This is a genomic window from Marinobacterium lacunae (assembly GCF_000705555.1).
In the GTDB taxonomy this organism is placed as follows: domain Bacteria; phylum Pseudomonadota; class Gammaproteobacteria; order Pseudomonadales; family Balneatricaceae; genus Marinobacterium_D; species Marinobacterium_D lacunae.
In genome coordinates this window covers 114,653-172,323 of sequence record NZ_JMQN01000021.1, presented here as the reverse complement: position 1 = coordinate 172,323, position 57,671 = coordinate 114,653, and the positions used below count along the sequence as shown (strand labels likewise).

51 protein-coding genes and 1 other RNA gene (2 of these 52 running past the window's edge) are annotated in these 57,671 nt (G+C 54.9%); 12 read left to right on the top strand and 40 right to left on the bottom strand.

Features of this window, described 5'->3' with window-relative positions; translation table 11 throughout:
• The 10 genes from ADIMK_RS09220 to ADIMK_RS09175 all read right to left on the bottom strand — a co-directional run.
• Positions 1 to 1,090: the 5' portion of a D-arabinono-1,4-lactone oxidase gene (locus tag ADIMK_RS09220; protein WP_036186617.1), read on the bottom strand. 320 nt of this gene lie to the left of the window's left edge; the window shows 1,090 of its 1,410 coding nt (coding positions 1-1,090); the start codon lies at positions 1,088 to 1,090; the stop codon falls past the left edge of the window.
• Positions 1,091 to 1,095: 5 nt separating this feature from the next.
• Positions 1,096 to 1,410 (bottom strand): c-type cytochrome, encoded by a 315-nt coding sequence (locus ADIMK_RS09215; RefSeq protein ID WP_036186615.1) that lies wholly within the window; start codon positions 1,408 to 1,410, stop codon positions 1,096 to 1,098.
• Between the two features lie 16 nt (positions 1,411 to 1,426).
• A complete protein-coding gene (locus tag ADIMK_RS09210) occupies positions 1,427 to 2,869 on the bottom strand; it encodes an aldehyde dehydrogenase family protein (protein WP_036186612.1) in 1,443 nt (480 codons plus the stop codon).
• The gene (locus ADIMK_RS09205; RefSeq protein WP_051692779.1) at positions 2,869 to 4,047 is read right to left on the bottom strand and encodes an MFS transporter; all 1,179 of its coding nucleotides are present in this window, start codon (positions 4,045 to 4,047) and stop codon (positions 2,869 to 2,871) included. The genes ADIMK_RS09210 and ADIMK_RS09205 overlap by 1 nt, the downstream gene beginning before the upstream one ends.
• Before the next feature lie 25 nt (positions 4,048 to 4,072).
• Positions 4,073 to 4,711, bottom strand: coding sequence for a class II aldolase/adducin head domain-containing protein (locus tag ADIMK_RS09200; protein ID WP_036186609.1), 639 nt, complete (start codon positions 4,709 to 4,711; stop codon positions 4,073 to 4,075).
• A 4-nt stretch (positions 4,712 to 4,715) separates the two neighbouring features.
• Positions 4,716 to 6,218, bottom strand: a complete 1,503-nt coding sequence (locus ADIMK_RS09195; protein WP_081849730.1) for an aspartate aminotransferase family protein — start codon at positions 6,216 to 6,218, stop codon at positions 4,716 to 4,718.
• Positions 6,218 to 6,862 carry a class II aldolase/adducin family protein gene (locus ADIMK_RS09190; protein WP_081849729.1) on the bottom strand — a complete coding sequence of 215 codons (645 nt, stop codon included), beginning with the start codon at positions 6,860 to 6,862 and terminating at the stop codon, positions 6,218 to 6,220. Before ADIMK_RS09190 ends, ADIMK_RS09195 begins: the two co-directional genes overlap by 1 nt.
• Positions 6,849 to 8,480: a xylulokinase gene (locus ADIMK_RS09185; RefSeq protein ID WP_051692775.1), complete on the bottom strand. Its 1,632-nt coding sequence runs from the start codon at positions 8,478 to 8,480 to the stop codon at positions 6,849 to 6,851. Before ADIMK_RS09185 ends, ADIMK_RS09190 begins: the two co-directional genes overlap by 14 nt.
• Complete coding sequence (locus ADIMK_RS09180) at positions 8,480 to 9,352, bottom strand: TorF family putative porin (protein WP_036186606.1); 873 nt, start codon at positions 9,350 to 9,352, stop codon at positions 8,480 to 8,482. The genes ADIMK_RS09185 and ADIMK_RS09180 overlap by 1 nt, the downstream gene beginning before the upstream one ends.
• 65 nt (positions 9,353 to 9,417) lie before the next feature.
• Positions 9,418 to 9,861 (bottom strand): DUF2147 domain-containing protein, encoded by a 444-nt coding sequence (locus tag ADIMK_RS09175; RefSeq protein WP_036186604.1) that lies wholly within the window; start codon positions 9,859 to 9,861, stop codon positions 9,418 to 9,420.
• A 121-nt stretch (positions 9,862 to 9,982) separates the two neighbouring features.
• Between ADIMK_RS09175 and ADIMK_RS09170 the strand changes: the two genes are divergently transcribed.
• Both ADIMK_RS09170 and ADIMK_RS09165 read left to right on the top strand, forming a co-directional pair.
• A complete protein-coding gene (locus ADIMK_RS09170) occupies positions 9,983 to 10,633 on the top strand; it encodes a TetR/AcrR family transcriptional regulator (RefSeq protein ID WP_036186601.1) in 651 nt (216 codons plus the stop codon).
• 26 nt (positions 10,634 to 10,659) lie between these two features.
• Entirely contained in the window at positions 10,660 to 11,436 is a 777-nt protein-coding gene (locus tag ADIMK_RS09165; RefSeq protein ID WP_036186598.1) for an SDR family NAD(P)-dependent oxidoreductase, read from the top strand.
• Between the two features lie 154 nt (positions 11,437 to 11,590).
• Here the strand turns inward: ADIMK_RS09165 and nirD are convergent, their stop codons facing one another.
• The 14 genes from nirD to ADIMK_RS09090 form a co-directional block, all read right to left on the bottom strand.
• Complete coding sequence (gene nirD, locus ADIMK_RS09160; RefSeq protein WP_036186595.1) at positions 11,591 to 11,962, bottom strand: nitrite reductase small subunit NirD; 372 nt, start codon at positions 11,960 to 11,962, stop codon at positions 11,591 to 11,593.
• A gap of 25 nt (positions 11,963 to 11,987) precedes the next feature.
• A complete protein-coding gene (gene nirB, locus ADIMK_RS09155; RefSeq protein WP_081849728.1) occupies positions 11,988 to 14,525 on the bottom strand; it encodes a nitrite reductase large subunit NirB in 2,538 nt (845 codons plus the stop codon).
• A 652-nt stretch (positions 14,526 to 15,177) separates the two neighbouring features.
• Positions 15,178 to 15,570, bottom strand: a complete 393-nt coding sequence (locus ADIMK_RS09145) for a hypothetical protein (protein ID WP_036186589.1) — start codon at positions 15,568 to 15,570, stop codon at positions 15,178 to 15,180.
• Between the two features lie 40 nt (positions 15,571 to 15,610).
• A complete protein-coding gene (locus tag ADIMK_RS21330) occupies positions 15,611 to 16,096 on the bottom strand; it encodes a hypothetical protein (RefSeq protein ID WP_051692771.1) in 486 nt (161 codons plus the stop codon).
• A gap of 80 nt (positions 16,097 to 16,176) precedes the next feature.
• Positions 16,177 to 17,046, bottom strand: a complete 870-nt coding sequence (locus ADIMK_RS09135) for an ImmA/IrrE family metallo-endopeptidase (protein ID WP_036186586.1) — start codon at positions 17,044 to 17,046, stop codon at positions 16,177 to 16,179.
• Between the two features lie 38 nt (positions 17,047 to 17,084).
• Positions 17,085 to 18,014, bottom strand: a complete 930-nt coding sequence (locus ADIMK_RS09130) for a hypothetical protein (RefSeq protein WP_036186583.1) — start codon at positions 18,012 to 18,014, stop codon at positions 17,085 to 17,087.
• A 99-nt stretch (positions 18,015 to 18,113) separates the two neighbouring features.
• Complete coding sequence (locus ADIMK_RS09125) at positions 18,114 to 19,976, bottom strand: hypothetical protein (RefSeq protein ID WP_036186580.1); 1,863 nt, start codon at positions 19,974 to 19,976, stop codon at positions 18,114 to 18,116.
• A 115-nt stretch (positions 19,977 to 20,091) separates the two neighbouring features.
• The gene (locus ADIMK_RS21325; RefSeq protein WP_051692769.1) at positions 20,092 to 20,811 is read right to left on the bottom strand and encodes a hypothetical protein; all 720 of its coding nucleotides are present in this window, start codon (positions 20,809 to 20,811) and stop codon (positions 20,092 to 20,094) included.
• Between the two features lie 866 nt (positions 20,812 to 21,677).
• Positions 21,678 to 22,103, bottom strand: a complete 426-nt coding sequence (locus tag ADIMK_RS09115) for a GNAT family N-acetyltransferase (protein ID WP_036186577.1) — start codon at positions 22,101 to 22,103, stop codon at positions 21,678 to 21,680.
• A gap of 78 nt (positions 22,104 to 22,181) precedes the next feature.
• On the bottom strand, positions 22,182 to 22,580 hold the full coding sequence (locus tag ADIMK_RS09110; protein WP_036186574.1) for a hypothetical protein: 399 nt from the start codon (positions 22,578 to 22,580) through the stop codon (positions 22,182 to 22,184).
• 109 nt (positions 22,581 to 22,689) lie between these two features.
• Complete coding sequence (locus ADIMK_RS21950) at positions 22,690 to 23,004, bottom strand: hypothetical protein (RefSeq protein WP_156042860.1); 315 nt, start codon at positions 23,002 to 23,004, stop codon at positions 22,690 to 22,692.
• Between the two features lie 93 nt (positions 23,005 to 23,097).
• Positions 23,098 to 23,445, bottom strand: a complete 348-nt coding sequence (locus ADIMK_RS21320) for a hypothetical protein (protein WP_051692768.1) — start codon at positions 23,443 to 23,445, stop codon at positions 23,098 to 23,100.
• A 1,254-nt stretch (positions 23,446 to 24,699) separates the two neighbouring features.
• Positions 24,700 to 26,418, bottom strand: a complete 1,719-nt coding sequence (locus ADIMK_RS09095; RefSeq protein ID WP_036186569.1) for a bifunctional protein-serine/threonine kinase/phosphatase — start codon at positions 26,416 to 26,418, stop codon at positions 24,700 to 24,702.
• Between the two features lie 84 nt (positions 26,419 to 26,502).
• Positions 26,503 to 27,972: a NarK family nitrate/nitrite MFS transporter gene (locus ADIMK_RS09090; RefSeq protein ID WP_036186566.1), complete on the bottom strand. Its 1,470-nt coding sequence runs from the start codon at positions 27,970 to 27,972 to the stop codon at positions 26,503 to 26,505.
• Positions 27,973 to 28,471: 499 nt separating this feature from the next.
• Between ADIMK_RS09090 and metE the strand changes: the two genes are divergently transcribed.
• A complete protein-coding gene (metE, locus tag ADIMK_RS09085) occupies positions 28,472 to 30,733 on the top strand; it encodes a 5-methyltetrahydropteroyltriglutamate--homocysteine S-methyltransferase (protein WP_036186562.1) in 2,262 nt (753 codons plus the stop codon).
• Between the two features lie 6 nt (positions 30,734 to 30,739).
• Here metE and cysQ read toward each other — a convergent pair whose 3' ends face one another.
• A complete protein-coding gene (cysQ, locus tag ADIMK_RS09080; protein ID WP_036186559.1) occupies positions 30,740 to 31,543 on the bottom strand; it encodes a 3'(2'),5'-bisphosphate nucleotidase CysQ in 804 nt (267 codons plus the stop codon).
• 175 nt (positions 31,544 to 31,718) lie between these two features.
• Between cysQ and ADIMK_RS09075 the strand changes: the two genes are divergently transcribed.
• The gene (locus ADIMK_RS09075) at positions 31,719 to 32,609 is read left to right on the top strand and encodes an MBL fold metallo-hydrolase (protein WP_036186556.1); all 891 of its coding nucleotides are present in this window, start codon (positions 31,719 to 31,721) and stop codon (positions 32,607 to 32,609) included.
• A gap of 3 nt (positions 32,610 to 32,612) precedes the next feature.
• On the opposite strand, the gene ADIMK_RS09070 is transcribed toward ADIMK_RS09075, so the two are convergent.
• Positions 32,613 to 33,536: a bestrophin family protein gene (locus tag ADIMK_RS09070; RefSeq protein WP_051692767.1), complete on the bottom strand. Its 924-nt coding sequence runs from the start codon at positions 33,534 to 33,536 to the stop codon at positions 32,613 to 32,615.
• Between the two features lie 188 nt (positions 33,537 to 33,724).
• On the opposite strand from ADIMK_RS09070, the gene ADIMK_RS09065 reads away from it, so the two are divergent.
• The 3 genes from ADIMK_RS09065 (at position 33,725) to ADIMK_RS09055 (ending at position 37,402) form a co-directional block, all read left to right on the top strand.
• Positions 33,725 to 35,824, top strand: coding sequence for a NosR/NirI family protein (locus ADIMK_RS09065; RefSeq protein WP_036186552.1), 2,100 nt, complete (start codon positions 33,725 to 33,727; stop codon positions 35,822 to 35,824).
• 156 nt (positions 35,825 to 35,980) lie between these two features.
• Positions 35,981 to 36,289, top strand: a complete 309-nt coding sequence (locus ADIMK_RS09060; RefSeq protein WP_036186549.1) for an ArsR/SmtB family transcription factor — start codon at positions 35,981 to 35,983, stop codon at positions 36,287 to 36,289.
• A 60-nt stretch (positions 36,290 to 36,349) separates the two neighbouring features.
• Positions 36,350 to 37,402: an alkene reductase gene (locus ADIMK_RS09055; RefSeq protein WP_036186546.1), complete on the top strand. Its 1,053-nt coding sequence runs from the start codon at positions 36,350 to 36,352 to the stop codon at positions 37,400 to 37,402.
• 8 nt (positions 37,403 to 37,410) lie between these two features.
• Here ADIMK_RS09055 and ADIMK_RS09050 read toward each other — a convergent pair whose 3' ends face one another.
• The 4 genes from ADIMK_RS09050 to ADIMK_RS09035 all read right to left on the bottom strand — a co-directional run bounded on the left by ADIMK_RS09050 (position 37,411) and on the right by ADIMK_RS09035 (position 41,896).
• Positions 37,411 to 38,454: a M14 family metallopeptidase gene (locus ADIMK_RS09050; protein ID WP_036186543.1), complete on the bottom strand. Its 1,044-nt coding sequence runs from the start codon at positions 38,452 to 38,454 to the stop codon at positions 37,411 to 37,413.
• 2 nt (positions 38,455 to 38,456) lie between these two features.
• Positions 38,457 to 39,944: a glutamate-cysteine ligase family protein gene (locus tag ADIMK_RS09045; RefSeq protein WP_036186540.1), complete on the bottom strand. Its 1,488-nt coding sequence runs from the start codon at positions 39,942 to 39,944 to the stop codon at positions 38,457 to 38,459.
• Positions 39,945 to 40,041: 97 nt separating this feature from the next.
• Complete coding sequence (locus ADIMK_RS09040; RefSeq protein ID WP_036186537.1) at positions 40,042 to 41,331, bottom strand: M18 family aminopeptidase; 1,290 nt, start codon at positions 41,329 to 41,331, stop codon at positions 40,042 to 40,044.
• A gap of 4 nt (positions 41,332 to 41,335) precedes the next feature.
• On the bottom strand, positions 41,336 to 41,896 hold the full coding sequence (locus tag ADIMK_RS09035) for an FKBP-type peptidyl-prolyl cis-trans isomerase (RefSeq protein ID WP_051692766.1): 561 nt from the start codon (positions 41,894 to 41,896) through the stop codon (positions 41,336 to 41,338).
• A 165-nt stretch (positions 41,897 to 42,061) separates the two neighbouring features.
• Between ADIMK_RS09035 and ADIMK_RS09030 the strand changes: the two genes are divergently transcribed.
• The 3 genes from ADIMK_RS09030 (at position 42,062) to rpsA (ending at position 46,821) form a co-directional block, all read left to right on the top strand.
• Positions 42,062 to 44,143 carry a carboxy terminal-processing peptidase gene (locus ADIMK_RS09030; RefSeq protein WP_051692765.1) on the top strand — a complete coding sequence of 694 codons (2,082 nt, stop codon included), beginning with the start codon at positions 42,062 to 42,064 and terminating at the stop codon, positions 44,141 to 44,143.
• A 10-nt stretch (positions 44,144 to 44,153) separates the two neighbouring features.
• Positions 44,154 to 44,942 (top strand): hypothetical protein, encoded by a 789-nt coding sequence (locus ADIMK_RS09025; protein WP_036186534.1) that lies wholly within the window; start codon positions 44,154 to 44,156, stop codon positions 44,940 to 44,942.
• Between the two features lie 196 nt (positions 44,943 to 45,138).
• Positions 45,139 to 46,821: a 30S ribosomal protein S1 gene (gene rpsA, locus ADIMK_RS09020; RefSeq protein ID WP_036186531.1), complete on the top strand. Its 1,683-nt coding sequence runs from the start codon at positions 45,139 to 45,141 to the stop codon at positions 46,819 to 46,821.
• A 111-nt stretch (positions 46,822 to 46,932) separates the two neighbouring features.
• On the opposite strand, the gene ADIMK_RS09015 is transcribed toward rpsA, so the two are convergent.
• Genes ADIMK_RS09015 through dnaX form a run of 6 tightly spaced genes read right to left on the bottom strand, consistent with a single transcriptional unit; the run spans position 46,933 to position 51,823 of the window.
• A complete protein-coding gene (locus ADIMK_RS09015) occupies positions 46,933 to 47,370 on the bottom strand; it encodes a YcgN family cysteine cluster protein (RefSeq protein WP_036186527.1) in 438 nt (145 codons plus the stop codon).
• 2 nt (positions 47,371 to 47,372) lie between these two features.
• Positions 47,373 to 47,660, bottom strand: a complete 288-nt coding sequence (locus tag ADIMK_RS09010; protein WP_036186524.1) for a YcgL domain-containing protein — start codon at positions 47,658 to 47,660, stop codon at positions 47,373 to 47,375.
• Position 47,661: 1 nt separating this feature from the next.
• On the bottom strand, positions 47,662 to 48,846 hold the full coding sequence (gene rnd / locus ADIMK_RS09005) for a ribonuclease D (RefSeq protein WP_051692763.1): 1,185 nt from the start codon (positions 48,844 to 48,846) through the stop codon (positions 47,662 to 47,664).
• Between the two features lie 9 nt (positions 48,847 to 48,855).
• Positions 48,856 to 49,455: a recombination mediator RecR gene (gene recR / locus ADIMK_RS09000; RefSeq protein WP_036186521.1), complete on the bottom strand. Its 600-nt coding sequence runs from the start codon at positions 49,453 to 49,455 to the stop codon at positions 48,856 to 48,858.
• A gap of 2 nt (positions 49,456 to 49,457) precedes the next feature.
• The gene (locus tag ADIMK_RS08995) at positions 49,458 to 49,784 is read right to left on the bottom strand and encodes a YbaB/EbfC family nucleoid-associated protein (RefSeq protein ID WP_036186518.1); all 327 of its coding nucleotides are present in this window, start codon (positions 49,782 to 49,784) and stop codon (positions 49,458 to 49,460) included.
• Between the two features lie 17 nt (positions 49,785 to 49,801).
• Positions 49,802 to 51,823: a DNA polymerase III subunit gamma/tau gene (gene dnaX / locus ADIMK_RS08990; RefSeq protein WP_036186515.1), complete on the bottom strand. Its 2,022-nt coding sequence runs from the start codon at positions 51,821 to 51,823 to the stop codon at positions 49,802 to 49,804.
• A 238-nt stretch (positions 51,824 to 52,061) separates the two neighbouring features.
• Here dnaX and ADIMK_RS08985 point away from each other — a divergent pair, with 238 nt between their 5' ends.
• Positions 52,062 to 53,090: a diguanylate cyclase gene (locus tag ADIMK_RS08985; RefSeq protein ID WP_051692761.1), complete on the top strand. Its 1,029-nt coding sequence runs from the start codon at positions 52,062 to 52,064 to the stop codon at positions 53,088 to 53,090.
• A 39-nt stretch (positions 53,091 to 53,129) separates the two neighbouring features.
• Here the strand turns inward: ADIMK_RS08985 and ADIMK_RS08980 are convergent, their stop codons facing one another.
• Positions 53,130 to 53,933 (bottom strand): DsbA family protein, encoded by an 804-nt coding sequence (locus ADIMK_RS08980; RefSeq protein ID WP_051692759.1) that lies wholly within the window; start codon positions 53,931 to 53,933, stop codon positions 53,130 to 53,132.
• A 101-nt stretch (positions 53,934 to 54,034) separates the two neighbouring features.
• Positions 54,035 to 55,687 (bottom strand): thiamine pyrophosphate-dependent enzyme, encoded by a 1,653-nt coding sequence (locus ADIMK_RS08975; protein WP_036186508.1) that lies wholly within the window; start codon positions 55,685 to 55,687, stop codon positions 54,035 to 54,037.
• Between the two features lie 120 nt (positions 55,688 to 55,807).
• On the opposite strand from ADIMK_RS08975, the gene ADIMK_RS08970 reads away from it, so the two are divergent.
• Positions 55,808 to 56,740, top strand: a complete 933-nt coding sequence (locus tag ADIMK_RS08970) for a LysR family transcriptional regulator (RefSeq protein ID WP_036186505.1) — start codon at positions 55,808 to 55,810, stop codon at positions 56,738 to 56,740.
• 76 nt (positions 56,741 to 56,816) lie between these two features.
• Here ADIMK_RS08970 and ffs read toward each other — a convergent pair.
• Positions 56,817 to 56,914, bottom strand: an RNA gene (ffs, locus tag ADIMK_RS21675) — signal recognition particle sRNA small type.
• 118 nt (positions 56,915 to 57,032) lie between these two features.
• On the bottom strand, positions 57,033 to 57,671 hold the 3' portion of the coding sequence (locus ADIMK_RS08965) for a TIGR01620 family protein (protein ID WP_036186502.1). It continues 393 nt past the right edge of the window; only the last 639 of its 1,032 coding nucleotides appear in the window; the start codon falls outside the window, past its right edge; its stop codon occupies positions 57,033 to 57,035.

Below are 57,671 nucleotides of genomic sequence, written 5' to 3'. Positions count from 1 at the left end.
GAATTCCTCGGTCCCGTATTGTCTGAAGAATCTCCCTCAAACATGCGGGGCCTACCTCCTGGGGCAGGATATATTCCATCTCTCGAAACCGCACCAAGCGGGGATGTGCAAGTACTGTATAGGAGCGTCCGGTGCGAACCGTAGACGCCCCTTCAGCCATATTCAGCTTCAACAGCCAGTCGTAGACCAGATTCGCCCCCGGTAACCAACTGATGCTCTCGTACAGTCTTCGCAGCTTGATTAATGCGTCGGGATCATCTGCCCCCTGTTCCCTGTCATCCGGCCTGGCCAGATCCGTGCTGACCGTCACAGAAAGATCGGAGTTGGGCAGCGGCAGAAATTCGAAATGCCTGTGGGCCTCGAGGCGCCGCGGCAGATCATCAAGAACATCCTCGGTATATTCAATTTGGTTGACCTCTGTCAGGCGGAAACTTTCCACATTCTGCAGCCGTACGCGCGTGACAATGCCAAGGGCGCCGAGCGAGGTCCGTGCGGCCTGAAAGATGTCCGGGTTTTCCGTGTCCGAACACTGAAGCAGCTCCCCACTCGGCGTAGCGAGCGTAAGACCGAGCAGCTGCGACGACATGGAGCCAAAGCGCACGCCGGTGGCATGGGCCGAGTTTGCCAGCGCGCCACCAAGCGCAAAACGATCGACGTCCGGCATATTGGGCAGCGCCTGACCGATAGCTTCGAGCAGTCGTCCGGTGTCGTGAAGTCGCGTCCCGGCCCATAGTTCTGCCTGTATACTCTGATCGTCATAGCCAACCAATCCGGCCATTAAGTCTGTCGCGATCAGCGTGTCATCAGTGGGCACCAGTGCGGTAAACGAGTGACTCGCGCCCACCGCCCGAACGCATCCCTTTGCGCGTTTCAATCGCTCAACCAACTCTGTCTCGCCGGTGGGCGCTATGCGATGTGCGGGATAGCAGTGCTGGTTGCCCGCCCAATTCATCCACGGAATCGGTTGGCCAGGCTCGTAATGAAAGGCCGGCTCGGCGGCTTCGAACGGCTGCTTTGTACAGCCCGGTAGCAGACCTGCCGTTGCGGCCCCGGCCAGCCCCTGAAGAAAACGTCGGCGATCAAACGACATCAGTCTTACTCCTCTGTTCCGGACACCAGACGCACGAGCACCCGGAGGTCGGTTTCGCTACAGGCGGAGCAGTATCCGGACGGTGGCATCCCGCCCAACCCCTGAACGACATTGGCCAATAACGCATCCTCACCGCGTTGGTTACGCGACACCCAGTCTTCGGGACGCCCCATAGCCGGTATTGAAGGCAGGCCGCTCACGTGGCATTGCGCGCAGTTCACTTGGAACAGCTTGATCTGACGCTGGTTCGGTTCCGCCTTCACAACTGCGGTACTGAGCTGAACGGCGGTGAGGAACAGGAACGCAAGCAGTATTCGCATCGCACTTTGCTCCCGATTAAAACCTGACTAACGACTTAATCAACAATTTGATCAAGCCCCGTTTAAAGGGGGTGTAGGGGGGGAAGAATGCCTTGACCACAAGAATCGGCCCGCCCTGAAGGGTTGCGCGCTCATGGGAGAAGGCCTTGAAGCCAAACTCGCCATGCGAGTTCCCGATGCCAGAATAGTTGACGCCACCGAAGGGCAAACGGCTATGCACGAACTGCAACATGCAGTGATTAATCACCGCACTGCCCGAACTGGTCTCTCTGCACACCCTGTCGATGCACGCTTTGCGACGACTCCATAGATACAACGCCAGCGGCTTGGGCCTGGCATTAATGGCGTGTATCACTTCGTCGAGCTCGCCGAACTCGATCACCGGCAGTACCGGCCCGAAGATCTCCTCCTCCATGATGTTGGCTGTATCGGGTATATCCGTGAGCAGCGTCGGCGCAACGAAGCACTCGTCGACATGGTGCTGTCCACCGCACACCAGCTGTGCGCCTTGTGTCAGCGCATCGTCTACAAGCGCTGCTATGCGTCTTGCATGCCGCACATTAACGATACGTGCCAGATCCGGACTGGCGAACACCTCCGCGTCACTACTGCCGAAACGTTGTGCAATCAACTCTTGGCAGTGTGCGAGGAAGGTGTCACGGACGTTTCGGTGCACAAAGAGCGTATCGGGGGCGATGCAGGTCTGACCAGCATTGACCAGTTTTCCCCAGAGGATAACCTCCGCGGCACGTCTGAGATCAGCGCTCTCGTCAACGATAACCGGCGACTTGCCACCGAGCTCCAGGGTTACCGAGGTCAGGTGTCTGGAAGCAGCCTCCATCACCCACTTCCCCACTTGGGGAGAACCGGTGAAAAAAATATGATCGAAGGGGTAATTGAGCAAACATTGTGCGGTATCGGCCCCGCCTTGCACGACAGCCACTTCAGAGAGGTCGAACACCTCGGCGATCAGCTCCACCAGCACCGCGTTTATCGAGGGAACGAACTCCGAAGGTTTCAAAATCACCGAGTTCCCGGCAGCAATAGCGGACACCAGCGGTCCGAGCAATGTCGACACCGGGTAGTTCCAGGGCCCGACGATGAGACAACGCCCCTTGCCTTGGTAGGTTATCCGTGCCGATGTTCCCAGCGTGACAAGCGTCGCGCGTGCACGTTGGGGTTTCATCCAGCGCTTCAGGCTACGCAGGGCCATCTGTATTTCGTCGATCACCGGTACCAATTCGGTCAGATCGACTTCGGCAGCCGGCTTGCGAAAATCCTTGTTGAACGCGTCGTACAGCGCTTCCCGGCGTGCAAGCAGGCCATCCCGCAGCTGTTCGAGCTTGCGGCGGCGTTCCCGCAATGAGCGGGTGCGCAGACGCAGGGCTGTTTCACGCTGTCCCTCAAAGAGCTGGGGGATCCGTTGCAGGTCGGTAGTGACCTTTTCGTGACGGGTCATTACACGCCCTCTCCACCGATTGTCCGCCGAGAGATCCAGCGGTATCCCAATACCGTCAAGGTCAAAACAGAGACAGAGAAGGCAGCGCTGAACGCCGGTACTATGCCGACGCCATCGCTATCAACAGCCAGAGAGACGGCCAGCGGTCCTGAGGCGCTGCCGGTTAGCTGCATAGCAGGAATCAATAGTGCCACACGACCACTTGGATCGACCTGAAGCGCTAAGCTGACATAAAAGGGCATGGTAAAGAGCCACGCAAAACCGAACAGCGCGAACAAGCCGGTGAAAAGTACGAAGTCGATCTGCGTCAGTTGCATTAAGGCAAAGCCGATGCCGCCCAAAGTGAGTGCCCCCAGGGCCACTACAAGTACCGTGTTGAAGCGATGAACGGTGAATACTGAAACGATCCCCCCCAACACTTGCATCAAGAGCACCTCCGACACCACCGTGCCGATCTCCGCTTGGCTTAAGTTGAAGCTGTTTCCCAACGGCTCCAAATACGCCCAGATAGCGCCGATCGCAGCCATCTGTAAAAACGCCAGCACAAGGGGTAACAATCCGGCGATCGACCAGCGTATACCCGGAATCGGCTGTTCGCGCATGGCCGGGAACTGCCGGGGTAATGCGCGTATCAGAACACACGGCAGCAATGACAGCGCGGCCAGTGCAACAAAGCCCCCCTGCCACCCTGAAAGGGGGAGCACGAGTGCTGCAAATAGTGTGGAAACCAGCGCCTGACTCATTGTCTGCACAACCATGAACACCGCCGCGAGGCGTTCCGGATTATGGCTGCAGACAATGACGTAGGTTGTCAGCCACACCAACACACCCTCGACCAGACCGCAGGCCGCTCGTACCAGCGTGATCGGGATATCGCCCCGAACGTTGCAGGTAATGAGATCCAGCGCCACCACGGCCAGGGACGCGAGTATCACAACGCGCCACAGACGACGGCGAGGCAGAAAAAGATCGGTCAGGACCACACCCAGGCCGAGGGCGACGATCTCCCCCATCGCAACCAGACCAATCCCCTCAAGGGTGACGATTCGCGCGGAAAACAGTTGACCCAAGAGTAACGGCTGCAAACCCAGTATCAGCAGCGCGATAGAACCAACCAGCAACACCACGGGCGTGATCCCGGTACTGAACGTTGCCGTCGGCGATGAGAGCGTTTGCATCGGACACCTCCAGATTCGGTTTCGCCTAGTAGCCGCTGCTTTCAACCGGTAGTTCCCCGCGGGAGAATGCGGCCAGAGCCCGCTTTTCATCCTTGGCCAACCGAGCGTTGGCGATCCGTCTAACCCACCAGGGTAGTAACGTGATCCGCCCGCCCGTCGCCGCTGCAAGCACAAAGGCCTTGGCGCACTTTTCAAACAGCTCCACATTCAACGCAAGACGGGTACTGGTGATCCCCATACACAGAGGTCGGTCTCGCCAGAGCAAGGCGTTACCGGCCCCACTCAAAGCGGGCTCAAGGTCGGCCTGACACCTGACCGGAGGCGGCATTTCACCAATATGACGGGCCTGTTCATCGAACAGCTGAGGCATGACGCCCCCAAAACCGGAGATCAGTGACCCATAAGGCCCACCTCCTACCGCTATCGCACCGACATCGCCCCTATGCTCATACACAGCGGCATGAAGGGCTGCTTGAGGGTCCGTGACCGGTTGTAAAAGATCGACGAGATCGGGCTGTTCGGCATCGACAGCCCCGACCCATATTCGCTTGCCGTCTGCACATCTCACAGACAGGCTCGCCTCCCGATCACCCAGTAGGCGCTTGGCCACCAGCCGGTCTCTGATCTCCAGCCAGGTATCCTTGAAGTAATTTGAGTCGTTCATAGCGCTACACCAGCTTGAAAACTTCGTCGAAACGGTTAAGTGCATCGTCGATCACCTCATCGGTATCGGCCAGGCTGGTGTAGATACGGCTACCGGCAAGCGTGATCAGTCCGTGAGCTGAATACGCCGCACCCATCTCCTCCATCATGTGTTTGCGCTCCTTGGCCTCTGCCTTAACCCGCCAAAGCTTGTACAGGTTGCTGGTATCGAGCAGAAGAACGCCTGAGGTCTGCAGATGCACAATCGACCCCATGTTATAAACGACGTACGGTAGCCCCCTACGCTCGACGATCTCGGCAAGCCCACGCTGTAAACGGTCACCGGCTCGCCCCGCCTTACCCGCCGCATCAAGGCGTTGAGCTTCTAGCAGGGCATAGTAGCCAGCAACGCAAGAGAGTGGATTGGCCGAAAGAGTACCGCCGACAAAGGCTCGTTTTGACGTGGTGCCTATTCCGCCAACCAACATCATCATGACCTCCTTGCGCCCCCCTATCGCTCCCGCCATGGGGTAACCACCGGCGAGGCATTTGCCCATCACCGTTATGTCTGGCTTAACGTCGAAATAGGCCTGTGCGCCTCCCGGCCCCAGGCGGAACCCGGTGACGACTTCGTCGAATATCAGCAGTGCGCCGAATTCATCACAGAGCGCGCGAACCTGACGGTTGTAATCCGGGTGTACCGGCCGTGTACCACTTTCCGGCCCCAACGGCTCAACCATGACCGCCGCCGTTCCACCGCGTAGCCGGTTGAGTTGAAGTTTGCGTCGAAGCGCACCGAGGTCATTAGGCAGGCACTCTTGGGTATAGGCCGTGGCGCCGCGCGGTATGCCCACGGCTTCCATGCGTCCGGTGCTGGGCAGTCGCATGCCGTAAACAAGCTGGTCGCTCCAGCCATGGTAGGCACCGCCGATCTTGATCACCCATTTTCGGTCGGTATAGGCGCGCGCGAGTCGTACCGCCCCCATCACCGCTTCGGTACCGGAACCCAGCAGGCGCACCATATCGACACCCGGCATCGACTGGCAGATAAGGTCGGCGAGCTTCACCTCGTACTCGTGCAACAGGCCGGTTACAGGGCCGCATTCATCCAATACCTCATTCACCTTCGCACGTACCGATGCGGGGTTGGAGCCTAACAATGTCGGCCCGCCGGCCTGCAGGAAATCGATATAGCGATTACCGTCCACATCGGTCAGGTGCGCGCCCTGCGCCTCTTTCATCGCCAGCGGGAAGGGGTAGTTAAACGCCAGGTTATGCTGAACGCCTCCGGGAATGACCCGTTTCGCATCCTCGGCGAGACGCTTTGAGCCCTGACAGCGACTCTCGAAATGCTCGAGCACCTTCGCCATCGCCCCGCGCTTGATGGAGCGCATCGGCTGATTAACCAACGCGTCAAAACGGCCATACAACTCTTTTACGTCTGGCCATTGAGAGATAGCCGGCGTTGTTTCAACAGAGGAGATAGACTGATCAACGTGCTGCTGCAAAATCTTGTCCGGTGCGTTCATTACTCTTCTCCTAAAAGTGCTTGTACACGATCAAGGGTGACTGCTCTGCCGGGACGGGCGTGCGCTTCTGTGGCGATGGCATCGAACAGCCACCGGCTCGCTTGTTTTTCAAGTATCTCTACGGCCTCTACTGCGTCGGACAGGCTCTTGCCGCAGCAGAGCACACCGTGATTGCGCATAAGGTAAGCGTTGATGTCGGGGCGAATTGCACGTCTGACCCTGTGTGCCAAAAGGCCTGTACCGGACGGCATGTAGCCAACCATCGGTATACGGCTGCCAATACGCTGCACTGATCTTGGATCGGTCACCGTCAAAGGCTTTCTTAAGAGCGTGCAAGCGCTGGCAATGGGCTGATGTGTATGGATGCTGCAACCCACATCCGGGCGTCGACGCATCAGTCCGGCATGCAACCCGGTTTCTACAGATGGATTGCGTTGACCGTCCACCTTCGACAGGTCGTCCAGTCTGACAACGCACACATCGGCTGGCGTCATCGTCAGATAGTCAACGGCGGAGGGAGTAACAGCGATGAGCTCATCATCGACTCTCAGGGCCACATTCCCCCCTGTCCCGGCTAGATAGCCGCGCTTGGACAGATTGATGCAGAGCTCGACGACACTCTGCCGCTCGTTAGCTGCAAGCATAAACAGCTCCATTGGTTTCAGACTGGTTGAGGCGGTTGTAGATGGGCGACAACTGGCGATAAAGCTCTTTGAATATCTCGAACTTCTCGTCGTACATTGCCCGCAACCGAGGGTCAGGCTCGTAGACATGGCGATGACGTTGCAAACCGGGCAGGTCGCTCAGTGTCAAGGCACCGGTGCCGATAGCCGCCAGGAAAGCAGCACCTTGAGTATTGGCCTGAATAGGATTTTCCATTTGACGCATAGGTTGCCCACACACATCGGCGATGATCTGGCACCAGAGGTCCGATTGTGCGCCCCCTCCCACCGCGGTAACGGCACCGAGGTCGCGTCCTAGCAAGCGTCCAAAAGGCTCCATCATCCAGCGGGAGTTCAATGCAACTCCCTCCATGAAGGCGCGGATAATATCCTCGCGCGAATGCCCTAAAGACAGGTTGATGAGCCCCGCACGGAGCTTCGAGTCTTCTACGGGTGTGCGCTCCCCGAACAACCAGGGCATATAGATAAGCCCATTGGCGCCGGGAGGAACTCGAGCCGCAATGATATTGAGAATCTCATACACATCCGGCTGTTCTTCATCGGAGAGAAATTCATCGGAGTGAAACAGTATCCGGTCCCGCAGGAACGACAGGTTGACACCGGCCGAGGACTGCAGCGCTATTGCCAAGTAGCGACCCGGCACGGCGCAAGGTACGGACGCGAGCTTATTGCGAACATCCGTGCGCTTGAAGGGGACATGAGCCCCCATCCAGGACGACGTCCCCAGATAGAGGTGAGACTCAAAGTCGGATACGGCCGCGCCAACGGCAACGGCAGAGGTATCGACTGCGCCGGCAACCACCACCGTATCGTGCGGCAGGCCCAGTGTTGCAACCACGTCGCTCAGCACAGGTCCAATGACCTCGGTGGAGGGTACGATCTCAGGCAGCTTGTCCGAATCGATCCCCAGCATCGCAAGTAGCGAATCGTCATAACGGATCCGGTGTGGGTCGCGGTTATCCGTCACCCAAGTGGTCAGCATCGAATCCGGCGTGGCGCAGTACCGCCCCGTCAAGCGCAGATTCATGTAATCAAGCGCATTGAGGAACTTATAGGTGCGTTCATAGCGTTGCGGTTCGTGATCGCGGATGTAGGCGATATGCCCGGCGTTGTCCTTGCCGGATTGCGCAGGGACACCGCCTGTCAGGCGTAGCCAACGAAAGAGCTTTGTCGGCGCATGCCCCATCACGTTGAACCAGCGACCACGCAACCGACGGGCGATCGCCTGAGCCCCCCGCATGTCCAGCCAGAGCATTGCCCGACCGATTGGATCGCCTTCACGATCGACACATACCGTACATTCAGCCTGAGTAGAGCAGCAGACGGCAACGATGCGGCTACGCATCGTTGCATCGCTGCATACCGCCGATGCCGCGTCGATAAATGCCTGCCACCAATCATGCGGATCCTGCTCGGCGCAGACACCGTCTATATGCAGTTCCACCGGCTCGAACGCCCAGGCCGCCACAGTGCCATCGAAGGACACGAGCGCACACTTGCAGCCAGACGTACCCAGATCGACCGCCAGAACCAGAGGGCCCGACGTCAGCTTTCCCGTATGGAGATGCGCGTAGGACATCAGAAACGCCTCGTGACCGAAAACACGACCTTGTTGCCGTCAGTCGCTCTCAACTTGTTGCCGTCCTGCACCTGGTAAAGCTCGCGTGCGTTGGTGTCTGTCGCATACCAGTCGACGTTCCAGTTCAGCCCCCACTGTTTACGGGTAAGCCCTATCTGATAGTCGGTAAAATCGGCCTCTTTGAAATTCTTCACCTTTTGATGACCGACATGGAGCCGCAGGCTTGTCGCCGGCATCAGATCCACCGTGTAGTCAAGATCGAACAACATCGATCCACGCGAGTCATGATCGCCGCGTCCATAGCACTCAAGCGCGTCTGTAGGATTGGAGGCTAACAACAGCATCTGACCGCAGACACCGCCGGTATCCGCGCCACGATAGGTTTTCGACACGACATAGAGCATCCGGCCTTCCAGCGCACCATAGTTCGCCTCAAACAAGAGGAAGTTGCTGTTGAAGTCGGTGGTTTTGAAATCACCCGGCGTGAATGTCGAAAGGTCGAAGGTATGGGGGGCGTCAAACTTGGCGCCGGGAAACAACTCGGCAGCCGCGCCGACACCGAAGTGCCAAGCTTCAGGATCTCCCCAGCGATATCCCAACCCAAGGGTGATTGCGGCTCCCGAGCCATCCGGAAACTGCTTTTTACTGACTCGAGCAACTTCCAGCAGGCCAATAAGCCCGCTTTCGTGCGCGATCTCGGTATGCAGCGTCAGCGAGGGCTCCATCAATGAGTCCGAAATGCCGCGCGTACGCTGGTCCGTCTTGATCGTAATATCGGTATCGATATTGTAGCTATCCGCTTCGCGCTCAACCGCTTGAGCGGTACCGCACAACGCCCATGCGAGCAGTATCGGTAGTGATAAAATGCGCATGCTTGGATCTCCTCAATTTATTGTTTTTTTCGAGGGGGGGAACAGTAATAGGGATTACGTATGTTTTATTTCCGGCAGGCCGGTTTTTTCGGAAGCCGTTCCGTACGCGTGAGATGTTCGGTCTCTCCAAGCACCGCCACACCGATGAAGGCCCGAACGTCCAGTTCGTTACCATCGGCGCTCAGTTTGCCCTTGTAGGTCTTGTCTTTTCGCGGGTCATATACCCAGCCGTTACGCCAGGCACCGTCGCTGTACTCATCCAGTTGGATAACGCGCGCACCGCAGGTATCGGTGGGCGTACCGGCGTCCACGTCCCAGACAATGGTTCCGCACAGTGAACCAAGCCGATCCGGGCACTCCTCTACCTCGATGACAGCATCGCCCTCTTCCGTCAGCCATAAGCCGTTGACATCACCCTGCGTGCTCGCCAACGCAGCCGACATACCGAGCGCTGCCGAGAGCAGAACAATCGGGGATAAAGCGGTTTGCCATGTAGTTATTTTTTTCATGACTCATCCTCATCTTCATTGCCACACTAAGATAGTTATAACTAGCGTATAGTCATGACTATCGTTTTGCAACAATGAATATGTAATAATTCACCCGTTCACTTTTCATCAGGATCGCAACATGACTTCAAAACGCACTGGTAATGACTCCAATCCGGAACTGAAAGGAAAAAAGCGGCCCGAACAGAAACGCGCCAGCAAAACCTATGAACTGATCCTCGATGTTGCCGCGAATATGCTGGGTGAAGTCGGAATAGAGCGTTTGTCCACCAACATGGTCTGCGAACGTGCCGGACTGACGCCTCCGGCGCTCTATCGATACTTCCCCAACAAGTACGCCCTGCTGTCCGAACTGGGGCAGAGATTGATGCAAAAGCAGAATGAGCTGATACCTCACTGGATTACCGAGGAGGTGCTGGAAGGGCCAATCGAAAAGCTTGAACAGGCGCTGGAGGGGTTACTGATCGACACCTATCGAGTAACCAGGGACACACCGGGGGGGCTTTGGATTATGCGCGCGCTCCGCGCGGTCCCCTCGTTGCAGGACGTGCGGCTGGAATCGCACATATTGGTGACAGAAGCACAGGCTGAGCTTCTAAAGTCGGCATACCCTGAGGTCGCCCCCGAGGAACTGATGCTGGTTAGCCGAATTGTCGTCGACATGATCTACGCAGCGGTAGAGCTGCTGCTGGATACCGATATTGATGAGCACCCCGTCGCCAGAATCGTTGCTGGCATGATCGCCAGTTACCCGGCACGCCTGCGTGCCTGATAATCAACATCACGAGAGTTGATTCGATGAAACCTGAAAACAAGATCATCTTGATTGTTGGCGCTTCATCCGGGATCGGACGCGCGGTTGCCCTGCGACTCGCCGCCGAAGGTGCGACCATTGTGGCGACAGCACGCAGGGCAGAACGCCTGTCTGAATTGAAATCGGAAATCGAACGACAGGGAGGACAGTGCTTGCCACTAGCCGCCGACGCTCTCGACGAGACCGCCGCTGCGAACGTTGTTCGCACAACGGTAGAGCGCTTCGGACGCTTGGATGCGGTACTCCTGAACGCGGGCGGTGCACCGGCAATCGACACGCGCTTAATGAGTGCGGCGGATGTTAAATACTACATGCGCAGCAACTACGACGTGATCGTCAACTACCTGTTTCCCGTTCTAGAGCAGATGAAAAAACAACGGCACGGCCTAGTGGTACAAACCAACTCCCTCGCCGGCCTGTTGGGCGTTCCGCTGCAGGGACCATACTGCGCAGCGAAAGGTGCATTAAAGCTGCTGATCGACACCTGTCGACTGGAATTCCACACATTCGGCATACGCTTTGTCAGTGTATACCCGGGATTCGTTAGTACCGAAGCCACGCAGAATGACGGGATGCCGGCTCCATTGGAGATATCGGAAGACAAAGCCGCGCAACACATTATTCGTGCCATGCGCCGTGAAAAACCGGACTATCTGTTCCCGGCAATCATGCGCTGGGCCATACGCCTGGCGAGAATAGCGCCCCCTTCCCTGACTCGCCGGATCCTGCTCCGCGATGTTCCAGACATAGGCAACAGCTGAAAAACGCGGGGCAACGAAAAAAGGGCCGCTAAAAATAGCGGCCCTGTAAAAACAGCTCCGAGGACGCTAACTCCCACCCGGTGCACAGGTTGGAGGGGGGACCCCGGGGCTGTTGCTCACCAGACTTGTTGTTCGTTTAATCCATCGTGCGTCATCAGCCCGCCTGTTTCAGCGCCACGCGGTTGAACGGTTGCGGATCGAGCAGCAGGCGTTCACCGTCGATACGGGTCTGCCAGGTATCCAGCACCAACTCGTCATTATCCAGGCACTCGCCGCTTTCCAGGCAGTAGCGCTCCTTATACAGCGGCGAGGCGACGAACAGCTTCTCTTCGGCAGAGCCGATCAGTCCGCGCGAGAGCACGTTGGCCTTGCCCACCGGATCGTAGTTGTCGATTGCGAATACCTGTTTCTGTTCCGGGATGTAGAACAGCGCAACCTGACGCTCACCAACCAGTGCACATATGCCCGAGTCAGCGACCAGATCATCGAGGTTGCAGATATGGATCCACTCTTGTGCTGCAGTCATGATGTTCTCCTAAATAAACGGGCTGTTAGCCGACCATTACAATGGGTTCTGCCTTCTCTTCCTCGCGTGCCGGACGGATCTGGCCGCGCTCCTGTACGAACACCACGTTGGAGTCGGGCTTGTCGCTGTTGACGAACTGGCGGAACCGCTTCAGCGCCTGCTCGTCGTTGACGGTTTTCTTCCACTCGCACTCGTAGGTTTCAACCACGTGCGCCATCTGGCTTTCCAGCTCATCGCCAAGGCCGAGACTGTCGTTGATCACCACGTCCTGCAGGTATTTCAGCCCACCCTCCAGGTTCTCCATCCACACCGAGGTACGCTGCAGACGGTCAGCGGTCTTGATGTAGAACATCAGCACCCGGTCGATGTATTTGATCAGAGTCTCTTTATCGAGATCGGTGGCGAACAGATCGGCGTGGCGTGGCTTCATGCCGCCGTTGCCGCAGACATACAGGTTCCAGCCGTTCTCGGTGGCGATCACACCGATATCCTTCGACTGCGCTTCGGCACACTCTCGGGTGCAGCCTGAGACGGCGAACTTGATCTTATGGGGTGAGCGTAATCCCTTGTAGCGGTCCTCCAGTTCAATGGCCAGGCCAACACTGTCATCGACGCCGTAGCGGCACCAGGTGCTGCCGACGCAGGATTTAACCGTACGCAGTGACTTGCCGTAGGCGTGACCGGTTTCAAAGCCGGCGTCGATCAGCTTGCTCCAGATATCCGGCAGCTGTTCAAGGCGTGCCCCGAAGAGATCCACGCGCTGACCGCCGGTGATCTTGGTGTAGAGGTTGTACTCCTTGGCCACCTGACCGATTGCGATCAGCTTGTCCGGGGTGATCTCGCCACCGGGCACGCGCGGTACAACAGAGTACGTGCCGTCTTTCTGCATATTGGCCAGGAAGGTGTCGTTGGTGTCCTGCAATTTCACATGCTTGCTGTCGAGCACGTAGTTGTTCCAGCAGGAGGCAAGCACCGACCCCACGGCCGGCTTGCAGATATGGCACCCCTTGCCACCCTTGCCGTGTTTCTCCATCAGCTCTTCGAAGCTGTGGATGTTGCCAACACGCACCAGGCTGTAGAGATCCTGACGGGTGTAGGCGAAGTGTTCGCAGATATCATGGCTGACTTCGACGCCCAGCTCTTCCAGTTCGTGGTTAACCAGACTGGTCAGCAGGGGCACACAACCGCCACACCCGGTCCCCGCCTTGGTCTCGCCCTTCACATCACCCAACGAGCAGCATCCACCGGCAACAGCCTGGCGGATATCACCCTTACTGACATCATGGCAGGAGCAGATCTGTGCGGTTTCCGGCAGTGCCGCCACGCCGAGACCGGTCTGGGCATCATCGTTACGACTGGGCAGAATCAGCGATTCAGGAAACTCCGGCAGCTGAATCTCGTTGAGCATGTATTGCAGCAGGGTGCCATAGGCTTCGGCATCGCCAACCAGAATCGCACCGAGCAGGATCTTGTTGTCCGGGCTGACCACCAGTTTTTTGTAGGTACCGTCAGCTTCGTTAAGCCAGGTGTAGTTCTTCGCCCCCGGTGTACGCCCCTGCGCATCGCCAATGGAGCAAACATCAACCCCCATCAGCTTGAGCTTGGTGCTCATATCGGCACCGGCAAACTCGCTGTCACCGCCGGTGAGCTGGGCGACAGTCACCTTTGCCATGGTGTAGCCCGGCGCAACCAGACCGAAGATGCGACCGTCCCAGAGCGCGCACTCGCCGATGGCGTAGATATCGGCATCGGAGGTCTGGCACTGGTTGTTAATAACGATACCGCCGCGCTCGCCCACGGCGAGTCCACTCTCACGGGCCAGCTGATCACGGGGGCGGATACCGGCCGAGAACAGGATCAGGTCGGTTTCCAGTACCTCACCATCGGCGAACTCCATGCGGTGCACGCAGTTCTCACCATCGACGATCTGCTGAGTGTTTTTGCACACATGCACCTTCACGCCCAGCGCTTCGATCTTGGAGCGCAGCAACGCACCGCCCATATCATCGAGCTGCACTGCCATCAGACGCGGAGCGAACTCCACTACGTGGGTCTCAAGTCCCAGGTCGCGCAGCGCCTTGGCCGCTTCCAGACCAAGCAGACCGCCACCGACGACGACACCGACCTTACCCTTGGCAGCACTGGCCTTGATCGCCTCCAGGTCCTCGATGGTACGGTAAACCAGGCAATGCTCGCGGTCATGTCCCGGCACTGGCGGCACGAAGGGGTAAGAGCCGGTGGCCATCACCAGCTTGTCATAGCTCAGCGTGGTGCCCTTGTCGGAAGCCACCAGGTGGTCGGCCTTGTTGATCTCGACTACCTTCTCGTTGATCAGGACATTAAGGCCCCACTCTTGATACTGCTCAATCTTGCCCATGGCCAGATCTTCAGCGGTGCTGCCGCTGAAGTATGAGCTGAGATACACGCGGTCGTAGGCCAGACGCGGTTCCTCACAGAATACAGTCACCTCGAAATCAGCCAGTTGACCGCTGTCGGCCAGACTCTGAAGAAACTGGTGGCCGACCATGCCGTTGCCGACTACAACCAAACGTGTCTTGTTCATCATGTTGCTCCTGTGCACCTGTTTCGGGCCCGCTTTGACAGGCTGCGTTGGCGTTTGCGAACCCCGGAAACGAAAAAAGGCGCTCACCCATCAGCACCCTGAAATTCAGGAAACTGATCGATGAACGCCTTTGTTCATTCTGTTCTGTTCCGGGCTAGACCCGGTTATGAAAAGTCATAAAGCACAACATGTGCCAACTTATCATCTTATGGATTTACAAGGAGTTAGGCGGGTAAGGACAACAAAACGCACCAAAATAATCGCACCAATTTGGGGAGCAAGCATCATTATGGTGCCTGAATCGTAGCTTCCTCTTACGAGAGACCGGTAGCCAGTTGCTGGCGATGCAGATAATGGAGAAAAACCGTTAAAACACAGATTGATGAAACCGTCATGCAGGTCTAGCGCCGTATCCGTGGGCGCGCCATCGCATCCGCACCGCGATGTTCATGGCGGTGCTCTCATCGACTCAGTGCCCCCCCGTTTTCAAACGCTTCTACGAGCATCTCAAGGCCTTGGGAAAACTGCCTAAAGTGGCCATCATTGCCTGCATGCGCAAGCTCATTGTGGTACTCAATACACTCCTGAAAAACGAGGAGCGCTGGTGTGAGAATACGGCTTAAATATTATGACTGGACACCACAGTCACTTGTTATGATTTTCTTTTATCACTAAGGGCCACCTTTAGCCCGAAACCTGCACCTACAGCAAAACTAGATGTAAGTATGGTTTTAACCAATTCTATTTGTCCTAAAAGCATAGCGGTGAGAACTAACACAACCACCCCTAAAACTGTGGCACCAATAATAAAAATTGAACGTTTATGGACGGTATTTTCTAGCTCTATTTCGCGCTGATGCTTTGCACTCTCAAGCTCAAGAGTCTTTTTCTGAGTTTCTTCTTTGTGTTTTAGATGCTTACAAAATGCATCGACACCTTTATCTGCTATTTCTTCGATAGTGGCTGCAACACGCTCTATGTTAGCAACTCGATGATTAATACGCTCAATTTCGCTATTAACTTCCATTAACTCTTGCTTTTCCACTAATCTATATTCCTTGTGTTAACTGAATTATCATAACGCTTTACTCAGCCGACGCTTTAGCAGTCGGCTGTAGTAATTTGTTAGCAGACCTATCGGCCTTAAATGAATAACTAGATGATTCAAGCTTAAATATTGCATCTGAAATTTTCAGATCAAATATATCATGTGCTTTATGACCAAGGTTTGTGCGCATAACTTGTATTAGCTTTTTATATGCCAATATCTCTTGTTCTCTTTCCAGAGTAGTTCCCTTATCCCAGAAATTAATCAAAGCTTCGATAACTTCACGGTGGCCACATGTTATTATTCTACTTTTGGCATCATTAAGAGCGACCAAATCTATATTTTCGTTCGTAGATTCTCCAATCCGCCTAGAAACTGCCAACCTTGAAGCCGCAGCCAAAAAATTAGAATAAGATTGAATCTGAAACTTTAATAGCTCACTTTGCTTATTTCTGTACGTGGCAAGATAATGCGCTAAGAAAGCGGCAATGACTGAGCTTATAAATGAAATGAGTATCGTCACAGACCCTCCTTTCCTGTTAACGATTGCATTCGCGGATTATTTGTAGCTGAGCGAAAAAAAAGTCCGCCAACATGCGATTGTTATGTCTGATCTCCATTCAAGATACCCCAACTACCAATCATTTGGTCGAGTTTTCCTTTGTAGGCTTTACGCTCTTCAATTGTCTGATCAAAGTTAGCGGACAAGAAATAACCATAAACGAATTTCACGCCATCCAGACGAAACCTAGCCTTAGATTCGATCTCTCTATGAACTTCGTGAATTCTATTCTGAATAATCTCGCCGGCCGCAAGTTGCTTTTCACCATCTGTATTTTGGACGAATCTCGCCACTCTTATGACTGTGACTAAAAATGATATAGCAAACCCCTCAGGCAGCGGCCTAAAATATCGGTTAAAAAATGAAAGGCATCCAACGATAAGAAGCTTGGCTCTATGCTCTGGATCTGGATACATGCTTGAATCTGATGGCTTAAATAGCTTTTCATAGGCATCATTTATAGCCACCGCTATAGCTCCAATTAGAGCTTTCTGTGTCATATCTGACTGATAACCTTGGATACTTTTCTGAGTTTTGTTTCCAAAGGTTAACAGAGTCATAAAGATTTGAGCGCCAAAATGATCAGCACGAGCCTCAACAGCAATGCTGTCTAATTTTTCTTTGTCAGCATGGGAGTTATGATTGTTCAGGTAATGAGCCAGTTCGTGACAGAGAACTATTAGGATGAACATGTAGTCACTTATCGAAGCGGCTTGAAATTCGCAAAAATCCTGTGAAAGCCTAATACGCATTCTTTCACCACTGCCGGAGCACATGGCATGGGATTTCATATTACTTTGGCCGTATTCTCTTCGAACTCTGAATTTTGCGCTGCGGTAAAAAAAGCTCTCAATATCTGAGAATGCTGACTCCGCTATTTGCCTTCCGCTCAGCTCCATTCCCTCATCCATTTATTCCCGGCTTCCTCAAAGTGACATAACGCCAGCCATCACGCGCTTGTCGCGTGCATGGCATTGTTAGAAATTTCCGTGAGCAAGGACGTAGCAAGAGATTTTGATACATCAAAACACTGATCAAAAATGTCAGGGCTCATTCTGATCCTCTCGCCAATAGGCTCCGAAGACCCTGTTTCATCCTTGAATTTTTTATCAACTACTCCATTCTTATGTGCGATGAGATTCCGCAGCTTATAAAAATAGAAAAACTCTTTTGATTTTATTGCCTTATAAGAGTCTGAGTCTGAGCCCAAGAGAAAAGCATATGCCGAGCTCATTGAAGTAGGGTTGGCACATTCATTTATCTCAAGAGCAACATCACCCAGCTTTTCGGAAAGATCAAAGTTATACGCCATTAAATGGTCGTAAGAGATATTTTTTTTATTCCAATAAGGGCTAGTTATAGGCGATTCAAAAAATTTACCTGCAAGGACCTTGTCCTGGTTTAGGCATTCTCTGACAGAATCTCGAAGGAGACTTTCTGTCGCACTCCATAGGATAACCACGCTTTGACGTAAGGTGGAATGATTTGAAGTTGCAATCGCCTCGTCTTTTTCGAGCTCATTGAGCGTTGCGACCACGCTATTTATAACTTCCGAATCGTTAAAACCATTTTTATCCAACTCTTCCTTAGTTAATTCCTGCGCTTCCTGCTCCACGCGCTTTCGGTCTTCGTGATAGCCGCCACGAAGGCCATTAGCATAAGCCTGCATATGATTCTTCTGAAACATTTGATTTGCACGCTCCCTCAACTGAGAGTGCACTATCAGATTAAAAGACGACTGAACGACAGAAAGCACCTCACTCATGTTTGCGACATAAGTTTGAAAAACCTCCACCAGTGAATCACTCGGCAAAGATGAGAGGTCAAGCTCTTCAAGCCTATGGAGTTTCTTGGTCTGCAGGAAAAAGTTGCTCTTCATGCTCTCTCAATTTCTAACGCCCGCAGCACGCGCGGCTTTGTAGTGGAGGCGAAGCCGCAGCGAAAAAGCCGTCGCTGTGCCTGCGATTGTTATGCATATCTATTCAGCCCCCAGCATATCTCGCACTTCATTTACATAACGCTGCCATTCCTCAAAAACCTGTCTAGTAACGCTGGATTCAAACTCTGGATATTTTCGCGTGTGAAACCAGGTTTCAGAGTTACCGGAAACTCTATCCTTGTATCCAGGGCCCATTCCCCACTCTTGAAACAAACCATTCCAGAGCTGATTATCTGATGAAAGCTTCTCTTCATAAACCGCTCGTCCTTTAGCAAACGCTTTTTGGTAAATATCACCAAGTCGTTTCTCAGTTGTTTGTTTTAACTGTTTAAGCAGCGCATAAGCAGGTTGGAGCTCATTTTGGGAAAGCATGTTATCGATTAGTACGATAAATTCATCCTTTAGGGTGCCGATTTGATCAACAACTTGCTCACGAGCACCTGTAGCTAAAAGCTGATAGTAATCGAGATTATGCCACTCTCCCCTGCGATTAACACTAGCTCGAACACTAGCGGCATATGTACCCTTGTTTTTAATGTCATTAATTAATGGTAAAAAATATTCTCTTAGCGCGGGAGAACAGCCTTGAGCCTTTTTTATCCAAGGTTCCAGCGTATTCTTAACCTGATTCTTCGCCGCTTTAGCTGATTGAGAGACTAGTTCAGTTTCGATGTCGACAATAGCTTTCTCGATATCGACAACATTCTGAGCATATTGACCGCGCAGCACAGAAACTTTTTCGACCAGCAGTTTGTTAAGTTGCTTGGGATCATCAGACTTTACATCGAAAAATCGCACATCTAGGTTGTCTAATTGCAGTGTGTGCCTTAGATCATTAACGACCTGCTCAGCACGGATCTCGCGCCCCTCAGTTTTATCACCAACAGGTTCATCTATGTCGATAACTTTTTCAGCTTCACTCTCCCTATCGAGAATTAACAATACGGTTTCTTTGGCAACTCGGTGACTTAGGCCAGCATCCTTGGCAAGCTTCAGCAATCCTGACATTGTCTTATCGGGCGCTTCGTTGAACCGGCAGCACAGTACACTGACAGTACGATTGTCTGTAAGACAGCTATCAAGATCCGCACGGTTAACCGTCTGATCGACACCCTTTGTATCAACTACTGACAGTGCGTAATTGATGTTATCGAAGAGTTTTACCGGTACCAATATGCGTATATGCTTGGATAACCCAACGCTCGGATGAGTGCAGCTATTGATAGCTTTGAATGTTGTGTGCAACCACTCGTATTGGTCTACTCCATCATCACTAGTGAATCGCGTTTGATGACGAGCTGTATAATCAATACGTTTCAACAACCCCTCTGTTAACAATTCGACAGATTGGTAATTGGCAGCAAAGTTTTTAGCGTTGTCCGTAGTGATTCGTTTGCCTTCGGGGTTTTTTGTACGTGATGTTCGGAGGTCAAGCATGTTACGGAGTGCTCTCTCAACTTCGGCACTTAGTTTAAATGACTCTGAATTATCCGATTCTGTGATATCTGATAGTAAGTACTGAGCAAAGTCCGTGAGGTAGCTCTTTACTTCAGCTTCGGAATGCGGAGTGACTTCGATCTCCAGTTGAGAACCAGAAGAGATTTCCACTTCGCAGAGCGTAGTCCGACCGCTACCCGTGCTAAGAATTGGCTCTTCTCCATCTAGCAAGCCAAGTAGATGGCATATGGCTGTTGTCTTTCCGGTACCTATGTTACCGATAAATGCCAGTCTTTGATCTGAGTTTGAGAGATAAGAAACCGCATCGTCAAAAAGCTCCCGATGATTAGCTAATTGTTTCCGTGTTGCGCTCTCCTCAGGCAGCTTTGTCATCAAACTTTCTATCGAGTTATGCAAGGCCTTTTGCCGGTCTTTCAGATCATTAGATTCAACTTTTATACTCATTTATCGTACCCCCTGATCCCCATTTTCCAGTTCTCCAGAACTACACCTAATTGCATAACGCCCAACTCAGCGGTCAATTGGAGCGCAGCGTAAATTGATCCGATGCAGTTGTTTGTTAAGTTGCTTTAGCACCGATTGTACTCTCAGCTTTTTTTGTAAAATCACTAGCAAAACGCTCACTAAAACCTGAGAGAAATGCAATTGCACTTATCACTAAAACTTCACGAGTTTCATTTCCTAAATCAATAGGAACTATTCCTGCTTTAATTAAGCAAAATATAAAAACAGCGAAGGCGGTACCAATTACAGGCTTAAATAAACCTGTGAAGAAATAGACCATATGATCTTTTGTCTCCATATCAGAGAACTCTCCCACACGACTCATAATACTTACAATACTCCCAATGGCACCACTTCCTGCGGCTAGAAGTATTAGAGAACTACTTACTCCAAAGAAATGCTCTGGAATTTTGAATCCAGTTCCACCAACAATCAAAAGCGAAAAAGCAAAATAGAAACAAAAACACAAGCCGAGAATAACTTTTGTTGAAGGGGTCATTTTGTCATATGGTGGTTTTTTCCTGTGAGCCAGATTCGAGTTCACCTCTTTAGCAACAACTAGATGTGGAGGTGACCTGAGTAACGATGAAAGCGCAATCTTTGCGCTTTTTAAGAGAAAGTCATCACCTTTTTTTGCAATGTAGGAAACATGATTTATTAGTTGACCAAGTTCCTTTTGCAATTCCTCATCAGAAGCAGATAAAGAGCTCGACTGAATTTCATCTAGGAGCTCTAAAGCCTCTTTTTTAATCCTTTTTCTTGTGAAATATATCAACTTTACTCCTTACTCCTACTTGCAACTTAACGCCGCACTTTGGGGCCGGAGCAGCGTAGCTGCGCAGGTCCCAGCAACACAACGTGTTGCGACAACAGTGCTTTGTTATGTTTTATCCACTTATATAGCCTCTAAGTCAGATGCAAGAATTAGCAAGCTATTTGGTATTTCATTGTGACAGTGTAACCCTAACAGCCTGGCCTCATCATTGAACGTAACAAGTACTCGACCACGAGTGTTCTCCGCCTTAGAAATTAAGCCAGTAGAACCAACTAAAGACCAATAGTTCTCGGATGGATCGCATTTATCCGGAGACTCTAACGTCCCATTGAAAGTGATCAATTTAACTTTTGTTCCAACATCCATATTCTCAGGCACTCTTAGAAACATAACGTTGGAATTCAGCGGACGCCAAAAGCGAAGCTTTTGACGGTCCGCTGGAATGACGTGTTAGCGCATTGCACATGCACGCCAAAGAATTGGTGCGGAGAGGAGGAATCGAACCCCCTACGTTCTCTCTTGGCAAGCAGCACAAATTCATGAACGCTAATCTCTCGTTTGGGTTGGAATTTTCTCTCACCAGAGACTCCGCAGGAACGCAATTCCGCACCAAACACATGCCATTACCGAAGTAAAGAAAGCGATTGAGTTTTTCATAAACACCTCCAAGCCGATTGCAATAAAGCCAAAGACAGAAGCGAAGACTTCCAACCCAAACGAGACCACGACGCTCACTTCAATGTGTACCTGTACCTCCAAGCCTGTTGTGTCAGCAGTGACCAAGCCAGCGCTAACGCTCAATTAAGGGGCCGAAAAAGCGAAGCTTTGAAGGTCCCAGCCCGCTTGCGGGCGACTTGAATTTTTTGTTAGGAAATTTCACGTTCCATATAATGAATTCCCTGCTCGGTTTTACAAACTCGAAACCCTATTCTATCGTATAATGCTACTGCCGGGTTTATACAGAAAACACGGAGCCGAAGTAATCGAACCCCAGCCTTCCTTGCAACCTCTATAGCATAGAAAATTGCTTCAGAACCTAGTCCATGACGCTGCCAGCGTGGCTCAATTTGAAGGTCTCTAATATAATAGGCCACATCATCTCTACTTAAACGGAGTACTCCTACAGCACTTCCATTTAGGGTTATCTCATAATTTTCAAATTCGTTCCAGTTCCTAGAAAAAAGTGCATCGTCCCATAAAACACCAAGCTTCGAATAGTATACAGCCATATTTTCACGGGTAAGATTCTCAACATACCCCTTGTTATCAGCTTGCTGGACGATTGGTTTCATCCCTGATTTCCTAACGCTCGTAACACTTGACCGAAAAAGCGTAGCTTTTTGGGGTCAAGTGCTTACGCTTGTTAGAATTTACCAAGTCATACACTCCTTTGACTCATCAAGCAAAGATATGACGTCAGGGTCGACTTTATCAATACCACCAGCGAACTGAAAAATTTTATGACGATTTTCAGCAACACGTTGTACGTGTTTACAGGCCTCTGCTTTAGTGCTATCTGGAACTTTTGATACCAACAAGCGAGCGCCCAATAAATGCAGTTTAATATCGTCTAAAATAAGTAATTTTACGGCAACATCACCTTTATGACTGAAAGTATTGATGTAAGCATCTGCTTGTTCAAGCTGGCGAATGGTTGATACGAGATTTTTACGGTCATCGTATTGCTCTCCAGCAGCTTTGGCTCCAAGCATGAACCCGCCGACAGCCCCTAGGACTAAAAATAAAGTTGGAACTATTACTTTCTTCACAATTTTCTTCCTTGAATTCTAACGCTGCGCACAAGGGCGGCCAAATAAGCGTAGCGTTTTGGGCGTCCCAGCGACCAACGGGAGCGATTGCTGCGCCTTGTTAAATGTTTTAGCTTCCATAACCAGGCAACCAATTTTCTTGGTTTATTACTTCAATTGAGCCACTAGCTAAAAGCGACCACAGTTCTATGATTTTTTCTTTTGAAACATTAAGCATATGTTGCGGCTCTCCTTCACCTGCAGCATTCCCCCAAACAAGAAGACCAGAAGAGAACGCTGATAGACACCATTCAGATTCATGTGTAAGAGATACATCAGTATGTTCTTGATCTGATTCAGATAGCTCAGCATACAGCTCCGGTAGAGAAGTAAGTGGAAACTCAACGTCATAGCTACCCATTAGATGATTTACCCAATATGACATGCAATCTCCTTGGACATTTAACGCCAAGCTTTGGGGCAGCCGGAGCAACGCGTAGGCTGTCCCAGCCGCGATAGCGGCGACAACAGCGCCTTGTTAAGCATTTTTCACCACTCTTTGCCAGAGCGACTCGAACTCTTCTTTGGTAGATGGCTCCAGCTCTCCAACTTCAAATCTCTTGTCACTGTCTGTCCAGAGCCCAAAATTGCGGCTATTGGGAGCGCCAAATAAAGGGGCGTTGTTCTTATCCATTCCTATTTCTCGTATTGGAATTCCGCTTTCGTCTATTTCAATGAGCCACTTGGCCACAGACGGATATAGCTTTTCCTGATCAGGGTTAGCTTGTGGAATAAAGAACAGAATGGCTTTGACTAAACGAACGCCAATACCATTAATTTCCTTCTCATTCCAGTTGATTGCCTGTTTAGTAAATCCGTAGTTCATTTTGATGCTTAATGCCCGGCTAAACGGCGCGAACGCAGTGAGCGTCCGGCGGAGTGAAACGGAACGTATTCGAGCCGTTTTTAAGTGTTTTTACGGTATTCATTGGTAACCATGACTCCTGCCCAACCTAAGCATACTAGAGATATGTAATACAGAGCACTTGTAGCGAAACCAGCCAAGCCACCAGCCACTAATGCAATGAAACCGACTACAAAAGCGACAATTGAAACCTTAGAAATTTTTGGATACGTGAAAACAGACCATAAAGCTATAGAAATACAAACCAACCCAGTAATTGCCATGATGCTCATAAAGAAAGAGGGCCAATCTCGGAACATGCCATGCACAAATATTATCGAGCCAAGCAAGGATAACCATAGCCAGCCTAAGCCTGACGGTATAACCAAAAACATTAGCAATATTTTTCTACTTCGTATACTCATTGGCATTTACACTTAACGCCGCACACAGGGGACGGCAAAAAAGCGCAGCGTTTTGACGGTCCCAGCGACCAACGGGAGCGACTGCTGTGCTTTGTTATGAAAACCTATTCCTGCACAGAGCTTATTTAGAAAGGATAAGGACTGATAGCTGTGAATCATTATACTTTCCTTGTTTGATTTGCCCCATGCCGACAGGCACGCTACCGCCAAACCTGATGTGCCAACACATGGCACCAGGATCGGCTTGCCATTGTTGAAGTGACGGAGAAAAGTGAGATGAACCCCATTTCGCCGAGCACTCCGTTGCCTATTTAACCGCCTTGCTTTCAGACTACCTCGAAGAGGCGGCACAAACTATTACATTTCCTACCCCCAATTACCCTTGGCACCGTTCGATGAACAAAGGCAGATTGGGTTTCATAACCGTCTGTTAATGGGGCCTTCGGCCCCATAATAATTATTAGGGGGTAAACCTCTTTAGTTCCCGACAAAATCAATCAAGCATTCACAACCCGCTGATTTTAAATGAAAAATTTATACTCATGAGCCAACCCATTCTCTCAAAGGGTATTTCTTCACATCAATGCTTGGTTGAAAGGGTAACAGGCGAAGCCCTGCTGGCCACGCTAAGAGGGCGCTATAGGATAGTGTTCGAGTTGCCGCAAACGGCGGGAATGGGGCGTAAGCATCCATCAATCAGTCCCTTTGGATCTGTCGTGAGTATATTCACACGCCTACTGCCTGTTTGGCGTTTGGATCAGTCTGCTACTGTTTGGAAAAAGACACAAGTTTGTGCAGGAGGGTTGTTGCGTCAGTGCCTCATCCACCACTGGTACAGATTGAGCACCAGCAGCGCCAGCGCAACCAGTTTCCAAAGCAACAGCGGATTGCGCTCGGCCAGAGGGCGGTGACGGACGCGCGCCTCAAGCTGGGTGTTGGGTACAGTGAAATCCTGCAGAAACTCTGATAGCGCTTCATAGCGATAGCGCGGATTGGGTTGCAGCGCCTTTCGCAAACACCCCTCCACCCACAGCGGCAGGTCGCGACGGTGATTCAACGCCGGGATGTAGTCGAGTACGGCGTAGTTTTTCAGCTGAACCTGTTTCACCGATGGCTCCTTATACGGCAGTGCTCCGGTGAGCATCTCGTATACGATCACCGCCAGCGAGAACAGGTCAGAGCGAAAGCTGCCGGGCTCGCCCACCAGATACTCCGGCGCAACATAGTTCACGCTGCCCTGCGGCACCGATTTATCCAGCGGCGAGACCAGCTCGTCAGCCCCTGCAATCAGCACCGTACCGAAATCGAGAATCTTCACCCGCCCGTCCCGATCGAGCATGATGTTTTCCGGCTTGAGGTCCTGGTGCACCATGTCGGCACGCTGGAACGCCCTCAATCCCTGAACCGTCTGGCGTACAATCCGGCGCACCTCGTCAAGCTCTGGTCGTGGATGATCCTGCATCCACTCCCGCAGGTTGATACCGTCGATATACTCGCCCAGATAGTAAAGAAAGCGTTTTTCACGCTTGGGCGCGAAGGTTTTCATCACATTGGGGTGGTTGATGCATTGGCCGACCCACTCCTCGCGCACAAAGCCGTCCAGATAGAGGGGATCCTCAGTGAAGTTCTGCGACGGCGCCTTCAGCGTATACTGCTCACCCGTTTCCTGATCGCGCACCCTGTACATATGGCTGCGGGTACCGCTGAAGATCACCTCCAACACCTCGTAACCGTCGATGCGGTTGCCCACCGACATCACCGGCGGAATCGGCAGCGCGGTCAGGCGGCGATGGGTTTCGTCCAGGGTTTCCTGCGGCAGGGCATCGATCGCCACCAGAAGCACGGTGACGTTATCCTCACTACCCGCTTCCAGCGCTTCGTCCACGATCCGCCGGGCGCAGGCCTCCAGGTCATCGCCGGCCTCGGCGAGCAACTGGCGCAGGCGTGAGGCAGACAACACCTCATGCACGCCATCGGTGCTCAGCAGCAGCAGGTCACCCACGCTCAGTTCTTGGGTGACATAATCCACCTCGAGATGACGGTCGGCGCCCAACGCCCGCGCCAGGTAGCCCTTGCCACGCTCAATGCGCAGATGATCCTGGGTCAGCTGTTCCAGGGTGCCGTCACGCCAATGATAGATCCGGGAATCGCCAGCATGGAAACAGTGCAGGGTATTGGATTTGATCACCACCGACGAGAAGGTGGTCAGCAGGCTGTCGCCGTATCCATGGCGGTTGGCGTTCTGCTGATAGATCCAGCCATTCAGGCTGGTCAGCACCCGCGATACCGATTTGCGCACACTCCAGCTCTGCGGCGTGCTGAAGTAATCCTCAAGGAAGGAGGTGACAGCGGTCTGGCTGGCGATATGGGAGTCGGCGCAGCTGCTGACGCCATCGGCGATGGCTGCTGCCGCTCCCTTCAGTTCGGCGCCGTTGCCGGTCGCAAGGTGGGCGGCAAAAGCGTCCTGGTTGACCGCCTTACGACCGGCCTCGGAACAACCACCAAAGCGTACCTGCAAGCTTTTGCTCATTCACCTATCCCCGGCAACCCCACATAAACAGGGCGCAGATGGCGATTGTCTAAGCCATCTGCGCCCCTCCATGTCTCGTCGATATCAGGTTACTTTGATCAGCTCGACGCTGCCATCCTCATTCACCTCGGCCATATGCCCCTGCGGCTCCTCCATGAACAGCAGCACGATAAAGCCGAGCACGGCTGTGGCCGCGATCACGCTGAAGAAGATCTGGTAGCTGACAAATGAGAGCACCGTCAGGTAAACCACAGCACCCACGTTGCCATAGGCACCTGTCATACCGGCGATCTGTCCGGTCAGACGACGCTTGATCAGCGGCACAACGGCGAATACAGCGCCCTCGCCCGCCTGCACGAAGAAGGAGCAGGCCATCGCGGTAATCACCGCCAGCGCAATCGGCCAGCTGGAGTTGGTCATCGCCATCAGCGCGTAACCGCCGGCGAGACCTGCGGTCAGGATCAACAGCGTACGCTTGCGGCCATAGCGGTCGCTGATCCAACCACCACCTGGGCGGGACATCAGGTTCATAAAGGCGTAACCCGAGGCCAAAAGACCTGCATAGACAGGGTCGAGCTCGAAGGTTTCTGCAAAGAACAGCGGCAGCATGGAAACCACGGCCAGCTCGGAGCCGAAAGTCGCAAAGTAGAGCACGTTCAGCACCGCCACCTGCTTGAACTTGTACCGGTGCATCTCGGGTACCGGCTTGACGAAGATCTCGTGATTGACCTTCCAAGCGCTATAGCAGTCGTAGACAAAGATCACCAGCAACGCGATGTAGATCAGGTTGACCGCGGTATCGGACAGCATTTTCACGCCCGCCGGCGAGAGTTTCCAGGCCAGCAGCGCCAGGGTGGCATACATCGGAATTTTCATGGCCAGCATAAAGATGAAGTCGCCCTTGCTGGTAACCTCCATGCCGCCATTTTTCTTGGGACGGAAATAGGTTGACCCTTTCGGCGTGTCACTGACGTTCTTGTACCAGATGACGCTGAACACAAGGCTCATCAAACCTGTCAGCGCCACCGCATAACGCCAGCCATCCTCGCCGCCAAACAGCAGTGCAAGCGTCGGCAGTGTCATGGCACCGGCAGCAGAACCAAAGTTGCCCCAGCCACCATAGATACCCTCGGCAGTACCCAGCTCATTGGCGGGAAACCATTCACTGACCATGCGGATACCGATAACGAATCCAGCACCGATAAAGCCCAGCAGGAAACGCGCAATCGCGGCCTGAGCAAAGTCGTCAGCCAGCGCGAACAGGAAACAGGGGATGCTGCACAGAAACAGCAACGCAGCGTAGATCAGTCTCGGGCCGTATTTATCCGTGAGCATACCGATCAACACGCGTGCCGGGATGGTCAACGCCACGTTCAGAATCAGCAGGGTTTTAACTTGCGCGCTCTCCAGCCCCAGCGTACCGCCGATTGCGGCCAACAGTGGCGCATGGTTGAACCAGACCACAAAGGTGATGAAGAACGCCATCCAGCTCAGGTGCAGGATCTTGGTCTTTCCCGTAAAGGATAAGAGGTTGAGTTTGGTTTGCTCACTCATGCCGAAAGGCCTCTTGTTATCGTAAAAAACAGAAAGGCGCTCACAAGCGACCTCCTGCCTACAGCGCGGATTTCGCCAGTGAGCGCCTTTGCTCAATTACTGCTCTGTTTTGACGCGCCCGATACCGGTTTGCCCAAACGGGGTGCACCCCGCGGATAACTGCCGACACGACCGACTACCCCTTTGCAGTCTGGCGATGCCTTCCGTGCGCGTTGTTTTTTATGCACTTTTTGCGTTCAGCGGCTTGGTATGCCTGTTCTGAGCGCAGTCAATCGGTGCATCTGCACTATAGGCAAGCAAAACATATACCAATCAAGTGCAGCCGCTTAAAAAACCGCCTGTTAATAGTGCATTTCGCATCATCGGTCTCAATCTCGCGCCACCAAAGATCCAACACTATTAAATTTACTCAATGCATTTAGAATTTATATCAATTTAATTCATGCAAAATCCCACCCATAATGCATCCCGTTCAATCAACGCACCAAATGAGGACATCATGACAGGACTGCATATACCCGGTTTTCCCCGTATCGGTGCCAAGCGTGAACTCAAGTTCGCGCTGGAGCACTACTGGCGGGGCGAGGCCGACGCCGAAGCTCTGCTGGCCGTTGCGAGCCAGCTGCGCAGTCGCCACTGGCAGTTACAGCAGGACGCTGGGCTCGATTACGTCAGCGTCAACGACTTTTCACTATATGACCAGGTACTCGACCACGCCTGCATGTTCGGGTTGATTCCCGAGCGCTTCCGTGATGGCAGTACCGATAGTGAGCTGGACAACTACTTCCGTATGGCGCGCGGTCGCGCGCCCAGCGGTGAGCCTGTACGTGCGTTGGAGATGACCAAGTGGTTTGATACCAACTACCACTACCTGGCACCGGAGCTGGATAACAATACCTGCCCAAGCCTCGCGCCACACAAGCTGCTGAACGAGATCGAGCAGGCCCGCGCGGAGGGGTTCAATCCAAAACCTGTGCTGATTGGCCCTGTCACCCTGTTGTGGTTGTCCCGGGGCGAGAACCGCCTGAACCATCTGCCGGCGCTCCTTGAGCAATATGCAGCGCTGTTGGCGCAGCTGGGCGCGCAGTCGCTGGAGTGGGTACAGATTGATGAGCCGATACTGGCGCTGGACCTGCCCTCACAATGGCAGCAGGCTTTGCGTACTGCGTACGCCGCTCTTGGCGCGCAAAGCGTGAAGCTGCTGCTGACCACCTATTTCGGCGACCTCAGGGATAATCTCGACCTCTGTCTGGGCTTGCCGGTGGATGGCTTTCACCTTGACGCCCTGCGCGGCGGACAGGAGTACATACAGGCGGCCAAGCGTATCGGCGAGGATCAGGTGCTCTCAGTCGGTATCATCGACGGACGCAATATCTGGAAGACCGACCTCAATCTGGCACTGGAGCATCTGCGGCCTCTAAAACGTGCACTGGGCGAGCGTCTGTGGATCTCCACCTCCTGCTCGCTGCTGCATGTGCCGGTCGATCTCGACCGCGAATCGAAACTGGATGCCGAGCAGCGTAGCTGGCTGGCCTTTGCCACACAAAAGCTGAGTGAGTTGAGAATTCTGGCCCTGGGGCTCGACGGACAGGGACAGGAAGCGCTGGCCACGAACGCCGAGGCGGTGGCAGCTCGCCGACAGTCCAAGCGGATTCACAAGCCGGCGGTGGCTGCGCGCCTGAACGCCATTACAGAGGCCGACAGCCGACGTGAATCGCCCTACCCCACGCGCGCGCTCGAACAGCGCAATCGACTGAATCTGCCCCTGCTGCCGACGACAACCATCGGCTCTTTCCCGCAGACGTCTGAGATCCGTGCAGCACGCGCAGCCTATCGTCGCGGCGACCTGTCAAAGCCTGAGTATGAGCAGCGCATGCTTGATGAGATCCAGTATTGCGTCAAACAGCAAGAGCTGCTGGAGCTTGACCTGCTGGTACATGGCGAAGCGGAGCGAAACGACATGGTCGAGTACTTCGGTGAGCAACTGGAGGGCTACCTGACCACCACCAATGGCTGGGTACAGTCCTACGGCTCACGCTGCGTAAAGCCGCCGGTGATATTCGGGGATGTCCAACGCCCTGAACCGATGACCGTGCGCTGGTCAGCCTACGCCCAGTCGCTGACCGACAAGCCGATGAAAGGGATGCTGACAGGGCCGGTCACCATGTTGCAGTGGGCATTTGTGCGTGATGACCAGCCCAGATCCGACACCTGTCGCCAGATCGCACTGGCACTGCACGATGAGGTCTGCGATCTGGAAACCGCAGGAATTGCGGCGATTCAGATCGACGAGCCAGCCCTGCGCGAAGGTCTTCCGCTGCGCCGCGGTGACTGGAATGCCTATCTGGACTGGGCGACCGAGTCGTTCCGTCTGAGCGCCAGCGGCGTGGCCGACAACTGCCAGATCCACACGCACATGTGCTATTCGGAGTTCAACGACATCATCGAAGCGGTTGCCTCACTGGATGCGGATGTCATCACCATCGAGACCAGCCGTTCCAACATGGCGCTGCTGGATGCATTCGAGGCCTTCGCCTACCCCAACGAGATCGGCCCGGGTGTTTACGACATCCACAGCCCCAATACTCCCGGCGTCGAGGAGATGGTAGGGCTAATCGAAAAAGCCGCACAGCGTATTCCCGCCGACCGGCTTTGGGTCAACCCGGACTGTGGACTGAAAACCCGGCAGTGGCCGGAAGTCATTCCGGCACTGGAGCGCATGGTCAAGGCCACCCGCATCCTGCGCAGCCGTCTGGGCTAGCGCGCATCAGAAGTGGGTCCAGTCGATCTCGCCGATGCCGTGGGCTATGAACCAGGGGTTTAGCAGCCTGTCGGTATCGGCGTAGCCAAGCGGCTGGCCATCGAAGCGCACCACCGCCCCGCCCGCCTCGTTCAAAACAGCGTGGGCGGCGGCAGTATCCCATAACGAGGTCGGGCCAAGGCGCGGATAGATATCGGCGCTGCCCTCGGCGATCCGGCAAAATTTCAGCGAACTGCCCACCGATTCAAGCGTTACAGGATCATGCTGTTCAAGCTTCTCAATCCACGCCTGCATGTCAGGACTGGGATGCGAGCGGCTGCGCAGCAGATGCCAGGGCTGACCCGGCTGGTGCCGACGTACCTGCAAGCGTGTCTGCTCGCCGTCATGAATACGCTGGGCTCCCAGCCCCCGAGCGCCCTGCCACAGGGTATCGGTAACAGGGGCGTAGACCACGCCCAGTATCGGCACACCCTGTTCGATCAAGGCGATATTGACGCTGAAATCACCATTACGCTTGATAAACTCTTTGGTGCCATCCAGAGGGTCCACCAGCCAGTAGCGCCCCTGTCGGTCAGGGCCCTCAAACCCCTCGATATCCTCTTCAGAGAGTATCGGCATGACCGGTTTCAGTTGCGCCAGTGCTGTCACGATGATGCGATGAGCCGCTGCATCGGCTTCGGTCAGAGGCGACTCATCCGCCTTGTAGGTGATCGAGAAATCGCGCTGATAGACGCGCATGATGGCAAAACCCGCCTCGCGTGCGATTGCTGCGACCGCCTCGACCAGCTTTGTGTCGATCCATTCATTCATGCTTGAAGCCCTTTTTCTGTCGAAGGTCAGTGTAAAGTACTGAACCCTGCCACCTCAGGCTGGTCATTTATTGACCAAAACAACAAACCGTATCAGGATGCAAGACCTTCTTTCGCAGCATCCACAGTTTGGCGATGAGCCGTTAGACTCACCGCCCTGTTAAGAGGAGAGCACAATGATAATAACAAGACGCCTGACATCCCTGACCGGCAATAGCCAGATGCTCGATGGTGGTGCCATGTTCGGTAACGCGCCCAAAGCGATGTGGCAGCGCTGGTGCGAGCCTGACGAACAAAACCGGATCCGCCTTGGCTGCCGCGCACTGCTGGTGCAGGAGTACGATGGCCAACACCTTCAGCGCAATATCCTGATCGAGGCGGGTATCGGCGCCTTTTTCAGCCCCGAGCTGAAAGCGCGTTTCGGCGTTCAGGAAGAGGATCATCGCCTGCTCGAAAGTCTGTCGGATCATGGACTTGGGCACGAAGATGTGGATGTCGTCGTCCTCACCCACCTGCACTTCGATCATGCCGGAGGGTTGCTTTCCGCCTGGCAGCCAGACCGTGAGGCTAAGTTGCTCTTTCCCAACGCCACCTTCGTCGTCAGCGAAGTGCAGTGGCAACGCGCCAATGACCCGCACGCCCGTGACAAGGCATCCTATATTCCGGAGCTGATCAAGGCCTTGGCCGAAAGCGGGCGTCTGGAGCTGGTTCCCGAAGGCGAGTACTCGAAAACCCTGGGCGAAGCATACCCGTTTCACATGAGTTCCGGACATACTCCGGGACAGATGCTACCGGAGATTCCGATGCCAGACGGTCCGGTACTGTTTGCCGGTGATCTTATCCCCGGTGCTCCCTGGGTCCACCTGCCCATCACCATGGGTTACGACCGTTTCCCTGAACAGCTGATCGATGAAAAGCGCGGTGTACTGGAGAACCTGCACGCACGTCAGGGGCGACTGGTGTTCACCCATGACCCCGATATTGCGCTGGGCCGCATTCACCGTGACGAACGGGGACGCTATTCGGTTATCGACACCTGCGATGCGTTCGCCACTATCACCGCCTGATCATCAGGTCAGCCGGTAATCGCGGCTGCTGGGTGCAGCGGGCAGGTTCTGCTCACCCAGCGCCTGACGACATTCGCGCTCCAACGTCAGCGTCATCGCATCCAGCGCCAGGGCGTTATCACTGTTGCCGAACGGTTGCTCCAATTGCTGGCTCAACTCATCGAGACCGAAAAACGCGTAGGCCACGATGGCTGTCAGCAACGGTGTGAACAGACCACTGGTCACCACCAGTCCAAAGGGCAACAGCAGGCAGTAGATGTAACAGATACGGTGTACCAACAGCATGTAAGCAAAAGGCAGAGGCGTATTCACCAGTCGCTCGCAGCCGGCGACTACCTCGCTCAATGACGCCAGACACTGCTCGAAGTTGCGTGCCGTTACTGAATCGAACCCGCCGGTTTTGACCTCCACGGCCACCTGTTCACCGATCATCTGCAAAATGCGCTCGGGCCGGTTGACGGCATTTTCGACCTGCCAGCACTCGGCATCGCTGAGCCACTCCTGAAGCCCCGGCATAGGATCTACATCACGCAGCTGATCGCGCAGACATCCAGCAAAGGCCACCAGTCGTCGCGCCATGCGCTTGTGGCGCTCACTGTCTGCACTGCGATAGGCAAGGCTCATCCTCAGCAGGTTTCGACACTGGACCAGTAACTGCCCCCACAGCCGCCGTCCCTCCCACCAGCGTTCGTAGCAGGCGTTATTGCGAAAACCCAGGTAGAGCGAGAGCGCTATACCGATAAAGGCAAATGACGAGATGGTGAGCTCGGGAAACAGCGTGGGAAAGTGCTCATGAATCCATACCAGTAGCCCGGAAAGCAGCGCCACCAGAATGATCTGAGGCAGCACTCTGGGGGCTATCGACCCCTTATATACAAAGAAAAGTGCCAGCAAGCCCGGCTTTTCGCGCACTATCACAGCAATCATCCATCCCGAAAACGCCTGAGCATATCCCTACCCATCAGGGTGCTGTCAACGTTATAGCATCGTCTAAAGCCCCCACAGGCACTCCAAAGTAGTACCGCATTTACACCCTTTGACCCTTAGTCAGCCAACCGGGTATCTGACACTCTGATCAGGATAAGAATAATAGAGATGGATTTGAGGACGCTGGCATGAATGCCCTGACTCGGCACCTGTCCCGACTGCTGCTGTTGATACCTCTATGGATATGCACCGCACAGGCGCAGACTGAGGACTACACAGACAACCTGCCCGGACTGATCAAACAGATCTTTCCGCAGGCCACCGAGATCAAAACACGCTTGGACAACCCGCCTGTGTGGCCGGTCTATCAAGTCACCGAGCTTATCGGTTATGCCTTCCTGTCCGGCGACTATGTACAACTGCCCGGCTTCTCGGGTGCCCCCTATCAACTGCTGATCGGCATCGATCGAGACGGTCTGTATCGTGGCGTCAAAGTGCTTGAGCACCATGAGCCGATCTTTCTGCATGGGCTCGGCCCGGAGCCGATGCACCGCTTTACCGAACAGTACCCGGGACTGGACCTTCGCCATCCCATCAAGATCACCAGCGCGACGGTGCGCAACAAAGGCAGCGGCAGCAACGTCTATATCGACGGCATCACCAAGGCGACCGCATCGGCCATCGTGCTGAACGAAAGCGTCATGCTCTCGGCCGTTCAGGCGGCCCAGAAACTGGGACTGATACCCCATCGCACACCGCCGGCGCAGGTGCGTTCCGATATATTCGAGCCCACCGGCTGGCAATCGCTAGTGGATGATCAATGGGCCAAAGCGCTGAAACTGAGCGACGCGGAGGTTGATGCGGCCTTTTCCGACACAACAGCCTCTAAACCCGATTCAAGCGATACGTTCATCGATATGCGCTTTGCCTACCTGAATGTACCCAGTATCGGCCGCTACCTGCTGGGCGATGAGCACTACACTCGCCTGATGGCGCAGAAACTGGAGCCTGGGGAGCACGCCATAGCCGTGATGAATGCAGGCCCCTACTCGATTCTGGGCGATAACTTCGTACGCGGCACGCCGCCTGATCGTCTGGCGTTGGAGCAAAACGGTATTCAGATAGAACTCAGGGATCTGGACTTCTACAGCTCGGTCGACCCGCAGCTGCCCGCAGACCTGCCCCATTTCGATGAGTTCCGCCTTTTCCGCATCAAAGACAGCGCCGGTTTTGACCCTGCCTCCCCCTGGACGCTCAAACTGGTGGTCAGCCGTGAGCAGGGCTATCTGCGCCCCGATATCATCCGCACCTTTTCCAGCGACTACAGTCTGCCGGAGCGTTTCTTCATCATCAGCGAACCGGAGGTTGCAGACACAACCCCCTTGTGGATGCAGATCTGGCAACAACGTGCCACCAAGATCGGCGTGCTGCTGGTGGGGCTGACGCTGCTTGGCGCGATCATCTTCGGCCATCGCTGGGTAACCGCCAACCCTATTCGCTTCCGCGTCATCCGCTGGAGCTACCTGCTCTATACACTGGTATTCATCGGCTACATCACCCAGGGGCAGCTGTCGATCACCAACGTGTTCACCATCATTCAAGTGATGATCGGCAGTGCGTCCGGCTCGATTCTGCTGATCGATCCGGTCATCTTCATTCTCTGGTGCTTCGTCCTGCTGACACTGGTGTTATGGGGGCGGGGCTACTTCTGCGGCTGGCTTTGCCCCTTCGGAGTGCTGCAGGAGATCGCCGCCGAAATCGCCACTCGACTTAAGATACGCCAGCGCCGTATTCCCTTCCGGATACATCGCAGGCTCTGGGGTCTGAAGTACCTGATTCTGGCAGGTCTGGTTGGCGTGAGCTTCTATTCGCTCAGCGCCGCCGAGCGCGGGGCAGAGGTGGAACCCTTCAAGACCGCCATCACCATGGGCTTTGTGCGCGAGTGGCCGTTCATGATCTACGCCGCTCTCCTGCTTATCGCCGGGCTGTTCGTACACAAGTTTTTCTGCCGCTACCTCTGCCCACTGGGTGCATTCTTCGCAGTGATCGGCCACTTTCATCTGTTCCGCTGGCTTCCCCGCCGTTCGGAATGCGGGAGCCCCTGCCAGTTATGTACTCATCGCTGCAGTATCCGTGCCATTGAGCCCTCTGGCGAAATCAACTACCGCGAATGTATCCAATGCTATGAGTGCGAGGTGATCTACCGAGACGATCACCAGTGCGTCCCACTGATCAATGAGCGCAAAGGCAAGCGCAAACCCGTTCAGGTAATAGCCAAAGCCTCCTGATCCTCATTTTGATGTGGCGGCTCAGCGCGAGCCGCCCACATGTGATACCTTCTTCCCATCGAGCCGACTCGATCAAAACAGATCAAAAAACATACAGCGAAAACTTGTATATCGGACTTTAACGATATATATTTCGCAAATACACGATATACAAAAATGACAGACACCATTGAACTCGATGCCGTTATCAAAGCGCTGGCCCACCCGGTCAGACGACAGATACTGGCATGGTTAAAGGAACCCGAGCGCTGGTTTGCCGAGCAACCCACCCCTTTCGAAGCGGGCGTGTGCGCCGGCATGATCGACAAAAAAACCGGACTGTCTCAATCCACGACATCAGCCCATCTGGCAACCTTGCATCGGGCAGGCCTTGTGGAAACACAGAAGATCGGTCAGTGGATCTACTACAAGCGCAACGAAGCCAACATACAGGCGTTTCTGGACGCCATCGGTACCAGCCTCTGAATAATGGGTGGGTGCCCGATGACGTAAGCGCCCATCCAACATCGTCCCAGGAGGCTCTGCATGAGCATACTTTTCCAGCCGCTTAAGGTCGGCGCGTTAGAACTGTCCAACCGTATCGTCATGGCCCCGCTGACCCGTTGCCGCTCAGAATCCGGCCGTGTACCGGGCGATCTGATGGTAGAGTACTACCGCCAGCGCGCCAATGCAGGCTTGATCATTACCGAAGCAACCGCCGTTACGCCGATGGGCGTGGGCTACCCCGATACACCGGGAATCTGGTCTGACGAGCAGGTTGAAGGCTGGAAGAAGGTCACCGCCGCCGTGCACGCCGAGGGTGGAAAAATCGTACTCCAGCTCTGGCACGTTGGACGCATCTCCGATCCGCTGTATCTGAACGGCGAGCTGCCGGTTGCTCCAAGCGCTGTGCGTCCGGCCGGACATGTCAGCCTGGTGCGCCCCCAGAAAGAGTATGTAACACCAAGAGCACTGGAGCTCGACGAGATTCCAGGCATCATCGAAGCCTATCGACAGGGCGCTGCTAATGCGAAAAAAGCTGGATTCGACGGCGTCGAGCTCCACGGTGCAAACGGCTACCTACTGGAACAGTTCCTGCTCGACGGCACTAACAAGCGTACCGATGCTTACGGCGGTCCCATCGAGAACCGTGCCCGTCTGCTGCTGGAAGTGACCGATGCCGCTATCGACGTCTGGGGTGCCGACCGTGTCGGCGTTCACCTGTCTCCCCGTGCGGACGCCCATGACATGTCCGATTCCGACCGTCTCGGCGCATATTCATATGTGGTGCGCGAGCTCGGTAAACGCAACATCGCATTTATCTGCACGCGCGAGAAAGCCGCTGAAGATAGCATTGGCCCCGAGCTGAAGAAGCTGTTTGGCGGCGTCTATATCGCCAATGAAGGCTTTACTCTCGACTCCGGCAGCGAATGGGTCGAGGCCGGCAAGGCCGATGCCATCGCCTTCGGCGTGCCCTACATCGCGAACCCGGACCTGAGCCTGCGATTTAGACAGGGTGCCGAACTGAACACTCCGGACCCTTCTACCTTCTATGCCTCAACAGCCGAGGGCTACACCAGCTATCCGGAACTGGCTTAATCGCCCGATTAACTGTCGATAGAGCGGTGCTCGGTTTCGGGCGCCGCGTAAAACAGACAGTCGCTCAGCGCAATGTCCTTGCGGTGGGTAATCATGAACAGCTTCAACGGCAGGGCGGTCATCAAACGACCGTCCTCCACCTTGAACCACTCCCCCAGCCGGTCAATGCCCTGGCCGTTTTTGGCACTGAGACGTTGTCGGCTGGCACTGCCATCCAGCCAGCCGATGAATGTCCCCTCTGGAGCTGTACCGAAGTTATAGCGCTCCAGATCAGGCGGCACGGTCAGGTCTACACCCGGCACCGGCCGGGTATCGTATGTAAGACTGGCCCCTTCCGAGAGCTCCAGCCGAATGGGACTGTGGTACAGCTCCAGATGCGTGCCTGGAGCCAGTTTCAGGACGTCCTCCCCACTGGCATAGCGCAGCAGCCCCTCATAGGCGATACGATCAGAGCGCGGATCACCGGCGCCACCGCATTCGATGGTCACCACAGGACATTCAGGCCTGCTCAACTCCATAAGCGCACCCAGCTTCAGATCATTGACCACCAGATGCTCGGTAAACAGCGAGACCAGTGCTTCATGTGTATGGTCTTCATAGGTCACCACCCCAAAGGCAGGCCCTGCACCGGAAGTGTTGTGTATATCAATGAGGCATTCGGGTCGGTACTCGGCCAGTATCTGCAATATGCGGTGAGCAATAGCGCCGGGACGATCGTCGAACGGCGGTCGAAAGCAGCGGTTCATATCCCGCTCCCCGGGCAGGTAACGATGCTGATAAAGCTTTTCGTGCAGTGCGGTTTCCACGGCAGGCACACAGCACAGCAGATTGACCAGCGGTATATGCCCCTCTCGGAGATAACGATGCAAAGCGCGCGTACCCGAGGGCTCGTTACCGTGCAGCAACGTACAGAGCGCTCGGGTGCGGCTACGGTCGCGCCCGGGTATCAGGATAACCGCAGCGCCCGACAGGCGGTTAAGAAACTCCGCATCGGTCTCGCCCCACACACTTGTTGCCGACGCTTCGAGTACCCTGATCGGATCAGTCGCCATCGTTACCCTATATCCTTCCAGTCCGCTATCGGCAGGTTTTGCCGACTGTTCGCCATATACTCCCGCATCATCTGCCCCAGTGCCAAGTGCCGGGCCTGGTTACGATGCAAACGCTGGAACTGACGCAGCTGCCAGCTCGCGCCGCTCACACCGGCGTCCAGACGTCTGGCGATCAAGCCAAGATAGTGTTTGCGCTCTTTCGGCTCGATACCGATAGCGGCCAACCCCTCTTCCGCCAGCGGCAACATCCGCCTGACCAGCTCCACCGGCGTCAGCTCCTCAAAACCGCCGCCGCGCTCAGCTGGCCACAACAGCTTAGCTCCCATCCCCTGCTGCGCCGCACGATAAAAGTTATACACCAGCGTTTGATAGGGCATGGCGGGAATCAAACGCTCCATCTGGGGCGCGAGCCCCTCAGTCAGCCCGATCAGCAGCGCGGCATTGGCCATCATGTCACACGCTGTTGGACCTGCCGGCAGGGCTCTGAGCTCGATTCGCAGATGCCCTTTTCCACTGGAATCGTAGATAGCGCGATTCCACGGCCAGACCGTGCCCTGATGCAGTTGCAGCTCAAACAGTTCCGGTACGTCTCCGGCCTCGACTAACTTGTCGGGCTGCTCATCGCTGCAGATCGGTAACAAGGGAGGATGCAGGTAAACATTTTCAGCAAAGAGTTCGTATACCCCTTCTCTGACCCATCCGTTACCGAAATCGACACGGGATGGAAGGTGCGCATCGCGCAGATCGCGGGTGTAACCATCGATGGCATGCTTGAACAGGGGAATACGCGTCTCATGCCATAACCGGCGACCAATCATGAACGGCGAGTTGCAGGCGACGCCTAACACCAGAGGCGTCGCCATCTGCACGGCATTGAATGTGCGCGCATAGGCGCTGGGCGATACGCGATAATGAAGCTGCAACGAGGTATTGGCGCCCTCCAGCGTCAGATCGCGTGAGCGCAACTCCACCGGCTCTTCGCCGTTAATCTTGATGGAAAAAAGCTTCCCTCTGAGATTGGCCAAACGCTGCGTCAGGCAGTGATAGCGCTTGAGATCGGTCATGTTGCGGGGACCGAAATCGCGCCGCTTGAGTGTCGGCAGAATACCGATCGGCACCACTTGTGCGCCAAACTCGTCAGCGGCCAGACTCAAACGCTCAATCGCCTCACTGATCTGCAGCTCGGTCGCCGAAAACGGGCAACCCTTGATTGGCACGGGCTTGAGGTTGTATTCGAGGTTATAGCGGTTGAGCTCAAGAGTGACCTGTGGGTCGCCCGCCCTCTCCTGAATCTCAAAATTGCGCCCAACCGGACGGCCTTGGGGGTTGACGATATAGAGCTCAAGCTCAGCACCAAAGCTACCCGCCCCCCGGCCAAACCCCGGGCGCTTCAATACAGCGGCGAGTGCATCCAGATCGTCATTGAGTCGCTGTTGGAATTGACGGATGGATCTGGCCGAGTAATCGGCATCGTCGATAGCTCTTCCCATGGAACCACCTGAAAAAACCTTTGCATTCAGGATGGCACATCATTGCCAGTTCTCAACTGATCCAGCGCGGGAAGCGCTATCAAGATACACCCTCGGTTCAGATCTCCTTGAGCTCCAGAAAAGGCACCAGAACCCGGTACAGAGACTCGGCGTCCTGACTACCGGCCAGCTCCCGAATCGAATGCATTGCAAACTGCGGCACACCGATATCCAAGGTTTTGACACCAAGCTCGGCGGCCGTTATCGGACCGATTGTGCTACCGCACGCCATATCGGAGCGCACGACGAAACTTTGAACAGCGACCCCCTGCTCCTCCGCCAAATGCCGGAAAAGCGCGCTGGTCTCGCTATTACTGGCATAGCGCTGGTTCGCGTTGATCTTGATCACAGGGCCTGCATTGAGCAAAGGACCGTGATTATCGTCATGCTTTTCGGAGAAGTTCGGGTGTACACCGTGCGCATTGTCAGCCGAGATCAACATCGAGTTTGCCAACGCTCGGTTGCGGGCATGAACATCGGGCATGATGCGCTCAAGCCACTGTTTCAGCATCGGTCCCTGAGCGCCGGAGGCACTCATGCTGCCGACCTCTTCGTGGTCGTTGCACACCAGTACCTGCCCCGGTCCTGCATCGGCGTCCATTAGTGACTTCAAGCCGATAAAACAGCTCAGCAGGTTATCCAGCCTGGCAGATGCAATAAACTCGCGATTAAGACCAATCTCCGCAGCCCCCTGGGTGTCATAGAAGCAGAGTTCGTAATCGAGCACTCTGGCGACACCTTCAGTACCTGTGTTGAGCATATGCTCGCGCAGCAGCTCGCGAAAATCTGGCTTCTGCTTGCCCTGGCCGATCAGCGCCGGCAGATAGGTCTGGGCATTGATGTTGCGGCTTGAGTTGGCTTCGCGATCAAGGTGAATCGCAAGACTGGGGATGATGGCGACGGGGCGTTCAAAATCGATCAGCGAGTTGTGCAGCTGTCCCGCCTCATCGCGCCAGCTGACACGCCCTGCCAGTGACAAATCCCGATCAAACCAAGGGTTCAGCAACGCACCACCATAGACCTCGATCCCCAACTGGAAGTAGCCCTTTCGGTGCAGCTCCGGCTGAGGCTTTACCCTCAGACAGGGGGAGTCCGTGTGAGCGCCGATCAAACGCCAGCCGTTGGCCGCAAGATCGGCCGCCATGGGCTGCCGCCAGGCGATAATCGACGACCCGTTGCGACATATGAAGTAGCCGCGCCCGGGCTCCAGCGTCCATTCACCGCTCTCTTTTAACTCGGAGAAACCCGCACTGGACAAACGTTCAGCCAATGACACAACGGCATGCCAGGGAGTCGGAGATGCATCGAGAAACTCGATAAGCTGACGGTTGAATTCACTCTGCGCCATCGCGTTACTCCCCTGAAGCAGGCCGCTGCTCGGAACTGCCCTCCTGCTCTACATCGAGCAGTTCCACTTTGAATATCAGTGCCGAGTTGGCCGGAATCAGATGTGAGGGGCTGCGAGCGCCATAGGCCAGATCGGCTGGCAGATAGAGCATACGCTCACCGCCGGCCCGCATGTCCATAAGACCCTCGCTCCAACCGCGAATCACCTGGTTCAACGGGAAGCGCGCGGGCTTTCCTCGCTCGTAAGAGCTATCAAACACTTCACCGTCGATGCGGGTCCCCTCGTAATGAACAACCACAACATCCTTCGGTCCCGGCTTCGCCCCGCTTCCCTCACGCATCACCTTGTACTGCAAGCCTGAGGGTTTGACGACGACGCCCGGCTGCTTGGCATTTTCGGCAAGAAAAGCATCACCGGCACGGCGGGTTTCATCGTTCAGCGCCTTGTCGACCAGCTCCTGTCGAAAACGCGCTTCCTCCGGATCTTCACCACACCCAACAAGCAACACCAGCGGACCAAATGCCAGCGCGATACCAAGCAGACTCCTGCGACTAAGCAGTTTCATCCCAACCCCTTGAAACGACCAAAGAGTGATGATTTTACATTAGTTCCCGGGCTGACTACACTCGGAAGCCTGCCCCTCGCCATTTATGCGGCCGTTGGGCGGAACTCGACCCACGCCATGCGTGTCTGAGTTATCACATTGAACGATCTGGAGCCTCTCCTCGCGATGACACATCGTTTTAAGCTCTTCACCCTCTTCCCGGCGTTGCTCTTCGCGCTCGTCATCTCTCTACCCGCACAAGCACGACTGGACCCGGAACCTGTTTACAAGCAGACACTGCTTGAGGTTGTCGATACGTTGCAAAGAGGGCACTACAACAGAATCAGCATAAATGATGACCTCTCCAGCGCCTTGCTGGATCGTTATCTGGCCGCGCTCGACCCTAGCCGCAGCTATTTTTTCGCATCGGATATTGCCGAATTCGAAGCCTGGCGCACTACGCTTGACGATCAGATTAAAAACGGTGATCTCAGTGCGGCCTACGCTATTTTCAACCGTTTCGAACAGCGTAATCTGGAGCGGCTGAACTACATCATCGGCCGTCTGGAAGATGATAGCGTCACATACGATTTCACACTGGATGAGTCCATTGATCTGGATCGAAAAGAGGCACCGTGGATCGACTCGCCATCCGCCATGAACGACCTCTGGCGTCGCCGGATCAAGAACGCGCTGTTGAGCCTCAAATTGGCCGATAAAACCGTCGACGAGGCCCGCGAAATTCTGCTCAAGCGCTATCGCTCCCAAAAGCAGCGCGCCGAACAGGCCAAGAGCGAGGATGTATTCCAGACCTACGTCAACTCACTGACGGCCGAGTTTGACCCTCACACCCAGTACTTCTCGCCAGTGAGCGCCGAAAGCTTCCGCATCAACATGAGCCTCTCGCTGGAGGGCATCGGGGCCGTGCTGCAAAGCCAGGATGAGATGACCAAGATTGTCAGCCTTGTGCCGGCAGGTCCTGCAGAGAAGAGCGGCCAGCTCAAGCCTGCCGATCTGATTGTCGGCGTTGCCCAAGGCGACGATGGCGAATTCGAAGATGTGGTGGGCTGGCGACTGGATGATGTGGTTCAGCTAATCCGCGGCCCCAAGGATACGGTCGTGCGCCTGCAGATTATCCCCTCGGATGCGGCCGACCAGACCATGCGCAAGACCGTGCGCCTGGTACGCTCAAAGGTCAAGCTTGAGGAGCAGTCTGCAAAAAGCCGTGTCATCGACGTCCAGCAGGATGGCAAATCACACAAGATAGGCGTGATCAGCATCCCCGCGTTCTATATCGACTTCCAGGCCCTGCAAAGCGGTGACCCCAACTATAAAAGCACCACTCGCGACGTTCGCGCCCTTATCGATGAACTGAAGCGTCAGCAGGTCGAGGGCCTGATCATCGACCTGCGCGACAATGGCGGCGGCTCTCTACGTGAAGCCAACGAGTTGGTCGGCCTGTTTATCAGCCGTGGCCCGACCGTGCAGATCCGCGACCCGGACGGCCGCATCGATATCCTCGGCGACTTCAACCCGGAGGTAGCCTGGAACGGACCGATGACCGTTATCGTCAACCGCCTCAGTGCCTCGGCATCGGAGATTTTTGCTGGCGCAATACAGGATTACCAGCGTGGTCTGGTTGTGGGCAGCCGCACCTTTGGCAAGGGTACCGTACAGGTTGTGCAGGAGATCGACCACGGGCAGATCAAGATGACCCACTCCAAGTTCTACCGCATCTCAGGTGAGAGCACTCAGCATAAAGGGGTCAACCCGGATATCCAGTTCCCGACCCTGTATGACGAAAAAGAGATCGGCGAAAGTTCTCTGGATTCAGCCCTGCCCTGGGACAAAGTGCGTCCGGTGCGGTACGGCCGCTTCCCGTCGCTGAACGAGTTGCTGCCGACGCTGAATCAACTGCATCACCAGCGCACAGACAGCGACCCGGATTTCCTGTTCATGAACGAGCAGATTGAACACCTGAAGGAAAAAAGAAGCAGCCGCGTTTCTCTGAACGAGAACACACTGAAAGAAGAACGGGAAAAAGCCGAAGACTGGCTGCTGAACAGCGAAAATCGACGCCGTGAGGCTAAGGGGATGAGTACCGTGGACTCACTTACCGAACTCGAAGACTCATTGCCCAAAGATGATCAGGGTCGCCCTATCAATCCAGAAGCGGAAGCACTGCTTAACGAGAGCGCCCATATCATGCTCGACATGATCGCGCTCGAGAAGCCTCAAGCCACGGCCCAGAGCCGACTGGAACGTTGACAGACCCTGTATGAAGCGCCAAAAGCCGTTACTGATTGCACTCGTCGTTATGCCCATTGTACTGATTGTACTGGGCACAGGCGGCTATTTCGGCTGGCAGGCGCTTCAGGCCCAGCACGATGAAAACCGCGATGTCCTGCAAAAATTCGGCTTTGAGATTATGCCGACCAACCCCTATACGGAATCGGTCGGTGTGTTGGGCCAGAAGCAACTGCCCGCCACCTTCTCGGAGGAGAATCTGACCCCCGTCGAAAAGGTGATTCACGGTCTGATCAAGGACAAAGAAAGACTCCTGCAGGAAAACGCCGACCTTCAGCAGCAGGTGGACCAACTCCAGCAGCAGGTCGACAGTCTGGAACACTACAAAGAGGTAAATGAGCAGTTTGCGCCAGAAACCCTCGAGCAGGAGCTTGCACGCACCCGTCGGGAGATCGAGTCAGGTTTGCGAGAATTGCCTGAGGCCCAGCGTTTTACCGATTTTTGGATCAAGATGATGTCAGACGCGGCATTGCGTGAATACCACCGGTTTATCGAAGCGCACCGTATGCTGATCGACCAGAACACCCGCAAACAGCTGGTCGAGCATGACCTTCTCAACTACGCGTTCTGCATCGGCAACGCTGTCGAAATCGCCGCTAACTCGGCTGACGAGGTACGCAGCATCGCGCGTTGGCTGGAGAAGCCTGAAAGCACACGCCTTTCGGCAGCACTGCGTGAAGACCTCAACAAAGTGCTCCCGCCCTGCCAGTCTCCTCTTCGGGAAAAGCTCAACGCCACCCTTACAGCCCAGGATGGATGATTTTTCATCCATGTTTGCTGTCAATCCAGTCGCTACATCTGTATAATTTCGCCACTTTATCACTTGCATACTCCCTACGTCAGCGCGGTGGTATGGCGGGTGTTATCGATAACCGACCCTGTATAGCTGACGATACAGGCTGGATAGCTGCCAAGCCCTTATTCGGCTGAAGCGGCACAAAGCATAGGACATTTTCATGAGCGAAAGCTTTGCTGAACTGTTTGAAGAATCCCTCCAAAACGTAGCGATGACTCCGGGCACCCTGGTTATGGGTGAAGTTGTCGATATCGACAGCGACTGGGTTACCGTGAACGCTGGCCTCAAGTCTGAAGCCGTTATCCCCCGTTCACAGTTCGTCAACGATGCCAACGAACTCGAAATCGCTATCGGCGATACCGTCAAGGTAGCGCTGGAAGCAGTCGAAGATGGCTTCGGTGAAACCCGCCTGTCCCGTGAGAAAGCCAAGCGTGCTGAAGCATGGGAGATTCTGCAGACTAAGTTTGAAGCTGAAGAGACTGTCAAGGGTTTCATCTCTGGCAAGGTCAAAGGCGGCTTCACTGTCAGCATCAACAACATCCAGGGCTTCCTGCCGGGCTCTCTGGTTGACGTTCGTCCGATTCGCGACGTTGATCACCTGGAAGGCAAAGAGCTGGAGTTCAAGCTGATCAAGCTGGATCCCAAGCGCAACAACATCGTTGTTTCCCGCCGCGCCGTGCTGCAGGAAGCTAACAGCGCTCAGCGTGATGAACTGCTCGCTACCCTGGAAGAGGGTCAGGTTGCCAAGGGTTACGTCAAGAACCTCACCAACTACGGTGCGTTCATTGACCTGGGCGGCGTAGACGGCCTGCTGCACATCACCGACATGGCGTGGAAGCGTATCTCTCACCCGAGCGAAATGCTGACTCCGGGCGACGAGATCACCGTCAAAATCATCAAGTTCGACAAAGACAGCGGCCGCATCTCTCTGGGTCTGAAGCAGCTGTCTTCCGATCCGTGGGATGACATCAAGGCTCGCTACCCGGCTGGTGCCAAGGTTGCTGCACGCGTTACCAACCTGACTGACTACGGCTGCTTCGCTTCTATCGAAGATGGCGTTGAAGGTCTGGTTCACGTATCCGAAATGTCCTGGACCAACAAAAACATCCACCCGTCCAAGATCGTTCAGATCGGCGACGAGGTAGAAGTGATGATCCTGGACGTCGACGAAGAGCGTCGCCGCATCTCTCTGGGTATCAAGCAGTGCACTCAGAACCCGTGGGTTGGCTTCTCCGAGCAGTACGCTGCCGGCGACCGTGTCAGCGGCACCATCAAGACCATCACCGACTTCGGTATCTTCGTTGGTCTGGATAACGACCTCGACGGTCTGGTTCACATGTCCGACATCTCTTGGGACACCGACGGCGAAGCCGCTCTGCGTCAGTTCAAGAAAGGTGACGAAGTTGAAGCGGTTATCCTGTCTATCGACGCAGAGAAAGAGCGCATCTCTCTGGGCGTCAAGCAGCTGGCAAGCGATCCGTTCAGCGAGTACCTGGCAACCAACCAGAAAGGCACTATCGTAACCGCTCCGGTCAAGAGCGTTGATGCCAAAGCGGCTATCATCGATCTGGGCGAAGGTATCGAAGGTATCCTGAAGGTATCCGAGATCTCTTCTGAGCGCGTTGAAGATGCAAGCACCGTTCTGTCTGTAGGCGAAATGGTTGAAGCCAAGATCACCGGTGTTGACCGTCGCAACCGCGCGATCAACCTGTCAATCAAAGCTAAAGACCAGGCTGAAGAGAAAGAAGCTCTGAACGCTGTTCGCAACCAGGAAGTTGAAGTGGCCGGTCCGACCACTATCGGTGACCTGATCAAGCAGCAGATGGCTAGCCAGAAAGACTAAGTCTTTCATCAGGCAATAAAAAAGAGCGCTTAGGCGCTCTTTTTTTATGTACTGAACAAAACGCTATACCACGAAGAACATGGATGCTGGAGAACCTCACACACCCGGGAGTCAATCGATCACGAAGTTGATCAGCTCCTCTTCATGAATCTCGTTATCCAATACCTCATAGTAACTTAGCACCGAGGCACCGGCCTTAATCACACTCTTGGCATCCCCTGTCAGCAACGGGTGCCACTCTGGCAACTCTTTACCTTCATGTACCAGCCGGTAGGCGCAGGTTGGCGGTAACCAGTGGAAGGCCTCCACATCCTCGGGCTTTAGTTTCACACAGTCCGGCACGAGCTGACAGCGCCGCTCATACTCAGTACAGCTGCAGTTATCCCGATCCAGCAGATGACACAACACAGTGGTGTAAAACACCTCCTGGGTATCTTCATCCTCTACCTTGTGAAGACAGCAGAGCGCGCAGCCATCACACAGAGACTCCCACTCCTGGGATGTCATCTCCTGCAGCGTCTTACGGCGCCAGAACACCTCCTGCGCCACGCTCAGCGCACCCCTGTCTCGGGACGGTCGCGACGCAGATCCAGCATATAGTCCTCTTTCGGAGGCGGCATCTGCAGGTAATATCCCTTCTCGTCGATCCCTTCCAGCACCTTGGCCGTGTCGACTCGCGCCAGCTTGCGATCGCTCTTCATCGGCATGTCCATGACATGCACCGGCGCACCAAACATCTCCAGCAGCAACTCGGGCACGCGCTTGAGCGCATCGCGCTTGTCGACATAGAGGTACATCTCGTCCTTACGCGGACTCTTATAAATACTGCAGATTTTCATATCAGTTCTCTTGTTCAAACTGGGTCAGCTTCAGCAAAAGCCGATCACCGACCAACGCCCGCCGCCAACCACTGAGCGACGGAGGTAATTGATACTCTCCCTGTTCATTACGACTCTGAATCAACGCATCGATATCACGCTTGCGCAACAACACCTCAACCGCGATATTCTGATCGGCCGCGACCTCCCGGCCGATCGACTTCAGCGCTTTAATACGCTTGTTCCACGCATAATGCAGTGGCCGCTGAATCGGCTCCGGCGGATTTTCCGCAGCCGACCGCTCGGCATTGGCTAAACAGGCGAGAATTGCATCCCCATCCTCCCGCACTACCTTACGCCGCATTTCGGGGATTCGGGCAAGCCCCTGCTCAGTCGTCGGCCAACGCTCGATAATGGCGAGCAGGTGCTGATTACGCAACAACCGGTTGCGCGGCACATCACGTGAGCGCGCCGCCCGTTCTCGCCAGGCGGTCAAATCACGCAGTGCCGCCCGCTTGACGTCGGAAATATTCCACACCTGACTGAAGCGCTGATAGTAGGTCCAACCATCCGGATCCGTATCGATCACCGCGCGGCGCTGCTCGGCACACTCCTCGATCACCCAATCCAAACGTTGCATCTGCTTGAGCTGGGCCTGTAATTCCAGCGCTATTGCCGGCAGATAAGCCACATCCAACGCCGCATAATGCTCCTGCTCGGGCGTAAGCGGGCGACGTAGCCAGTCGGACGTGGTCTCGGCCTTTCCGATCTGCACACCCAGCGCATGATCAACCAGGCGCTGAAGCCCCATACTGAATCCCCAGCCGGCAAACGCCGCCGCTATCTGAGTATCAAACAACGGCTCCGGAAGAACACCATAGCTGTTGAGAAAAAGTTCGAGATCCTCACTGCCTGCATGCACCACTTTCAGCACACGGTCGTCAGCCATCAGCTCAACAAACGCACTGAAATCTTCAATCGACAGCGGATCAATCAGGTAGCAGTCATACTCATCCGCCAACTGAATGAGTCCCGGACGCGGGTAAAAGGTGTCCACCCGCATAAACTCGGTATCCAGCACCACCATCGGCAGCGTGCGCCAGCGTTTACAACACTCAGCAAGCTGCTGAGCGTCACGAATCCATGTCGGCTGTGCCGCTCGAACTTCCAGCTTTCGCCAATCCCAGGCTCCGGACTCTTGAGTCATCTCAATTCCCTAACGCAGTGAACGACGACCGGCCAGTGCATGCGCCAGTGTGCCCCCGTCAACAAATTCCAGCTCCCCCCCCACCGGCACTCCGTGCGCGATACGGGTTATCTTGACCGGATGATCTCTCAACTGCTCGACGATATAGTGCGAGGTTGCCTCACCCTCTACCGTCGGGTTGGTAGCCAGAATCAGCTCTTCGATCTCACCCTGATCGATACGATCAAGCAATCGGTCTATACCCAACGCATCAGGCCCAATACCGTCAATCGGAGACAGGTGCCCCTTGAGTACGAAGTAGACGCCGTTAAACCCGCCCGTCTGCTCAATGGCCATCATGTCGACCGGCGACTCAAGTACGCAGAGCAACGTACGATCCCGAGACTGACTCGAGCAGATATCACACACATCGTCTTCCGACAGGGTACGGCACTGGCTGCACTCACCGATGTTTTCAACTGCATCCACCAAGGCGCTAGCCAAAGCCAAGGCACCGGGACGGTCACGCTCAAGCAGATGCAGCGCCATCCGCTGCGCCGACTTCGGTCCGACGCCTGGCAGACAGCGCAGCGTATTGACGAGATTCTGTAGCAGAGGACTGAACGCCATGATCAGAACGGCATCTTGAAGCCCGGCGGCATACCCATGCCGGAGGTAACCTTGGACATCTGCTCCTGGGTATTCTGCTCAATCTTGCGAACTGCATCATTTACAGCCGCAGCGATCAGATCTTCCAGAATCTCTTTTTCCTCTTCGAGCAGGCTGTCATCAATCGCAACCTTCTTGACGTCATGGCGACCGTTCATCACCACACTGACCAGGCCAGCACCGGACTCACCGGTTACCTCGGCGTTAGCGATGCGTTCCTGCGCCTTCTGCATCTCTTCTTGCATCTTCTGGGCCTGCTTCATCAGGTTGCCCATGCCACCTTTCATCATTTTCTCTACCTCGTTAATCAAGAGGGGTCTAAGGGTGTGACAGATTCTTCTTCGATATGTGCCCCGAACTGCTCGATAATCTGCTGCACCAGCGGATCATGCTTGAGCGCGTTCACAGCCTCAGCCTTGCGCTCCTGCCGTCGACGGACAGAGTACTGAGCGGGCGTTTCACGGGTTTGGGCCGCTTCTCGATATTCGACATCCACTGCCTTGCCCAGACGGTTTCTCAGCGCCTCGGCGATACGGTTGCGCTGCGTTTCATTGAGCAACGCATCCTGCTCTGGACTGTAATGAAAACAGAAGCCTGAAGCACTGACCATCTCCAACGACATTGCGCGGGCAAGACTGTCCGTCATACCGGTCAGGCCCAAATCAGAGACCAGGGCCACCCAGTGCACCGGCGCCAGCTGAGAGAGATCGTCCGGCAAGGGCTCATAGGTTTCCCCATAAGGCACCTTCCCACCCGAACCACTTGCAACCACGGGCTTAACCGGCTCGATCACAGCAGACTCAACGACTTCCGGCGACGGAGGTGCTACAACAGGGGCGACCACCGCCTCTTGCGGTGCCTCTGCAGGTTCAGGCTTTTTTACCGGAAGAGTCTCCTCGACGGGAGCTGCATCATATTCATCCCAGGGTGGCGGCTCATCCATAACAGGCGGCTCATCCATCATCGGGACAGAGCGCTCCTGACGAGGTGCCCTATCGACCACCTGCGCTGATGCCGACACCGGTGGCTCTGGAGAGGACTCTGCGGAAGCAGCGGCAGGCGCAGACATCGGTACTGACGGGACAACCGGGCGAGAAGGCTCGACAGCGACGGGGGCAGAATTCGCTGGCGACGTGAGTACTGGAGCAGGCGAAGGCACTGGTGCTGGGTCTACCGCCACGGGCGAAGGCTCTTCAGGCTGCGCACTACCACCTGCAGGGGCAGGTACACTGGACACCGCGGCCCCTGCCGGCCTGAAAGCGAGCATGCGCAGAAGAATCATCTCAAGACCTTCACGGGCATGAGGTACGTATGGCAGATCCTTACGCCCCATCACGGCTATCTGGTAGTACAACTGCACATCTTCGGCGCGCATTTTTGAAGCCAGCTCACGCACCTGCTCGAGATCCCCAAGACTGTTATCGACAGCCTGAGGGACGGCCTGCGCCAGCGCCACACGGTGCAGTAAACTGATTAACTCGCCTAGCACACTGCTGTAATCCGGAGAAAATCCGGCAAGCTCAGCACTGGCAGCCAGCACCTGAGCACCATCATGAGCCGCAATCGCATCCAGAATCTGATAGACCAGACGCTGGTCGATGGTTCCCAGCATGGCCCTGACATCATTTTCGGTAACTTGTCCGGCACCAAACGCTATCGCCTGATCGGTCAGACTCAAGGCATCGCGCATGGAGCCATCAGCGGAGCGGGCCAGAAGCCATAGAGCGGGCTCCTCGAAGCTGATCTCCTCCTCTTCCAGCACATGCTTCAGATGGCTGACGATACGCTCAGGTACAAGGTTTTTGAGGTTGAACTGCAGACAGCGCGACAGGATCGTCACTGGCAGTTTCTGAGGATCAGTGGTCGCCAACAAAAATTTCACATGGGGAGGCGGCTCTTCGAGCGTCTTGAGCAACGCATTGAAAGAGTGACTCGAGAGCATGTGTACCTCGTCAATGAGATACACCTTGAAGCGCCCATGGGTTGGCGCGTATTGAACGTTCTCGAGCAACTCCCGCGTATCTTCCACCTTGGTGCGGGATGCCGCATCGACCTCGATCAGATCGACAAAGCGCCCTTCCGCTATCTCCCGGCATGCGGTGCACTGACCGCAAGGCTCGGAGGATACCCCCTGCTCGCAGTTCAATGATTTGGCGAACAAACGAGCGATCGATGTTTTGCCGACCCCTCGCGTCCCTGTGAACAGATAGGCGTGGTGCAGGCGGTCGTCATCGAGCGCGTTCACTAACGCCTTGAGGACATGCTCCTGCCCCACCATCTCCTGAAAACGGCGAGGCCGCCATTTCCGTGCCAGAACCTGATAGCTCATTATGCCTCGTGCTGCTTGCGTCTGATCTCAATGCAAGGCGCAGATATTAACATGACCATTGCCCCGAGTCGTTAGCCGCTACTTGCCCCTTTACTGATGCACAATTGAGACTAATCTATAACTTACTCACAGCAACCTTTCGGATATCATGGATATATCTATTTCTACGACGGCAAGGTTAGAGTCCCTGGCTAAACAACGCGCCACTGGCATGTAAAAGACGAAACGAAGTATTTAGATGAGTCCATCTCCGAAAGCACACCCTACTGCCCAAACTCCGGAAACGCTCGACACTTCGCGCGATGGCCAAGACACCTTCGTCATTACACCAGAGGAGCTGATCAACAAGCTGGCGATCCCGACTTTCGCCATCAACAGCGACCATGTCATCACCCACTGGAATCTTGCGTTAGCCCGCGCATCGGGCCTGCCTGCCGATGAGATGATCGGCACACAGCATCAGTGGATGCCCTTCTACTCACACCAGCGCCCCACGCTGGCCGACCTGATACTTGAACCGTCTCCCAAGGAGATGCTGGACAAGCACTACCTCGGAAAATACAAGCCTTCGGACCTGATCGAGGGCGCTTATATGGCGGAGGACTTCTTTCCTGATATTGGCAAGGCCGGTGAATGGCTCTCATTTACCGCTGCACCGTTGCTGGACGGCCAGCACAATATCGTTGGCGCCATTGAAACACTGGTGATCATCAGTGAACGAAAACATGCAGAACAGGAGTTGATCGCCCGAGAAAAGCGCTACCGCCAGCTCAGCCAGATCGACGACCTTACCCGACTGTTCAACGCTCGACAGCTGCGCCGCGAGCTCAGCCGACATATCGAGCTCTGCAAGCGTTACGACCAGCCGTTGTCTTTGGTCATGATGGATCTGGACAGGTTCAAACAGGTCAACGACACCTGGGGTCACCTGTTTGGAGACAAGGTTCTAAAAACCTTCGCGGATATAATTCACCGCAATCTGCGAACGTCTGACGAGGGCTATCGATACGGCGGGGAGGAGTTCATCCTGCTGATGCCATTCATTGATGAGCAAGCCGCTTTGCAGGCGACCGAACGTATACACGCGGGTTTCTGCAACACGACCTTTATCACCGAAGACGGCTCGGAGCTTCAACTGACCGTCAGCGGCGGCATCACCCGCCTACGGCCGGATGATGACTACGACACTTTGCTAGGTCGTGCGGACGCTGCACTCTACGAAGCCAAGAACAGCGGTCGCAACACGATTTTAATCAGCCGTCAGTAGATGGTAGCGGGAGCATCCTGGAGGCTCCGCTGCACCCTGTCATTTAACAGCATCCCGCATCTGCTGGATAACCCCCTCCAATGCCCGCAATGGACGCGCACCTCCCAGGGGCACCACCTCGCCGCTGGCATTGTGCCGAAGGAAACTGCCGGGCGTACCGGTCACGCCAGCCTGCATACCGTTTGCCTGCTGCTGAAGCACCTTGCTCTTGAACTGTTCGCTGTCCAGGCAATTTTTGAACGCCGACTCATCCAGCCCTATTTCACCTGCTAACGGCACCAGATTGGCGATCGGGAACCCTTTGCCATTGGACTTGGTACGCTCGAAAATCAGATCGGAGTAGTGCCAAAATGCATCACCGCCCCCCAAGGAGCCTGCACATTCGGCCGCTTCAGCCTGCTTTTGCGCCCCTGGGTTGTGAAAATCCAGCGGGAAGTGTCGGTAAACCCAATTCACATCCGGGTTGCGCTTCACAAACTCCAGTACAGTGGCATGGAAACGTTTGCAGTACGGGCACTCATAATCGGAGTACTCGATCAGCGTATAGGGCGCATCCACCGGTCCGCGGACATATTCGTTGGCCGGATCGACCGGCGCTATGTTTTTAACCTTCTCCTCACGCGCCTTGCGCTCCTGCTCGACACGCGCCTGATTCTGCTTGTTGATGAACTCGACGATTCCCGCTTCGATTCGTTGCTGGAACGCGTCGCTCTCAACATACTCCTGAATCTTTTGATCGATCAGCTTATCGATCGCGGCACCATCAGGCTCGGCAGCGGAAACAGTCCCCAAACACAGGGCCGACACCAAACCGACGACACCCGCCAGCAATGAAACCCTCATCGACTCACTCCCATTAACCGGTTAGCGGTGGAATAACCTATTGGCTACCAATTAGCTTAACACATGCCGCTATCTGCCATGAGAGCAGGTCACCGAAAGGTTCAAAGTGCGGCGCGAGGGTGAATAAACTCCCATGCCGAACTCTCCGCCCCACGCTCACACACAATTTCGATCAGACAGGGTTCATCCAATGCAAAGCACCGCTCAAGCACGGGTTTTAGCTGCTCAGGTGTCGCCACACGGTATCCGGCAGCACCAAAGCTTTCGGCAAGCTTGACGAAATCCGGCGTTTTCAACTCGGAGCCACAATAACGAGCCCCATATCCCAACTCTTGATCGCGCCGCACATTGCCATAGGAGTTGTTGTTCACCACGATGGTGACCAGTCCGATTTTGAACTCAACCGCGGTCATCAACTCCTGAGCCGCAAACATGAAGCCGCCATCGCCACACACCGACACCACAGCCCGATGCGGATTGGCGACCTTAGCCCCCAGCGCAGTCGGAAAACCAAACCCGAGCGTGCCCTGAAAACCACTGTCTATGTAGGTTCGCGGAGCATACACAGGCAATCCTCCGACCCAGGTTGCAAACCCCATCTGCGAAAGCTCAGGTACATAGATACCATCCCGGGGAAGCGTTTCACGGATCACACTCAGATACGACAGCTGCGGCTGTACTCTCTGTATTGCACGCCAGGCCATGGCCTTTGCCCCGGCGATCTGATCAAGACGCGCCGGATCCGGGTTCACCTTCCCCTGCAACAGATCGCAAAGTACACGACACACCTCATCCGAGTCGCCCACCAGACCCAGATCAGGCTCAAATATCTTCATCTGGTCCGGGTCGATATCGATGCGGATCAGCTTAGGGCCAGCGCTGGGCTTCTGCTTGTACTCCATGTAATTACCCCAGCGCATGTAGGGCATTTCAAGACGCGAACCGATGCCAATCAGCAGATCGCACTCATCCCAAAGTTGCCGTGCAGCTACCGGCGGCACACCCAGGGGATGATCCTCCGAAACGACGCCGCGACCACTGCGAAAACCGCTTACCGGCGCATTGAGCAGGCTCGCTAGCTCTCCAACAGACTCCGCCGCGTGCAAGGCACCTGAGCCGCACATGATCATCGGCTTTCGTGCACGGGCCATCATGGCAGCGGCAGAGCGCAACGCATCAACATCCAGCTCCTGGCCTCTCTGCCGTGTCAGCGTCGGGGCTTGGGTTACAAACTCATCCACCGCCGCCATCGTATCCCAGCACATCTCGACGGTCACAGGACCTGGACGCCCCTCACGTGCAGTCTCGAAGGCGCGGTTGACCACTTGTGAGGTCTGGGCCGGCGCATCTTCGATAAAAAAAGCGTCCTTGATGATCGACTTAAGCGTGCCCCGCTGATCCTTCAGCTCATGGAGGTGTCCCCGTCCTTTACCCACAAAACTGGTCGGCACCTGGCCTGTCAGCCCCACCACCGGACTGCAGTTCCCCATTGCGGTACACAGTGCCGCCGCCGTATTCAAGATGCCGGGGCCAGGCACAACTGCGAAAGTGCCCGTCTTGCCGCTCGATTTGGCATAGCCCATCGCCATATAGGCGGCGCTCTGCTCATGACGCGGCACGACAAGGTTCAGGTTCTGCTTGTAGATACCGTCAAACAGCGGATAGATCTGCGCCCCGGGAATGCCGAAGATGGTATCAACGCCGTTGGCGACAACCGAGTCGATAATCGCCTCACCGCCCGTGATTTTTTTCATAACGCACCAAAACTTAATATGTTATTGATGAGCATGGTAGGCAGCGCGAATAGCCCCCGGAAGTATAGTTTCGCGACAGCGGGTATAATGAAAACGATATAGCCACCCCAAAGGTCCCGCATGAACATCAAGCAGCTCAAATACTTCCTAAGCATCGCCGAAAACGGAAGCATCGCTGCCGCCGCTAGGGCCCTTGATGTGGCGCAGCCTGCGCTGAGCATTCAGATATCCAAGCTTGAGCATGAAGTGGGCGCCTCGCTGTTTACCCGCGGCCACACGGGCGTGCAACTGACCGACGCAGGAGAGCTGTTCCACTTCCACGCATCGGCAGTTGTCACGCAGATGGATCAAGCGCTGGGAGAGATCTCGGACCTGAATAAAACCATACAGGGCACCTTTGTAATCGCCATGAATCAGGCGACTGACAATATACTCGCCCTTCCGCTTTTCCGTGCGCTTGAAAAGCGCTATCCGGGCATCGATCTTGATTTGAGAACTGGGCTTTCCTATGAGGTCAAAAACCTTTTAACCAGTGGCGATGCCGATCTGGCCATCATTTATGAAGACGGTCAAAAAGATCCCGACATCATCAAATACCCCCTGATCAAGGAAAACCTGTTCTTTGTCTGCAAACCCGGAACGCTTAACCGGCGAAGAGAGGAGATCGATTTTGCCGAGATGGCCGAACACGAAATCGTCATGACCTCGGAAAAGGAGTCACTCGGCTATACCACAGCCCGCTACGAGAGACAGACAGGCATCGAGCTCAAAAAAAGACGCCCTTATGGACAACTGCTGACAGGGCTTCGATTTTCGGCGCAAGGTGTGTGCAACATCGTACTGCCCTCTTCGGCTTTTTATCACCTTGAGGAGCGTGGAGAGGTTCAGGCGTACAAAATCATCAACCCGGAAGTTGAGCGGGATGTGTATCTGGCGGTCGATGCACGCAAGCCTCTGCGACTGAGAACAATAAAAATGATGGAGGTTATACGAGAGTGCGTCGAGCAGGAAAACAAGGAAAAACGCTGGATAGGAAGCCCGACGTTTCGTTGACTCACGCCCTCGAGCGAGGACTATGAAATTGGGCACGACGGCCTGATTAGACTTGAGGGAGGGGGACTGGGGGTGGCTCCACCAGCCGACATCCCGGCACACGAGTCGACCGCTGTGGCTGCTCCCTTCCGGGCCTGACCAGGTTCACGGTTTATCGTTGCGAGAGGACCGGCGGAACCACCATAACGCGGCTTTCGCCTTGTTTCGAAAGCCCTTTGGATGCGGCATCTATCGAAACAGGCGCGCAGTATAAGCATCGTGACTGTCGAATGCAAACGCCAACGTCGCACCGTTAATCAATCGGCCTGGACTTGCCCAACCGTTCGACGATCCCGCCAGCAATGGACTTGATCAGGTTTTGATCATGAGACTCCGATGGCAAGGGACGACATAAGCGCATCGCCTGCAAACCGGTACGCGCTGTAAAGAGCCCGGCACCCAAGCCCTGCCCCGCCCGGGCTGACAGGCTTGCCGTCAGCGAGCTACCTAATGCAGCGGAGCCTGCATCGATGGCGACCTCACTGAGACCTGCAAATGCCAGGTTATGCATCACCCGTTTGAGCAATGTCCACTGAGCAGCAGCACCCGGTGCGACACCGTAAATGGCGGCGATTTCACGCAGCATGCGCAGATTACGCCACCCTACCAGCAGCATATCGAAACTCGCCCAAGGGCTCAGCGCCACCAGCACGCCAGACTCCACGCTATAGCGCTGCACACATCGACGTGCACGCAAATCCTGCTCGGTTAACGCATGTCGCGACAGGAAACGCACGACCTCTTCATCGCTATAGGCTGAGTCTAACTGCAGGATTGCATCCTCCAGTGGCTGGCGAGCGGCACTCTCCTTATAGTGCGCTTGCAGTGACTTGAGCAGCCCTGCGGCGTGACCCTGCCCTTTATGTTGCAACAGTTCACGTGCCTGCGTCTG

Excerpts from the sequence above, each read along its gene's own strand:
- ADIMK_RS09215 (WP_036186615.1), bottom strand. The coding sequence starts at position 1,410 with ATGCGAATACTGCTTGCGTTCCTGTTCCTCACCGCCGTTCAGCTCAGT.
- ADIMK_RS09210 (WP_036186612.1), bottom strand. The coding sequence starts at position 2,869 with ATGACCCGTCACGAAAAGGTCACTACCGACCTGCAACGGATCCCCCAG.
- ADIMK_RS09205 (WP_051692779.1), bottom strand. The coding sequence starts at position 4,047 with ATGCAAACGCTCTCATCGCCGACGGCAACGTTCAGTACCGGGATCACG.
- ADIMK_RS09200 (WP_036186609.1), bottom strand. The coding sequence starts at position 4,711 with ATGAACGACTCAAATTACTTCAAGGATACCTGGCTGGAGATCAGAGAC.
- ADIMK_RS09195 (WP_081849730.1), bottom strand. The coding sequence starts at position 6,218 with ATGAACGCACCGGACAAGATTTTGCAGCAGCACGTTGATCAGTCTATC.
- ADIMK_RS09190 (WP_081849729.1), bottom strand. The coding sequence starts at position 6,862 with ATGCTTGCAGCTAACGAGCGGCAGAGTGTCGTCGAGCTCTGCATCAAT.
- ADIMK_RS09185 (WP_051692775.1), bottom strand. The coding sequence starts at position 8,480 with ATGTCCTACGCGCATCTCCATACGGGAAAGCTGACGTCGGGCCCTCTG.
- ADIMK_RS09180 (WP_036186606.1), bottom strand. The coding sequence starts at position 9,352 with ATGCGCATTTTATCACTACCGATACTGCTCGCATGGGCGTTGTGCGGT.
- ADIMK_RS09175 (WP_036186604.1), bottom strand. The coding sequence starts at position 9,861 with ATGAAAAAAATAACTACATGGCAAACCGCTTTATCCCCGATTGTTCTG.
- ADIMK_RS09170 (WP_036186601.1), top strand. The coding sequence starts at position 9,983 with ATGACTTCAAAACGCACTGGTAATGACTCCAATCCGGAACTGAAAGGA.
- ADIMK_RS09165 (WP_036186598.1), top strand. The coding sequence starts at position 10,660 with ATGAAACCTGAAAACAAGATCATCTTGATTGTTGGCGCTTCATCCGGG.
- nirD (WP_036186595.1), bottom strand. The coding sequence starts at position 11,962 with ATGACTGCAGCACAAGAGTGGATCCATATCTGCAACCTCGATGATCTG.
- nirB (WP_081849728.1), bottom strand. The coding sequence starts at position 14,525 with ATGAACAAGACACGTTTGGTTGTAGTCGGCAACGGCATGGTCGGCCAC.
- ADIMK_RS09135 (WP_036186586.1), bottom strand. The coding sequence starts at position 17,046 with ATGGATGAGGGAATGGAGCTGAGCGGAAGGCAAATAGCGGAGTCAGCA.
- ADIMK_RS09130 (WP_036186583.1), bottom strand. The coding sequence starts at position 18,014 with ATGAAGAGCAACTTTTTCCTGCAGACCAAGAAACTCCATAGGCTTGAA.
- ADIMK_RS09125 (WP_036186580.1), bottom strand. The coding sequence starts at position 19,976 with ATGAGTATAAAAGTTGAATCTAATGATCTGAAAGACCGGCAAAAGGCC.
- ADIMK_RS09115 (WP_036186577.1), bottom strand. The coding sequence starts at position 22,103 with ATGAAACCAATCGTCCAGCAAGCTGATAACAAGGGGTATGTTGAGAAT.
- ADIMK_RS21950 (WP_156042860.1), bottom strand. The coding sequence starts at position 23,004 with ATGTCATATTGGGTAAATCATCTAATGGGTAGCTATGACGTTGAGTTT.
- ADIMK_RS21320 (WP_051692768.1), bottom strand. The coding sequence starts at position 23,445 with ATGAACTACGGATTTACTAAACAGGCAATCAACTGGAATGAGAAGGAA.
- ADIMK_RS09095 (WP_036186569.1), bottom strand. The coding sequence starts at position 26,418 with ATGAGCAAAAGCTTGCAGGTACGCTTTGGTGGTTGTTCCGAGGCCGGT.
- ADIMK_RS09090 (WP_036186566.1), bottom strand. The coding sequence starts at position 27,972 with ATGAGTGAGCAAACCAAACTCAACCTCTTATCCTTTACGGGAAAGACC.
- metE (WP_036186562.1), top strand. The coding sequence starts at position 28,472 with ATGACAGGACTGCATATACCCGGTTTTCCCCGTATCGGTGCCAAGCGT.
- cysQ (WP_036186559.1), bottom strand. The coding sequence starts at position 31,543 with ATGAATGAATGGATCGACACAAAGCTGGTCGAGGCGGTCGCAGCAATC.
- ADIMK_RS09075 (WP_036186556.1), top strand. The coding sequence starts at position 31,719 with ATGATAATAACAAGACGCCTGACATCCCTGACCGGCAATAGCCAGATG.
- ADIMK_RS09070 (WP_051692767.1), bottom strand. The coding sequence starts at position 33,536 with ATGATTGCTGTGATAGTGCGCGAAAAGCCGGGCTTGCTGGCACTTTTC.
- ADIMK_RS09065 (WP_036186552.1), top strand. The coding sequence starts at position 33,725 with ATGAATGCCCTGACTCGGCACCTGTCCCGACTGCTGCTGTTGATACCT.
- ADIMK_RS09060 (WP_036186549.1), top strand. The coding sequence starts at position 35,981 with ATGACAGACACCATTGAACTCGATGCCGTTATCAAAGCGCTGGCCCAC.
- ADIMK_RS09055 (WP_036186546.1), top strand. The coding sequence starts at position 36,350 with ATGAGCATACTTTTCCAGCCGCTTAAGGTCGGCGCGTTAGAACTGTCC.
- ADIMK_RS09050 (WP_036186543.1), bottom strand. The coding sequence starts at position 38,454 with ATGGCGACTGATCCGATCAGGGTACTCGAAGCGTCGGCAACAAGTGTG.
- ADIMK_RS09045 (WP_036186540.1), bottom strand. The coding sequence starts at position 39,944 with ATGGGAAGAGCTATCGACGATGCCGATTACTCGGCCAGATCCATCCGT.
- ADIMK_RS09040 (WP_036186537.1), bottom strand. The coding sequence starts at position 41,331 with ATGGCGCAGAGTGAATTCAACCGTCAGCTTATCGAGTTTCTCGATGCA.
- ADIMK_RS09035 (WP_051692766.1), bottom strand. The coding sequence starts at position 41,896 with ATGAAACTGCTTAGTCGCAGGAGTCTGCTTGGTATCGCGCTGGCATTT.
- ADIMK_RS09030 (WP_051692765.1), top strand. The coding sequence starts at position 42,062 with ATGACACATCGTTTTAAGCTCTTCACCCTCTTCCCGGCGTTGCTCTTC.
- ADIMK_RS09025 (WP_036186534.1), top strand. The coding sequence starts at position 44,154 with ATGAAGCGCCAAAAGCCGTTACTGATTGCACTCGTCGTTATGCCCATT.
- rpsA (WP_036186531.1), top strand. The coding sequence starts at position 45,139 with ATGAGCGAAAGCTTTGCTGAACTGTTTGAAGAATCCCTCCAAAACGTA.
- ADIMK_RS09010 (WP_036186524.1), bottom strand. The coding sequence starts at position 47,660 with ATGAAAATCTGCAGTATTTATAAGAGTCCGCGTAAGGACGAGATGTAC.
- rnd (WP_051692763.1), bottom strand. The coding sequence starts at position 48,846 with ATGACTCAAGAGTCCGGAGCCTGGGATTGGCGAAAGCTGGAAGTTCGA.
- recR (WP_036186521.1), bottom strand. The coding sequence starts at position 49,455 with ATGGCGTTCAGTCCTCTGCTACAGAATCTCGTCAATACGCTGCGCTGT.
- ADIMK_RS08995 (WP_036186518.1), bottom strand. The coding sequence starts at position 49,784 with ATGATGAAAGGTGGCATGGGCAACCTGATGAAGCAGGCCCAGAAGATG.
- dnaX (WP_036186515.1), bottom strand. The coding sequence starts at position 51,823 with ATGAGCTATCAGGTTCTGGCACGGAAATGGCGGCCTCGCCGTTTTCAG.
- ADIMK_RS08985 (WP_051692761.1), top strand. The coding sequence starts at position 52,062 with ATGAGTCCATCTCCGAAAGCACACCCTACTGCCCAAACTCCGGAAACG.
- ADIMK_RS08980 (WP_051692759.1), bottom strand. The coding sequence starts at position 53,933 with ATGAGGGTTTCATTGCTGGCGGGTGTCGTCGGTTTGGTGTCGGCCCTG.
- ADIMK_RS08975 (WP_036186508.1), bottom strand. The coding sequence starts at position 55,687 with ATGAAAAAAATCACGGGCGGTGAGGCGATTATCGACTCGGTTGTCGCC.
- ADIMK_RS08970 (WP_036186505.1), top strand. The coding sequence starts at position 55,808 with ATGAACATCAAGCAGCTCAAATACTTCCTAAGCATCGCCGAAAACGGA.